General features: G+C 62.2%; 55 protein-coding genes and 2 tRNA genes (2 of these 57 cut by a window edge). 27 read left to right on the forward strand and 30 right to left on the reverse strand.

Annotated elements, in window-relative coordinates; translation table 11 throughout:
- A protein-coding gene (locus EA472_RS07280; protein ID WP_124190853.1) for a TetR/AcrR family transcriptional regulator crosses the window boundary here: on the forward strand, positions 1-258 show its 3' end. Its footprint begins 372 nt before the window's first position; the window shows 258 of its 630 coding nt (coding positions 373-630); its start codon lies beyond the left edge, outside the window; its stop codon occupies positions 256-258.
- Here the strand turns inward: EA472_RS07280 and EA472_RS07285 are convergent, their stop codons facing one another.
- The 3 genes from EA472_RS07285 to EA472_RS07295 form a co-directional block, all read right to left on the reverse strand.
- Complete coding sequence (locus EA472_RS07285) at positions 259-1,572, reverse strand: MFS transporter (RefSeq protein ID WP_124190854.1); 1,314 nt, start codon at positions 1,570-1,572, stop codon at positions 259-261. It abuts the gene before it with no gap.
- Positions 1,573-1,985: 413 nt separating this feature from the next.
- Positions 1,986-2,507: an Lrp/AsnC family transcriptional regulator gene (locus EA472_RS07290; protein WP_124190855.1), complete on the reverse strand. Its 522-nt coding sequence runs from the start codon at positions 2,505-2,507 to the stop codon at positions 1,986-1,988.
- On the reverse strand, positions 2,504-2,713 hold the full coding sequence (locus EA472_RS07295; protein WP_124190856.1) for a hypothetical protein: 210 nt from the start codon (positions 2,711-2,713) through the stop codon (positions 2,504-2,506). Before EA472_RS07295 ends, EA472_RS07290 begins: the two co-directional genes overlap by 4 nt.
- Positions 2,714-2,912: 199 nt before the next feature.
- On the opposite strand from EA472_RS07295, the gene EA472_RS07300 reads away from it, so the two are divergent.
- Complete coding sequence (locus EA472_RS07300; RefSeq protein WP_124190857.1) at positions 2,913-4,109, forward strand: outer membrane protein assembly factor BamB family protein; 1,197 nt, start codon at positions 2,913-2,915, stop codon at positions 4,107-4,109.
- 28 nt (positions 4,110-4,137) lie between these two features.
- On the opposite strand, the gene EA472_RS07305 is transcribed toward EA472_RS07300, so the two are convergent.
- The 9 genes from EA472_RS07305 to EA472_RS07345 all read right to left on the reverse strand — a co-directional run bounded on the left by EA472_RS07305 (position 4,138) and on the right by EA472_RS07345 (position 16,301).
- Positions 4,138-7,641 (reverse strand): DUF7286 family protein, encoded by a 3,504-nt coding sequence (locus EA472_RS07305; RefSeq protein ID WP_124190858.1) that lies wholly within the window; start codon positions 7,639-7,641, stop codon positions 4,138-4,140.
- A gap of 50 nt (positions 7,642-7,691) precedes the next feature.
- Positions 7,692-8,741, reverse strand: coding sequence for a DUF7284 family protein (locus EA472_RS07310; RefSeq protein WP_124190859.1), 1,050 nt, complete (start codon positions 8,739-8,741; stop codon positions 7,692-7,694).
- Positions 8,738-9,151, reverse strand: a complete 414-nt coding sequence (locus EA472_RS07315) for a DUF7285 family protein (protein WP_124190860.1) — start codon at positions 9,149-9,151, stop codon at positions 8,738-8,740. Before EA472_RS07315 ends, EA472_RS07310 begins: the two co-directional genes overlap by 4 nt.
- Before the next feature lie 34 nt (positions 9,152-9,185).
- On the reverse strand, positions 9,186-10,127 hold the full coding sequence (locus EA472_RS07320; RefSeq protein WP_124190861.1) for a DUF7283 family protein: 942 nt from the start codon (positions 10,125-10,127) through the stop codon (positions 9,186-9,188).
- Positions 10,128-10,261: 134 nt separating this feature from the next.
- Positions 10,262-11,968 carry a secretion system protein gene (locus EA472_RS07325; RefSeq protein ID WP_124190862.1) on the reverse strand — a complete coding sequence of 569 codons (1,707 nt, stop codon included), beginning with the start codon at positions 11,966-11,968 and terminating at the stop codon, positions 10,262-10,264.
- Positions 11,965-13,911, reverse strand: a complete 1,947-nt coding sequence (locus EA472_RS07330; RefSeq protein ID WP_124190863.1) for a type II/IV secretion system ATPase subunit — start codon at positions 13,909-13,911, stop codon at positions 11,965-11,967. The genes EA472_RS07325 and EA472_RS07330 overlap by 4 nt, the downstream gene beginning before the upstream one ends.
- A 139-nt stretch (positions 13,912-14,050) precedes the next feature.
- Positions 14,051-14,515, reverse strand: coding sequence for a DUF7311 family protein (locus EA472_RS07335; RefSeq protein WP_124190864.1), 465 nt, complete (start codon positions 14,513-14,515; stop codon positions 14,051-14,053).
- Entirely contained in the window at positions 14,512-15,174 is a 663-nt protein-coding gene (locus EA472_RS07340) for a DUF7310 family coiled-coil domain-containing protein (protein WP_124190865.1), read from the reverse strand. Before EA472_RS07340 ends, EA472_RS07335 begins: the two co-directional genes overlap by 4 nt.
- 47 nt (positions 15,175-15,221) lie before the next feature.
- Positions 15,222-16,301, reverse strand: a complete 1,080-nt coding sequence (locus tag EA472_RS07345; protein WP_124190866.1) for an ATP-binding protein — start codon at positions 16,299-16,301, stop codon at positions 15,222-15,224.
- A 75-nt stretch (positions 16,302-16,376) separates the two neighbouring features.
- On the opposite strand from EA472_RS07345, the gene EA472_RS07350 reads away from it, so the two are divergent.
- The 3 genes from EA472_RS07350 to EA472_RS07360 are packed head-to-tail and all read left to right on the forward strand — an operon-like array spanning position 16,377 to position 19,357.
- Entirely contained in the window at positions 16,377-16,871 is a 495-nt protein-coding gene (locus EA472_RS07350) for a DUF7382 domain-containing protein (protein ID WP_124190867.1), read from the forward strand.
- A gap of 18 nt (positions 16,872-16,889) precedes the next feature.
- Positions 16,890-18,218: a hypothetical protein gene (locus EA472_RS07355; RefSeq protein WP_124190868.1), complete on the forward strand. Its 1,329-nt coding sequence runs from the start codon at positions 16,890-16,892 to the stop codon at positions 18,216-18,218.
- Positions 18,215-19,357 carry a TrkA C-terminal domain-containing protein gene (locus EA472_RS07360; protein WP_124190869.1) on the forward strand — a complete coding sequence of 381 codons (1,143 nt, stop codon included), beginning with the start codon at positions 18,215-18,217 and terminating at the stop codon, positions 19,355-19,357. Before EA472_RS07355 ends, EA472_RS07360 begins: the two co-directional genes overlap by 4 nt.
- Before the next feature lie 63 nt (positions 19,358-19,420).
- Here the strand turns inward: EA472_RS07360 and EA472_RS07365 are convergent, their stop codons facing one another.
- A complete protein-coding gene (locus EA472_RS07365; RefSeq protein WP_124190870.1) occupies positions 19,421-19,696 on the reverse strand; it encodes a PadR family transcriptional regulator in 276 nt (91 codons plus the stop codon).
- 270 nt (positions 19,697-19,966) lie between these two features.
- Positions 19,967-20,161, reverse strand: a complete 195-nt coding sequence (locus EA472_RS07370; protein ID WP_006087767.1) for a cold-shock protein — start codon at positions 20,159-20,161, stop codon at positions 19,967-19,969.
- Between the two features lie 467 nt (positions 20,162-20,628).
- On the opposite strand from EA472_RS07370, the gene EA472_RS07375 reads away from it, so the two are divergent.
- From EA472_RS07375 to EA472_RS07390, 4 genes are all read left to right on the forward strand, one after another.
- Positions 20,629-21,345, forward strand: coding sequence for a queuosine precursor transporter (locus EA472_RS07375; protein WP_124190871.1), 717 nt, complete (start codon positions 20,629-20,631; stop codon positions 21,343-21,345).
- A 107-nt stretch (positions 21,346-21,452) separates the two neighbouring features.
- Positions 21,453-22,550, forward strand: coding sequence for an aminopeptidase (locus EA472_RS07380; RefSeq protein ID WP_124190872.1), 1,098 nt, complete (start codon positions 21,453-21,455; stop codon positions 22,548-22,550).
- 472 nt (positions 22,551-23,022) lie between these two features.
- On the forward strand, positions 23,023-23,637 hold the full coding sequence (locus tag EA472_RS07385; protein WP_124190873.1) for a DUF309 domain-containing protein: 615 nt from the start codon (positions 23,023-23,025) through the stop codon (positions 23,635-23,637).
- 344 nt (positions 23,638-23,981) lie between these two features.
- Positions 23,982-25,082 (forward strand): ABC transporter substrate-binding protein, encoded by a 1,101-nt coding sequence (locus EA472_RS07390; RefSeq protein ID WP_124190874.1) that lies wholly within the window; start codon positions 23,982-23,984, stop codon positions 25,080-25,082.
- A gap of 273 nt (positions 25,083-25,355) precedes the next feature.
- Here the strand turns inward: EA472_RS07390 and EA472_RS07395 are convergent, their stop codons facing one another.
- Both EA472_RS07395 and EA472_RS07400 read right to left on the reverse strand, forming a co-directional pair.
- Positions 25,356-25,967, reverse strand: a complete 612-nt coding sequence (locus EA472_RS07395) for a flavin reductase family protein (RefSeq protein WP_124190875.1) — start codon at positions 25,965-25,967, stop codon at positions 25,356-25,358.
- Between the two features lie 272 nt (positions 25,968-26,239).
- Positions 26,240-27,781 carry an amidase gene (locus tag EA472_RS07400; protein WP_124190876.1) on the reverse strand — a complete coding sequence of 514 codons (1,542 nt, stop codon included), beginning with the start codon at positions 27,779-27,781 and terminating at the stop codon, positions 26,240-26,242.
- Between the two features lie 274 nt (positions 27,782-28,055).
- Between EA472_RS07400 and EA472_RS23225 the strand changes: the two genes are divergently transcribed.
- The gene (locus EA472_RS23225) at positions 28,056-28,187 is read left to right on the forward strand and encodes a hypothetical protein (RefSeq protein ID WP_279387171.1); all 132 of its coding nucleotides are present in this window, start codon (positions 28,056-28,058) and stop codon (positions 28,185-28,187) included.
- 33 nt (positions 28,188-28,220) lie between these two features.
- On the opposite strand, the gene azf is transcribed toward EA472_RS23225, so the two are convergent.
- The gene (gene azf / locus EA472_RS07410; RefSeq protein WP_124190877.1) at positions 28,221-28,964 is read right to left on the reverse strand and encodes an NAD-dependent glucose-6-phosphate dehydrogenase Azf; all 744 of its coding nucleotides are present in this window, start codon (positions 28,962-28,964) and stop codon (positions 28,221-28,223) included.
- An 85-nt stretch (positions 28,965-29,049) separates the two neighbouring features.
- On the opposite strand from azf, the gene EA472_RS07415 reads away from it, so the two are divergent.
- Both EA472_RS07415 and EA472_RS07420 read left to right on the forward strand, forming a co-directional pair.
- Positions 29,050-29,442 (forward strand): dihydroneopterin aldolase family protein, encoded by a 393-nt coding sequence (locus tag EA472_RS07415; RefSeq protein ID WP_124190878.1) that lies wholly within the window; start codon positions 29,050-29,052, stop codon positions 29,440-29,442.
- Between the two features lie 147 nt (positions 29,443-29,589).
- On the forward strand, positions 29,590-30,027 hold the full coding sequence (locus tag EA472_RS07420) for a DUF5790 family protein (RefSeq protein ID WP_124190879.1): 438 nt from the start codon (positions 29,590-29,592) through the stop codon (positions 30,025-30,027).
- A gap of 17 nt (positions 30,028-30,044) precedes the next feature.
- On the opposite strand, the gene EA472_RS07425 is transcribed toward EA472_RS07420, so the two are convergent.
- Entirely contained in the window at positions 30,045-30,782 is a 738-nt protein-coding gene (locus EA472_RS07425; RefSeq protein ID WP_124190880.1) for a creatininase family protein, read from the reverse strand.
- Positions 30,783-30,889: 107 nt separating this feature from the next.
- Between EA472_RS07425 and EA472_RS07430 the strand changes: the two genes are divergently transcribed.
- Positions 30,890-31,855 carry a phosphatase PAP2 family protein gene (locus EA472_RS07430; RefSeq protein ID WP_124190881.1) on the forward strand — a complete coding sequence of 322 codons (966 nt, stop codon included), beginning with the start codon at positions 30,890-30,892 and terminating at the stop codon, positions 31,853-31,855.
- Positions 31,856-31,912: 57 nt separating this feature from the next.
- Positions 31,913-32,254 carry a DUF5789 family protein gene (locus EA472_RS07435; RefSeq protein WP_124190882.1) on the forward strand — a complete coding sequence of 114 codons (342 nt, stop codon included), beginning with the start codon at positions 31,913-31,915 and terminating at the stop codon, positions 32,252-32,254.
- A gap of 10 nt (positions 32,255-32,264) precedes the next feature.
- Here the strand turns inward: EA472_RS07435 and EA472_RS07440 are convergent, their stop codons facing one another.
- Positions 32,265-34,253: an ABC transporter ATP-binding protein gene (locus EA472_RS07440; protein ID WP_124190883.1), complete on the reverse strand. Its 1,989-nt coding sequence runs from the start codon at positions 34,251-34,253 to the stop codon at positions 32,265-32,267.
- Positions 34,254-34,316: 63 nt separating this feature from the next.
- Entirely contained in the window at positions 34,317-34,808 is a 492-nt protein-coding gene (locus EA472_RS07445) for a DUF192 domain-containing protein (RefSeq protein ID WP_124190884.1), read from the reverse strand.
- A 60-nt stretch (positions 34,809-34,868) separates the two neighbouring features.
- Here EA472_RS07445 and EA472_RS07450 point away from each other — a divergent pair.
- Positions 34,869-34,942: transfer RNA gene (locus tag EA472_RS07450), tRNA-Val, on the forward strand.
- Positions 34,943-35,476: 534 nt separating this feature from the next.
- Here the strand turns inward: EA472_RS07450 and EA472_RS07455 are convergent.
- Positions 35,477-35,923 carry a DUF7344 domain-containing protein gene (locus EA472_RS07455; RefSeq protein ID WP_124190885.1) on the reverse strand — a complete coding sequence of 149 codons (447 nt, stop codon included), beginning with the start codon at positions 35,921-35,923 and terminating at the stop codon, positions 35,477-35,479.
- A 200-nt stretch (positions 35,924-36,123) separates the two neighbouring features.
- On the opposite strand from EA472_RS07455, the gene EA472_RS07460 reads away from it, so the two are divergent.
- Together EA472_RS07460 and EA472_RS07465 are read left to right on the forward strand one after the other, a co-directional pair.
- A tRNA-Phe gene (locus tag EA472_RS07460) sits at positions 36,124-36,197 on the forward strand.
- Positions 36,198-36,602: 405 nt separating this feature from the next.
- A complete protein-coding gene (locus EA472_RS07465; RefSeq protein WP_207891136.1) occupies positions 36,603-37,553 on the forward strand; it encodes a phosphatase PAP2 family protein in 951 nt (316 codons plus the stop codon).
- Between the two features lie 167 nt (positions 37,554-37,720).
- Here the strand turns inward: EA472_RS07465 and EA472_RS07470 are convergent, their stop codons facing one another.
- Positions 37,721-38,749, reverse strand: coding sequence for a lysylphosphatidylglycerol synthase transmembrane domain-containing protein (locus EA472_RS07470; protein WP_124190886.1), 1,029 nt, complete (start codon positions 38,747-38,749; stop codon positions 37,721-37,723).
- A gap of 192 nt (positions 38,750-38,941) precedes the next feature.
- Between EA472_RS07470 and EA472_RS07475 the strand changes: the two genes are divergently transcribed.
- The 4 genes from EA472_RS07475 to EA472_RS07490 all read left to right on the forward strand — a co-directional run bounded on the left by EA472_RS07475 (position 38,942) and on the right by EA472_RS07490 (position 42,501).
- Positions 38,942-39,598 carry a helix-turn-helix domain-containing protein gene (locus tag EA472_RS07475; protein ID WP_124190887.1) on the forward strand — a complete coding sequence of 219 codons (657 nt, stop codon included), beginning with the start codon at positions 38,942-38,944 and terminating at the stop codon, positions 39,596-39,598.
- Positions 39,599-39,785: 187 nt separating this feature from the next.
- Positions 39,786-40,628: a hypothetical protein gene (locus EA472_RS07480; RefSeq protein ID WP_124190888.1), complete on the forward strand. Its 843-nt coding sequence runs from the start codon at positions 39,786-39,788 to the stop codon at positions 40,626-40,628.
- Between the two features lie 145 nt (positions 40,629-40,773).
- Positions 40,774-41,904: an MFS transporter gene (locus EA472_RS07485; RefSeq protein ID WP_124191052.1), complete on the forward strand. Its 1,131-nt coding sequence runs from the start codon at positions 40,774-40,776 to the stop codon at positions 41,902-41,904.
- Positions 41,905-42,036: 132 nt separating this feature from the next.
- Positions 42,037-42,501: a response regulator gene (locus EA472_RS07490; RefSeq protein ID WP_124190889.1), complete on the forward strand. Its 465-nt coding sequence runs from the start codon at positions 42,037-42,039 to the stop codon at positions 42,499-42,501.
- A 131-nt stretch (positions 42,502-42,632) separates the two neighbouring features.
- On the opposite strand, the gene EA472_RS07495 is transcribed toward EA472_RS07490, so the two are convergent.
- Both EA472_RS07495 and EA472_RS07500 read right to left on the reverse strand, forming a co-directional pair.
- Positions 42,633-43,589: a phytoene/squalene synthase family protein gene (locus EA472_RS07495; RefSeq protein ID WP_124190890.1), complete on the reverse strand. Its 957-nt coding sequence runs from the start codon at positions 43,587-43,589 to the stop codon at positions 42,633-42,635.
- Between the two features lie 201 nt (positions 43,590-43,790).
- Positions 43,791-45,425 (reverse strand): bacterio-opsin activator domain-containing protein, encoded by a 1,635-nt coding sequence (locus EA472_RS07500; RefSeq protein WP_124190891.1) that lies wholly within the window; start codon positions 45,423-45,425, stop codon positions 43,791-43,793.
- 256 nt (positions 45,426-45,681) lie between these two features.
- Between EA472_RS07500 and EA472_RS07505 the strand changes: the two genes are divergently transcribed.
- From EA472_RS07505 to hisG, 5 genes are all read left to right on the forward strand, one after another.
- Positions 45,682-46,251 carry an HTH domain-containing protein gene (locus tag EA472_RS07505; RefSeq protein ID WP_124190892.1) on the forward strand — a complete coding sequence of 190 codons (570 nt, stop codon included), beginning with the start codon at positions 45,682-45,684 and terminating at the stop codon, positions 46,249-46,251.
- 128 nt (positions 46,252-46,379) lie between these two features.
- The gene (locus EA472_RS22405; protein ID WP_165874844.1) at positions 46,380-46,541 is read left to right on the forward strand and encodes a hypothetical protein; all 162 of its coding nucleotides are present in this window, start codon (positions 46,380-46,382) and stop codon (positions 46,539-46,541) included.
- 88 nt (positions 46,542-46,629) lie between these two features.
- Positions 46,630-47,037, forward strand: coding sequence for a peptide-methionine (R)-S-oxide reductase MsrB (msrB, locus tag EA472_RS07510; protein WP_124190893.1), 408 nt, complete (start codon positions 46,630-46,632; stop codon positions 47,035-47,037).
- 194 nt (positions 47,038-47,231) lie between these two features.
- Positions 47,232-49,937 (forward strand): heavy metal translocating P-type ATPase, encoded by a 2,706-nt coding sequence (locus EA472_RS07515; RefSeq protein ID WP_124190894.1) that lies wholly within the window; start codon positions 47,232-47,234, stop codon positions 49,935-49,937.
- A gap of 86 nt (positions 49,938-50,023) precedes the next feature.
- Positions 50,024-50,875: an ATP phosphoribosyltransferase gene (gene hisG / locus EA472_RS07520; RefSeq protein ID WP_124190895.1), complete on the forward strand. Its 852-nt coding sequence runs from the start codon at positions 50,024-50,026 to the stop codon at positions 50,873-50,875.
- Positions 50,876-50,972: 97 nt separating this feature from the next.
- On the opposite strand, the gene EA472_RS07525 is transcribed toward hisG, so the two are convergent.
- The 4 genes from EA472_RS07525 to EA472_RS07540 form a co-directional block, all read right to left on the reverse strand.
- Positions 50,973-51,986 (reverse strand): potassium channel family protein, encoded by a 1,014-nt coding sequence (locus EA472_RS07525; RefSeq protein WP_124190896.1) that lies wholly within the window; start codon positions 51,984-51,986, stop codon positions 50,973-50,975.
- Between the two features lie 283 nt (positions 51,987-52,269).
- Complete coding sequence (locus tag EA472_RS07530) at positions 52,270-52,830, reverse strand: TATA-box-binding protein (RefSeq protein WP_006671604.1); 561 nt, start codon at positions 52,828-52,830, stop codon at positions 52,270-52,272.
- A gap of 180 nt (positions 52,831-53,010) precedes the next feature.
- The gene (locus EA472_RS07535; protein WP_124190897.1) at positions 53,011-53,424 is read right to left on the reverse strand and encodes a hypothetical protein; all 414 of its coding nucleotides are present in this window, start codon (positions 53,422-53,424) and stop codon (positions 53,011-53,013) included.
- Between the two features lie 123 nt (positions 53,425-53,547).
- Complete coding sequence (locus EA472_RS07540) at positions 53,548-54,546, reverse strand: hypothetical protein (protein ID WP_124190898.1); 999 nt, start codon at positions 54,544-54,546, stop codon at positions 53,548-53,550.
- Positions 54,547-55,261: 715 nt separating this feature from the next.
- On the opposite strand from EA472_RS07540, the gene EA472_RS07545 reads away from it, so the two are divergent.
- Positions 55,262-56,356: a methyltransferase domain-containing protein gene (locus EA472_RS07545; protein WP_124190899.1), complete on the forward strand. Its 1,095-nt coding sequence runs from the start codon at positions 55,262-55,264 to the stop codon at positions 56,354-56,356.
- 89 nt (positions 56,357-56,445) lie between these two features.
- On the opposite strand, the gene EA472_RS07550 is transcribed toward EA472_RS07545, so the two are convergent.
- Positions 56,446-56,883: an acyl-CoA thioesterase gene (locus EA472_RS07550; RefSeq protein WP_124190900.1), complete on the reverse strand. Its 438-nt coding sequence runs from the start codon at positions 56,881-56,883 to the stop codon at positions 56,446-56,448.
- 40 nt (positions 56,884-56,923) lie between these two features.
- Positions 56,924-57,064, reverse strand: the end of a protein-coding gene (locus EA472_RS07555) for an AAA family ATPase (RefSeq protein WP_124190901.1). It continues 864 nt past the right edge of the window; only the last 141 of its 1,005 coding nucleotides appear in the window; the start codon falls outside the window, past its right edge; it ends in the stop codon at positions 56,924-56,926.

Here is a 57,064-nt window from a genome sequence, read left to right on the forward strand (position 1 = left end):
TTTCGCCGACAGCTCACCCACAACTACGAGACGGTCGAAGCCACGCTGGTCGCGATCGTCGAGGACGGCGTCGAACGCGGGCTCTTTCGCGACGTCGATCCGGAGCTCGCGGCGACGCTGTTTCTCACCTGCCTGAACGGCGCGCGAATCTACCAGGTGACGCTCCGACGAGACGACGTCGCCCAGCTGACGAGCGACGCGCTCGAGACGATCGTCCGTGACTGGCTGTGTCACCCGGAGGGGCCGGAGGATCGGTAATCAGTCGGCGTGTTCCGACGTTCGGTCCGAGCCGCGGGAGGAGGCCTCGCTCGTTCCGACGTTCGGCAGGAACTGCCCCGTTTCGACGTGAACCCCTGCGACGAGAACCAGCCCCGCCGCGACGGGGAGTATCGCACACACGACGTAGATCGGCCAGAAACCGACCACCCCGACGAGCGGGAGCGAGACGATCGGACCGAGCCCGCCGCCGACGTCGCCGAGGACGTTGTTCGTCCCGACCGCACGGCCCATTCGTTCGTCCGGCGTCAGATCGGCGAGCAGCGCCATCAGCGGTCCGCTCGTGCCCCCCTGTCCCGCACCGATGAACAGGCACGCGACGGCCAGCGTCGCCACGGAATCCGAACGCGCCAGCAGGACGAAACCGATGGCCGTCGTACAGAGGAACGCGACGAGGATCGGGATCCGCGATTCTCGTCGGTCGCTCACGTAACCGCCGACGAACATGAACGCCCCGGCGGCGATCACCGTCAGCGCCATGAAAATCCCGGACGACGCCTGTGCGTCGAATCCGAAGACGCCGAGGTCGTTGTGGCCCAGAAACAGAACTAGCGTGGCGAACAGCGCCCCGATGTACGCGAAGAGAACGGCGAAGTTCACCAGTCCGATCGTCAACGCCGGCACGCTCAGGTCGACCTCCCAGGGTTTGATCGATCTGTGTCCGTCGCCCTCCACGTGAGTCTCGGGAATCGTCGCGTAGGCGACCGCACTCGCGACGAAGGCGAACGCCGTCGCCACCGCGAATGCGACGACGGTTCCCGAAACCTCGCTGATGATTCCGCCGATCACGACGCCGCAGGGGAACCCGAAGAGAACGCCACCCCTGATGAGACCCATGTTCGTCCCGCGAGAGCCTCCGTCGCTGACGTCGGCGGCGATCGTGTACGCGGTCGCGAACACGAGTGCGCTGCCGACTCCCCACACGATCCGCGAACCGAGGAACCACCCCTCGGGAAACGGGGCGAGGACGGCGATCACGTAGCCCGCCGTGGCGGCTCCCTGGACGACCATCCCGACGACGAACGGCGTCCGCGTTCCGACGCGATCGACGAGGACGCCGGCGGGTGCGTTCGCGACGAGCCGCGAAAACCGATTTGCGCTCAAGATCGCACCGACCAGAAACGGGGAAATGCCCAGGAGCACGCCGAGGTTCGGAAGGATCGGAAAGATCACGCCGCCGCCGAATCCGACGAAAAACGTGCTCACGATCACGGCACCGATCACGACGTACTGACTGCGTGCCCCGGAGACCGCGTCTCGATCTCGGCGCTCGCTCGAGCCGTCGCTCGAGCTCACGGATCCTTCCTCCGGTGGCGAGCTCGGAGACGGTTCCGATCGCTCGAGAGGCCGGCGACGCTCACCGCCGACGCTCTACGATTCGTGATCGATCCACCCATCTAACTAACCAGTTAGTCAACAACGCAGAAAAGGGTTCGGATGTCCAGGGCCTGTCACTGTGATACTCACGCAATACAACGACGGGACGGAATACGTATCGAAGGTGATCGTTCGCGGTGTGCGACGCCGGCGTCAGCATCTCGAACTGATCGAACCCCTCCCCGCTGTGGTGCTGGACGGAACGACTCGACGACCGATCGCCCGTACGCGGCCGTCACCGACAGAGACGGCCGCCAACTCCCGATCGGGGTCGTACTACCCGCTGTCCGACAGTCCGTCCTCCCGGCGTCCCTCCGTTCGTCCTCTCCGTCTCATCGATCGTCCATACCTCGCCTGAGATCCTCGTAGATCTGCGGATCGGTCCGGAACTTCAACACGTTGTGAACCGCGGAGCTTCGGATGTTCGCGATGACGCTTCCGTGCGTTTTGTAGCAGTCGTGAATCCACCGGGAGATCTGTTCCGTATTCCGGAACATCATCACCGACTTCCACTGATACTCCCCATCCGAGAGGAAGAAAAAGAGCGTGTGTTTGTCGTCGCGAACGTGTTCCATCGCCTCACGCCAGTCGTCCGCGAAATTTTCCGGATTGAACTTGAACTCGAACAGCGCGAACGTGTAGTACTCCTCGTTGGGGACGATCGCCTCCCGAAAGACCCCCTCGTCTCGCATTCTCCTGATCGACTCGCTGACGGTGACGTGCGAGACGTCGATGTCGTAGCGCTCTTCGAGGACGTCGGTCAGCTCTCGAGACGACAGCTGGGGATCGTTCGAAAGCTCACAGAGGATCGCGATATCCCGATCCTTGAACGTCCAGTTCGGTGCGTCCGTCATCGATCCAGGCCGCCCGCGCGCTGTGCGCTCACGCGTTCGATTCGAAACTTGCCGTTCGGGTGCGTCTCCTGGGCGGTCCGCTGGCCCTCCTGTCGGCGTCCCGAGTCACGACTCGCGGTCGGCCCACCGCCCCGTCTCGAGGGACGGGTTCGCACGCGCTCCCGATCGAACTGTACATCGAGCGGATTGGTTGCGTCCCACATCATCACACGGGGCCGTTCGCTTTCCATTGTAAAGGGAGTTCGGTCTATTCCGGTGGGATGGGACGTAATTCGTGTACGGGATTCGACGAACAATCCTGGTCCGCACCCACGACTCCGTTCGCAACTGGTATCGCTGTGATCTCGCCCACCAGTTCCGATAGACACTTTTATTATTTTAACTAACTAATAAAACGTATATTAAATGGGAGACAACGGCAGGAACCGACGAGGAACTCGACGCGAGTGGCTGACCCTCTGTGGCAGTGTGACGGCCGGAACGGCGGTACTCGCAGGCTGTGCGGACGAGGACGAACACGCCGCAGACGAAGCCGACGGGGCGACCGACGGAACGTCGCGTTCGTCCGGCGATTGGCCGATGTTCGGTGCAGACCGCCAGAACACCGGCTATCAACCCCACGCGAACGGTCCAACCGACGACGTCAGCGTCCGCTGGCGACTCGAGGGTGGCGATCAGTTTAATTCAAGCCCTGCAGTTATTGATGGGACTGTTTATGCAGCGTGCTGGGACGAAAACTTGTATGCGGTTAATAGCTTGACTGGCGAAATTGAATGGGAAGAAGAAGTTGGTCTTGTTTCATCACCACCTTGTGTTTCCAAGAATATTATTTACGTATCTACATCTGATGGGGAGTTATGTGGTTTTAATACGAAGAATGGGGAGCACATGTGGGAAGAAGAATTAAATTATACAATAAAGCATCCTGTCCCAGTAGATGAAACGATCTACATACTTGCTTCTGGACGACTTATAAGCAGTGCACGTCACTCTGACGAGTCGACAATTCTCTTAGAAGACCTAGGGGGTGTACCAGAAGCTCCTGCAATCAGGGGAAGCAACCTTTTTACGGGCGATCGTGAATCAGCTCTTATTTACAACATTAAAAGCGATGAGATTGAATATCGGTTTGAAAATGAAAGTGGAGAACGTATGTATGACCACTCTCCTACCGTAGTTGACGATTCAATTTATATCTCTGGTTCTGATTCTGCAGTCTACGCTTTTGACATACTAAATAAACAAATCAAGTGGAAATATGTCGTGGATGGTCGTACACCAACTGCACCGTCTGTAGCAAACGGATCTGTTTATTTTGGCAGTTGGAACAATTACCTGTACTCGGTTGACACTGAATCTGGTAAAATGAACTGGAAATTTGATGCTAAGACTATCTTATCAGAAAAACCTACTGTAACAGATACAACAGTTTACATAACTGCAGAAGATACTCTTTATGCTGTTGACGTAGATTCCGGCCAAGAACAATGGTCGTTTGTTACTACTGGAGAATCAACTATTACAGACAGCCCAGTTGTGGCTGAAGATGTTGTTTACATATCTTCTCGAAACAATACCCTCTATGCACTTGAGGGGGCCTAAATATCAACGAAATTGTGTTAATTAGCACTCAATTAGTTGCATATTCTGGTCCTGCCTCGGGCCATCCCTGGGATTCCTCCGCCCAGTCTCCCGTTCGGTCACCGACGCCGAGTCGCTGCGGCGGGACGACGACGATCACGAGCGTCTGAGACTCGAACGAGATCGGCCGCGTGGAACCGAGACGATTCCCCTCGAGCGAGACCGCTCCAGCTTCGCGAACGTACCGTTCTCCCGCAGTTGCTGTCGGCGTTCCCGCGTTCGACTCGAGTTCGAATCTCGCGTACTCGCCTTTGACCTCGACGTCCCAGACGTTCGTCGTGGCAACCCACCCGCTCGGAAGCGGAACGAGTGGCATCCCTGCCGGAATGCGGTTCGGAGACAGGTCGAACTCTCCACCTTCGTCGAGCATCCCGCTTTCGTTATTTCGCAGCCACTCGTGTTCGAGATCGCTTTCGTCGATCGTTTCGTTCACTCGCTGGGCGACGATCTCTTCGGTCCGTTCCTCGAGTTCGTCTCGAAGACTCTCGTTCAAATAATCAACGTAATCTGGATCGAAATCATCAACAGTCGATTCATTTACTGCTTCACTCAGCGCGTAACGGACACTAACGGCAGCAGATTGTTTGAATATGTCCTCATTCATATATGGCTGTTTTCCATGATTCTCTACTTTGATCTCTTCATACACATACTGCTCGACATAATCAATACCATCGCCACTTCCCAGCATTGCTGCCTGCTGTCCAGATGTTCCATCTCCAATATTGTTTATTCCTTCATTTATGAGTGATTCAATTTCCCCTTCATCAAGATTCAAATCATTATTTGGTTCATTGACTCTACTAGCTGTTTCACCGTCCAAATTATTGATTCTTTGATTAACAGCATCCTCGAGATCCTCGTACACCGCATCGGAGTCGACCAGTTGCTCGCCTTCTTCCTCGAGTAGGACGTCCGCTAACCGCGCGGCCTCGAGGAGTTCGCCCGCCATTCGCAACGTGAGCACGTGATCGTCGCTGGCGTCGAACAGCCAGCTGAGTACGTCTCCGAGAATGCCGACGTCGAGTTCGCCGTAGGGGATCGCAAACCAGTTGTTGTTCCGTGCGACCATCGGCGTATGCGTCGCGTTGCCGGTCGCCGGCACCTCCTCCGCTTCGACCGACTCGAGCGAGAGGTAAGTCGGCGATCCGGACGGTGTAACCTCGACTTCGTCGCTATAGGGCGTTTCGATCTCGGCCTGCTGGTAGTCGGCTCGCCCGCCGGCGACTTCACGGGTGAAGTCGGTCAGCCCCTCGAGAGCGCCGTCGACGTCGTCCGTAACGCCGAGTTCGACGTCGATGCGGTCGTCGAGTTCGTCCTGTACCAGCCTGGTGGTCTCGCTGGTCGTCTCGAGCTGTCCGTTCACGTTGTCGATGTAGTTCTGACGCGCCTCCACGCGAGCTTTGTCCGCCGCGGTCGGATACCGATCGGACACGCCGTAGTAGACGAGCTGTTCGTCAACTTCCTCGTTCAACTCCCCGAACGGATCTCCCGTCAGCAACTCCCCGTCGTCGAAGGTAACGTCGTCGGCCTCCTCCTGTAACTGCGTGCGGACGAAGTAGAGATCGAGCGCGATCGCTGCTGCGATCAACTCGTTCGGCGGATCCGTCTCGAGCGTCGCCCGGTCTTCGTCGGCGACGGCGAGTTGACGCCGAAGCTGCCGTTCGCTAGTGACGTCCTCGGGAGCCGTTATCTGACGCTCGAGCTGTGTTTCGACGTCGCCATCGGGATCGACCGCGAGCAAGCGTTCGACGCTCTCGTCCGGGAACTGCGCGTAGGTGTCGAGGGGAAGGGGGTCCTCGAGGAGGCCGTCCCAGGCGTCGTCACCGTCGAAAAATTCGTCGGGTAAGCTGGTTGGCCACTCGTCGTCGACCGCCTCGTCGTAGCCGCCGTCGATTCCCCGGTATTCGATTGCGTCTCGATCCGTATGACGTGCGTTCACTTCGATTTCGGTTTCGTACGTCGACGCCGACCGACGCGTTCGGGTAACCGGCGAACTCACGTCCTCCGGACCGTCGTAGCTCCAGCGAAGACTGCGCTCGTGATCGTGGCGGACCGTCGCAGTTGCAGAGAGGTACGTCGTCTCCCGCTCGGCCGTATCCGGATCGTCCTCATCGACCGACACGTCGACGGTCGTCTCGGTGTGCAGGTCGTTTCTCGTTCTCGTCCAGTTACTCGAATCACGGAGTCCGGACGGTTGCCTGCTACTGGGTCTGTTCGTTCGATCCGTGCCGCGCTCGAGCGTCGCTCGCGTCTCGACGCTGTGGACGTCGTCGATGACGTCGTGAACGTCCAACTCCGTGAGCGTTTGCGCGTACGCGAGGTCGGCGAACTCGTCGACGGAGATCGTCCGCTCGCTTCCCATTCCCGCTTCCGTTCCCACGGCATCTGCGGCCGACTCCATGACGTCCGCCGTATCGACCGGCTCGTCCAGATTCGCGTTCTGGTCGCCGTAGACGTACTCGAGACCGGAGCAGAACGCTTCGGCGTCCGCAACCGCGGGTTCGTCGCCCGTCTGTCCGTCGTACAGCTCTTCGGCATCCTGTGCGGCGAGACACCCCCACGCGTTTCGCATCACGGCTCGACTGTTCGGATCGGTCGTTCCGAAGACGGAGTCCTGAACCGAGAAGACGGCGTCGTTCGCCATCACTTCTGCGTGGCGATTCGCGATCACCTCCGAAAGTGGCGCACCACCCCACTGTGCGATGCCGCGGGCCCAGGCGAGCGGATAGATTCGTGCCGCGTACTGCTGTCCGAGTCCGTTCACACTCGTCGGATCGTCCAGCCCGCCCTCGACGATCCCGGTGTTCAGCTGCCGTTCGTACTCGCGAGTCAGCTGGTGAAGGACGAAGACGTTGGTTCCGACCGTCACCGTCACGTCGTCGGTCCGGGAAGCGATTTCCCGACCGTTCCGTCTGACCGTCAACTCGACGTTTTCGATCGTCACCTCGAGCTGTCCGGGCTCGAGGTCGTTCGTCGGATCGATCCCTGGTCGCAGACGAACGCGGTCGATCGCGTCGGTCGCCGACGTCGTATTCTCTTCGAGCGGCGGAACGGAAACGTTCGTCGTCGTGTCCTCTCGGAAGGGACCGTCTAGATGACCGAGGTCCGTTTCGACTGCCGCGTAGATACGCAGTTTCAGATACCGTTCGAACGCCCTGTCCGGGTCGACGTCTGCGTCGTCGGCTTCCGGAAGCTCGCGAGTCCAGGCGGGGTCCTCGGTCTCGTCGACGTTCGCCACCGCAACGCCCCACGGATGGTCCGCGTCGGCTACCAGTAGCGGCTCTCGTGCTGCCTCCGCCGCCGCGTCGGCGACGGCGTTTCGGACGACCGTTTGCGTCGTCGCGGCGGTCCGATCCATCGCGAGCGAGGCGTCGACGGTTGGTTCGGGGGCCACTCTCGACTGGAGAAGTGTAACGGACGTGATGCTCGTCACGAGCAACAGAACGCCGACGAGGGCGAACGGTATTCGCGCTCGCTCGTCGAGCGACACCGACACCGTCGATGGTCGAGACGCCAACGTTCGTTTGTTCGCCGGGCGCGTCATTCGTCCCACACCCGGACGGTAATCGTTACTTCGTCCGTCGCGACGGTCGACGTGAGCCACTCGTCGGCGGTGGCCGAGATGGCCGCTTCGCCGGTCGTATCCTCACTCTCGAGTTCGGCGTCGGTCGTCTCGTCGAACGTCTCCTCGAGATCCGCGGCAATCACGTCGCTCACGTTCTCGGACAGAATTTCGTTGGCTCCATCGACGTCGACGGCCGTCCTGTTCAGGTACTCGCGTTCGACCTCCGCGTCGACGCCGAGAACGTCGCTCCACCGGCGGTACTCGTACAGGATCAGCGATCTGTCGAGCCCGTCTCCCTGCAGCGCCATCGTCGTCGATTCCGTCGGGAACTGTCCGTCGAGGATCGCCTCGGCGATCGGATCTGCCGCCCGATCGAAACTCCCGTTTTCGACGTCGTACGTGCCCTCGAGCTCGTCGTCCGGGGTTTCCGGAAACCCGCTCGCGACCGTGAACGTGACGGTGCTCACGTCCGCGTCCGCCGGTGGTCGATCGCCGGCGGCGGTTTCTCCCCGAATCGACGCGGATTCGTACGGCTCCCAGCGTGCGATGACGTGAATGTGGTCGTGGGCACCGATCAGCTCGCTCCGGACGTTCGCGTCGACAGCCTCTCGAAACTCGACGCCGACTTCGGAGAACGGATCACCGTCGATTCCGGCGTCGCTGATCGCGGCCGCTCCCAGAAGTTGTGCAAGCGGACCGTGATGGACGCGATCGTATCGATCGGCATCGTACGTCGCGTCGTCGAAGACGCCAGTGTCGTCTCGACGCTCGACGGATTGGATCGAGTACTCGACCGTCGTCGTCGACGTCGCGAGCGTCTGTGCGGTTTCGTCGGCGATCGTCGGATCGTGTCGATCCAGATCTGCGGCGAGAAAGACGGTGATCACCGCGATCGACGCGGTGATCAGGAGCAAACAGAGCGAGACGTCGACGACGGTACTGATACCACGGCGATCTGGTCCCCGAATCGACGGTTCCCGCGTGGCGGTCGCCTTCGCAGAATCGGCCGTTCCCGATCCGATCATTCCCGCCAGACCTCCACGTGAAGCGTTCCGCCCCGGACCTCGCCGGCGGGATCCCGATCGAGCTGGACGCCGATCGACCGGCTCGCCGTCGCGGTTCGATCGGGTCGATCCACGTCCGACCCGTCGTACCGAACGTCGTTCGAGGGATCGACGAGGACGCTGTCGACCGTGATCTCTCGCCCGTCGTCCGTCACCGTCGTGACCGCGACGACGGTAGTGTACCCCTCCGGAGATCGGACGCCGTCGTGGAGGTCGCGTCGATCACGGTTTTCGTGGTAGACGCCGTCGCTTCCGGCACCGTTCCAGACCCGCTCGAGCGTCGCGTCCGCGGGATCGCGATCGGTGACGCCCGGATAGAGGTCCGAGAGGACGCCCACGTAGAGGACGACGGCCGAACAGACGAGTGCCACTGCGACGAGCGCCGCGAGCGGCTCCGTCTGACACCTACTGCGCGACCACGAGCGTGACACGGTACTCCCCCGTTTTCGGATCAGTTTCGATCTGACGACTGTTCTCGGCCAGTTCGACACTGTCACGGCTATCCCGGCCATCACAGAGGACGACCCGTTCGCGATACTCGGTGACGTTTTCGACGGCACAGGTCGGCCCGTCGTCGACGCCGACGTCGACGGAGATCGGCAGCTGGAGCGCCTCGCGTCCGTCGAACTCGAGTTCGGCAGAGTCGGTTCCGTGGCGGAACCGGGTTTCCGCTTCGTGTGTCGTCTCCGCCGGGAGACCGTACGAGACGCCGCGTGCTGAAACCACCGCGTCGACGTCATGTTCGTCTCCGTCGTACTCGATGCGCACCGAGGTCGCGTGGTGTTCGGTCGGCTCCTCGTGGTCTTCCCAGTCACCGAGGACGTCCGTCACTTCGGCCGTGATTCGCGGCCCTGGCTCCGACCTCTCGGGAGCGATCCGGAGCGTGCGAACGACCAGTCGATCGCCGGCGGGGTGCCATTCGCCATCGGCGGTAGCGTGTGCGTCCGTGATGCGGTCGACGAACTCGGCGGTCGCGTCAACGTTCTCTCGGTCTAGTTCCGCCCGGAACGCTTCGTCGAACGGCTTCCCGAGCGCGACGTTCTCGAGACGCTCGTCGTCCGTGACCAACACGACCGATCCGTGGGTTAGACTCGAGTGGGTGTGGCCGTGCTCGTTTCGCAACTCGAGCGTTTTTCCATCCCGGAAGCGGAGTTCCTCGGCGTCGTGCTGGTGGCTGGCGCTTGCTTCGGAGGGACTCCCCGCGACCCTGTCGATCGTGTTTATCGCGCCAGTCGCGTCGGGCGGCGGTCCAGTCGGAAGTCCGAGAACGACGCCCGCAACGACGATGCTGACCGCCGAGACGCCGATCCAGACGTACCACGCGTCGATCGGGGCTTCCAGATCCATGCCCGCGGTTGCCTCGTCATGGTATTTAAACGGTGGAACGGGTTTTCGCCGGAGTCCGTAGTTTTCCCGCGACGAACCGAGACACGGCGTCGAGGGACGGGTTTCGAAACCCTCGGTTGGCTACGATAATTCCATCAGTGAACGGTCCCGACGAGCGAAACGGCGACGACGTACAGCGTCGTGCTCGAGAGGAGCGCGCGTCCGACGTGATAGCCGACGAGCGCCCTGTCGAGTCCGTACCGCAGCGCGATCGAAAGCGGAGTCAGGATGAAACACAGCGTCGCGACGTAGACGCCGACGACGATTCCCAGCTGATCCGGCGGAAGCGTCGAGGCGTCGGTGACGGCGAGCAGATCGTCGGTCATCATCCCGGCGAGCCCGACGGTCGAGCCGGCGACGAGCGGGCCGAAGTACGCCGCTGTACTGTCGAGCGTGTCCGTGACGGAGGCCAGTTCGCGCCTGGTTTCGGCTTCGACGTCTTCGAGTTCCTCGAGGTGGGCGGCCATCGAAACGATCGCTCGTCCGGCGGGTTGGCCCTCGCTGGCGGCGATCGCCAACAGGGAGGCGGTTCCGCGTGCTCGAGCACTCGGAACGTGTCTGAGTGCGCCGAACCGTCCGAGGAAGGCATCTTCGACGCTGACCGCCAGTCGACGCTGCAGTCCTGCGGCGTTCGTAAACACCGCACCAGTTTCCCCCGGGACGCGGTCTCCGGCCAGATCGATCGCCGATTCGACGGATTCGCCCTCCGCGACCTGGCGGCCGACGAGATACAGCGCGTCGGTCAGGTGCGCTTCGACGTCTCTTACGTGGTGTCTAACGGCAAGAACCGGACGGTAGAGCGAAATTAACCCACTCCCGATTCCGACGCCCACTGCGGCGAGGGGTGCGAGAAACGACGGCCCGAACGATGAGACGAGCGCGTACGCGCAGATGCCCGCACCGATTCCCCACAGGCTACGGAGCCGGAGTCGATCCGGAATTTCCGGATGGTTCCCGTCGACGGTCGGCGGGGGAAAGGCGACGGGGCGACGGACGAGGAGCCGAAGGCTCGCTGCGAGGAGTGCAACCGGGAGGAGGAGATTGTACACGAGGACGAACGGCCAGACGCCGACGGAGATGCCGGCCATGGGTACAGCGGGAATCAGCGCGACGAGTGCGAGCGGAAGCATCACTCCGAAGGCGAAGAGTCCGGTCGCGGGTCCCCGGATCGACGACGTAAACTCCGCCATTCGAGCGTGCGTCCCGTCGAGAATCGCCGACAGGGCTCGATCGAGCGTGCGTCCACGCTCGGCTTCCGGTGCGTCCTGGGCCGTCGCGAGCAGGTGCGCTGACCGACGTAAGGCTGGAAATCGTTCGGCCCACTCGTCGGCAAACGTCAGCAGACCAGTCCGTGGGGTCCCCCTCGAGCGATCGACGTGCGTTCCGAGACTGTCAGACAGCGGTCCACGACCGGTTTTCGCTGCGAACCTGACCGCCCCTTCGAGCGAGGGTTGAACTTGCATTCGGAGCACGGCTCGCCCGACGAGATTCGGCGCGTCGCCGAGCGCCTCGGTCCGTTTCAGCGCCGCAGCCAGCCGTGGCGCGGCGTGGACGCCGTGGACGACGGCGATCGAGACCGCGGCGACGAAAACGGCGGCGAGGAATCCCGGAACCGGCGTCAACACCGATGGGAGTAACAGAACGGCCGTGACCGCGCCGGCTCCGTTCCCCGCACGAATCACCGTCTCCGGTCGAACGTTCGCCTCGAGAAACGCGACCGACTCGACGAGTTCGTCGCTCGGGTTCACCGGCCAGGGGTACAGCGCCGCAACCGTTCGACACAGCTCTGCCGCGCTCGTCATGTCCACGTGACGCGACCACGGTCTGCGTAGGCCGCCGCCACCTCGGGCGGGCTCGTCCGTCGATCGTTCGCCAGTTGCTCGAGCAGCTCTTCTCGTTCCGCGATCGCGGCGCGAACGTCCGCGTACGTTTCGCTCGGCCCTGCCAGCCTGTCGACGAGACGGCTTTCACCGCGCCCGATTCGACCGGTCGACGTCGCCCGGTCGCCGCCGAGGTCGAACAGCGACTCGAACCGAACGTCGGCTCCGCGTCCGACCACCTCTTCGATCCGCGCGATTCGTCGGCTTCGCCCTCTGGGAGTGCGATAGGACTGGACGGTGACGACGAAGTCGGTTGCAGCGAACGCGGACGGCTCGACCGAGAGATCAGAGACGACCCGCTCGTACACGTCGTCCGCTCCGTCCCCGTGGATCGTTCCGAGGACGGCGTTGGCGTTGGCACCGACGCGCATCGCCTCGTAGAGCACTTGCGCCTCCTCGCCGCGAACCTCGCCGACGACGAGCGCCCCGTCACCGAGCCGGAGAGCCGTCCTGAGCGAATCCGCCGGCGAAATCTCCGGACCGTCCCCGGTCCCCGCCCGAAGCGCCTGGACGTCTCGATCGACCGACTGCAGCGCCCCGACCGGTAGTTCCGGCGTGTCTTCGATGACGACGGTTCTCGTATCGGGACGAAGTTCGTACAACAGCGTTCCGAGGAGTGTGGTCTTTCCCGATCCCCGGGTCCCCGCGATCAGTCCGGCACCGTTTCGCTCGACTGCGATCGAAAGAACAGCTGCAGTTTCGGCCGACGTCGTTCCGTTCTCGACCAGCGCCGGGAGCGTGAATCTGTCGTCGGCCCGCTCTCTGAACGCGAACGCCGTTCCGTTCGCGACGGGATCGGTAACCCCGGCGATCCGAACGCTCGTTCCGACGTTCAGCTCGGCCGTCGCGTCGACCGTCGGCGTCGCCCGAGAAAACGCGCGACCGCTGGTTCGTCGGACGCGGGAGGCGAGCGACTCGACGCCGGTCTGGGTCAGCTCGACGTTCGTCGTCGCCGACTGCCCGTCTACGACGACGCGGAGCGGATTTCGCGCCACAGGCGAGGTGGCGTAGACGTCCGTAATCCGCGGGTCCGAAAACAGATCCTCGAGAACGCCGTAGCCGTCGGTGTGTTTCGACAGTATCGCCGTCAACAGCGGTTCGACCGCGCCGTCACTGACGCGTTCGATCGCTCTCGAGGCGGCTCGTTCACCGTCGACGACGCCGGTCGCGATCGCTTCGTATCCGTCGACGAGCAGGTGACGCTCCTCCGTCGACAGCGAGAGGTCGACGGTGTCGAGTACGTACAGCGGTACGCTGTCCGGTCGATCGTAGATTCGGGCGACAGTTCCCGTCTCGAGTTCCGTGACGTCGCTCAGCGTCCCGTTCGCCGGGGACCGTCGGTCGAGGTAGTAGTCCCCGATCCCCGGACCGACGTTCGGTCTGAGCTCGTCGTAGCTGTCGATCTCGCTGGCGATTTGCGATAATCCGGACTCGTAACCGACGTCCGCGACCGGTCCGACGCGGTTTTTCAGTTCGGTTCCGACCGCGAGCGGATCGCGTTTTGCCTCCCGCGTGAGCCGTTCGTTGCGATCGCCGAGCAGGTCGACGAACCGTCCGGCGCTGGCCAGCAATCGCACGGCTGCATCGTCGTATCGGTGCTCGAGGCCACGAGACCGAACGCAGATTCCGTCTGCGCCGCGGTCGGCCAGTCGTTCGACGACCGTTCGTCGACACGAGGGAGAGTCAAAAAGTGTCTCACCGTCGTCACAATCGTCGGTTCTGAGAGTCAGGACGTCGTCTTCGAACGTCACGCGACACGAACAGGTACCGGAATTCGTCGATCGGAATCTGTCGATCGGTACCGTTCTCCCGAGGCCGAATCCGGCGACGAGCGACCGAACGGAACCACTGCCATCCGTAGACATGGCGGTCGTACCTGCCCGTTCGTATTTAAACTCGAACGCCGGACCGTCCAGCCCTGCGGTCGGTTCCCCGGAAACGCGTTGCCGGCGCGACCGCCGATCGCTCTCGAAGGTATCGCTTGCTCCACCGGAACGGCCACCGTTACGTTCGGTGAACGACGACGATCCTGGTTCCGTCGGGATCCGTCGCGAGGTGCAACGCCAGCGTCCGTTCGACCCCGGTTCCGCCGAGTTCGACGGATCGATTCGCCGTCGACGTTTCGTACACGATCGGGGCGTCGATCGGTTCCGTGAACTGAACGCCATCCGAGAGCGTAACGGTCGCCGTGCTGGTTTCCGCGCTCGTTCGTTCGATTTCGAACCGGTCGATCGACGACGCCGTGATCGACGCGTCGGGAAGCGTTACCGGTACCGTTCGCCGTGGCGGTGGCTGTCCGTCGGGGGGCAACTCTTCGCGTTCGATCAGGGACGTTGCGCCGCGTTCGATCGCGTCGACGTCACGCTCGACTTGGCGTTCGGTGGTCACGCTCGCAGCGTGTTCGATCGCGGGAGCCGACAACGCGACGAGCGCGACCGCCAGCACGATCGCGAGCACGTACCGTATCATCGAAGCCTCGAGACGAGCGATCGGAAGAACCCGGCCGAATCAGCACCGGAAACCGATTCCCGGTCGCGTTGTCCGACGTCGGTCGACGACAGTCGACGCTCGATTGCGCGTTGTTCGACGGAGGCGGTGCGTCCAGCAACCGAGACCGACTCTGTCCGTCCGGTCTCACTCGAGGAATCCGCATCTTCCGAACGGGCTGAATCTCCGACGATCTCTCCGATAATATCCTCGTCGGGACAGTCGATCGACCGGTCGGCTCTCGAGGCCGACCGCCGTTCGCTACTGCCGGCCGATTCCCGCGCGGTTCGATCGGATTCGCCGTCGTCTTCGTCATCCACCTCTGGATGGGGCGCGCCCAGTTTGTCCTCGAGCGCGTCGAGACGTCGCTCGAGGCGATCCACGACGAGCAACGCCGTCGTCGCCTCCCGCTCGACTCCGCTGTTTACGGCTTCGAGCCGATCCACGAATCCGCGAAGCGCTTCAGTCTCTCCCTCGAGTGTGGCGACTCGATACTCGTACGCGTCGAGACGCGACTCGAGACGCTCGAGGTCGGCAACGAGGGAACCACGATCCGGCAGTTCGTCGAACGCGAACTCGCCGTCGACGACGGTCCGTTCGACGGCGGCGAGTCGCTGTTCGAGGCGATCGTAATCGGTCACACGCTCGCTGGCTTCGTCTTCGGGTTTAAACTCTCGGCCAAACCTCGCTACGGTGTTCGGCCCGTTTCGTCGGTTCGATCGACCGCCGCGTCGCTCGCCTTCGGACTGTCTCCGGCGTGTGGGGTCGCGCGTTCGCGAATCCGGGCGGCGTGGACGGTTTCGGTCGCATCGTCGGTGACGACGACGTCACCCGGTTCGGTCGGCATACGTTCCGTGATCGACGCCTCGAAATACGTCGGGCGAGCGCGCTCGAGCGCCTCGAAATCCGCCCGGGACGTCAACCGGTGGGTGATCACGACGTCCGATTGCGAAATACCGACGGCTGGAACGGCACTCGGCCGCTGGGTGGCGGCGACCAGACTCACGCCCGGCGCGCGACCGCGGGTCAGAACCGTTCGCAGGGCGGGCCCGGCGATTCCCTCGAAGAACGCGTGTGCTTCGTCGAGCAACAGCCAGGGGATTCGTTTCGTTCGCTCGCTCACGCGTGCGCGATAAACTCCCTCGACGATCGCTCGACAGACGGCGTTCATCGGTGCAGTGTCCAGCTTCGACACGTCGACGACCGTCACCGGACTTCCGTCGAGAGCTGTCGCGTCGAGTCCGGATTCGTCGAAGACGTTCCACGACTGCGCCAGTTCGAGGTGGTTGGTCGCCGTCCGTCTGTCGACACCCGGAGCGTCGCTCGATTCGATGCGGATTTGCATTTCGTCCATCGTTGCCGCCCCGGCTGCCGCCTGCCACACCAGAGAACCGGCACCGCTTTCGGGAGACAGGTTCAGAAGTTCACACCACGACCGCGGTTCCAGCGCCGAGGGCGCGACGGTCGGCGAGTCGATCACGCGAGCACGAACGGACGAGTCACCGGTCGCCTGAGCCAGCGTCGAGAACACGCCCATCGGATCGATTACGACTGGTGCGATCCCAGGGACCCGCGATAATTCCTCTGCAACGACGCCGAGGGTGAACGATTTTCCGTATCCGCGCTTGCCAACGAGTAATACCGCGTGGGGCTCGTCGAGATCCAGATGAAGCTCTGTCCCTCGGCTGTCGTCCAGTGCACGGTAGTACCCGAGTCGTCCCGTCGGTCCGTCGTCGAGTCCGCCCGTCCGTCCGAGTACGAACGTCACGGCACGAACTGCCCTCGCCTTCGCATTTAATTCCGGCTGCGACGATTTAAGTACGAAAACGAGACCAGTGGCGGTATGCGTACATCACAGCAGCGGACGCAAGCGTCGCCGTCCCGTACGAGATCGACTCGATCGTTCGAATCGGACGAGCGCGCGATCGAAGGACTGCCGATCCGGCTCGTCATCGCGCTCGTGGTCGGAATCGCGGCGCTTTCGATCATGATGAACATGCTCGGCGGAATCGGCGAGTTCAGCGAAACCGAAGTCACGATCGAGTGGGAGGACGATCACGTGCTCGAAGAGAGCGAGCTGGCGAGCACGCTCTCGTTTTCGGTGGTCGACGACGCGGGTAATCGGGTCGAGGATGCGACCGTCATCGTCGCCGCTGGCTCGGCACAGCTGGACGATCCGGTCTACGTCGAGGGCGGTGACGAGATCACGATTCCGGACGACGCCGGACTCCGTCAGGACCAAAACACCGGGACGCTCGAGGTCGAGATCGTTCCGCCGAGCGATAGCAACTACGTCGACGAGCGGTCCAACCCCGAGATCGTCATCGTCAATCGGTAATCGAGTTCGCTTTTCGTCATGATCGAGCTTCCCTCCGAAATTATCGTCGGCGTCTCGCTCGGACTGGTCGCCGGTGCCGGCCCCGTGATCACCGTCGGTTTCCTCGGAGCCGTCGGGTCGTATCTGGGACGGCCGCTCTCTCGAGTAGACTGCGTCGCAGTCGTCCTTTCGCTTTCCCTCGCAAACGGGTACGCCGTTTGGCTGTTCGCGCCGGGAATACGGGCCGCCTCCGTCACTGTTCCCCAACTGGTCGTTGCGGTCGTCGTCGTCGCGGTACTGGCGACGTACGCGAACAGCCAGGCGAAACGCGTCGTCTCGGAGCTGCCCATCGGAACGTCGCTTCCGGTGGTCAGAAAGGCAACCGTCGCCGACGAGACACTCGAGGCCAGCGACGTCGACGGCCAACTCACGATTCGATCGTCCGGAATCCGGCCGATTTCCGGCTACCCGAAGCTTCCTCCGTCCCTCCAGACGGCCCTCGAGACCGACGTCTGGCGGTTGCCCGCCGATCTGGCGCTGTCGTCGCTCGAGTGTCGACTCGAGACGCGCCTTCGAACGAAGTACGACCTCGCTGCGGTTTCGGTATCGATCGACGGCGGCGCTCGAGCGTCGATCGCCGCGGCACCGCCGCGGTCGGGAGTGGCCGAACGGATTCCGGAGGGCTGGCGAGCCGTCACGATTCGGGCGACTATCCCCGCAGGTCTGGGTAGCGACGAAGAGATCGTGATTTACGCCGACGACGAGCCAGTGTGCGGACTCGTTCTCGACGTCGCTGGGTCGGATACCTCCGAATCGGATCCGACCGCACCGATCGGACCGATCGCCCGCCCTCCTTCCACGCGGAATGCCGGTTCCGGTGGCGATTCGTCGGGTCAAACTCACCGAACGCGAGCGGTAGCAGTCGGTGAGTGGACGACGTCGACTGTCGCCGTCCCGGCACCCGACGCCGAGGTGGTGATGAGTGCAGTCCGCCGCCGCGTCGTCGTTCCCGCGGTCGAAACCAACGAGACGTTCGAAGCACTCTCGCTGCTCGAGCGGGCGGACCGTTCGGTTAGAAAGCTCCCCGCGGGCGACCTGGCGACGGCGCTCGATTCGAACGTCGTCGACGTCGAGTACGGCGACGTTCACGTACTCGTGGCCGATGCGTCGACGGTCGGTGGGGATGAGCGCGAACGGGACGGTCGGTGGATCGTCGAACCGGACGTCACCGCTCTCGAGGCCGGCGGTGACGTGTTCGTGGTCGCCGATCCCGTCGTGCTGAAACGGCTCGGTCCTGATACGGCGTCGTCGCCAGATCCGTCGAGTGCGATCGAATCGTCCACCCCTCAACCCGGTGTGAACCGATGATTCTGCCCGTCACGCAGCTGATCGCACCCGCCCGGATCGAGGTCGCTCTGGTAACCGCTTTCGGTCTCGGATTGCTTGCGGGCGTCACTGCCTGCGTCGTTGCGTTCGGCTACCGGCGATTCAGTACCCGACCGGCTCCCCGGGGCGTCGGCGTTCTCGCGGGAGTGGCAGTCGTAGGCCTCTGGTTCACCGCCATTGCGATTCAACGAACGACGGGTATCGACGAACCATCGCTGGTCTATCACGCGACGTTCGTCTTCGCTGCGTTCGTCTGCGGAACGATCGCCGGGGACGGGGGAAGACGAATCGGTGACGCGCTCGCCTGCCACGTCTTTCGTTCCGACGAACCGGTCACGCGAGGCGGGGTCGCGTCGTCGCCACGTTCGACCCGTCCGTTTATCGAAATTCGTCTTCCGGATACGATCGACGACTGTACCGGATATTCCACTGTCGACGAATCGATCAAACGAACGCTCGCCGGCCAGTGCGTTCTTCTCCCACATCGACTCTCCACTGACGAGATCGAGTCTCGGCTGCAACGACGTCTCACACGGGATTGCGGCGTGGAATACGCGGACGTAACGTTCGACTCGAGCGGAGGAGTGCAACGCCTGTGTGTCGGTTGCCGTCGAACTGGAATCGGTCCGACGCTTCCACCGGAGACCATCGCCGTTGGTGTTCGAACGGCGTCACCGTTGCACGCGAGCGTGGGCGATTCGGTCGAAGTGTGGGACGCCGAAGACGAGGCGAATCGACTCGTCGCGACCGGCGTGCTCCGAGCAGTTTCCGGTACGGTTGCGACGATTACGACCGATTCCGACGCAGCGGTCGCGTTCGACGTCGAATCGCGGTACCGGGTCGTAACGCGAGCCAGCGTTCGAAGCGACGTCTACGGGCTCGTTTCGACGCTCGGCGACGTCGATGAGACGGTTACGACCCACGACGTCACCGCAAACGGACCACTCGAGGCGGAGTTCGTCGACTGGCTGCCGGGAACGGTGCTCGTTCTGGTTCGCGGAGACGACGTGGTACCGCTTCCAGCGAGTAACGTCTCACTCGAGGCGGGGGACGTGGTGTACGTACTGGGTACGCCGTCGGAGAGTAGTCGGCTCGAATCGGACGCGCGGATCTCGTCGTAGATACTCGCGCGGGAACCCAATCGTACGGGACGACGCGAACTGGTGACAGTTCGAACGTCCTCGCTACGCGTCGACGTACTGTTTCTCCCACTCCCGTCGATCTTCGATCACTTGCAAGCCGGTCTCGCTGATCTCGTAGTAGTTCGTCCGCCGGTCGAGCTGACCCTTGTCGACGAACTCTTTGTTTACGAGCGTATCCAGATTCGGATACAGGCGACCGTGGTTGATGTCCGTGGTGTAGTACGTCTCGATCTCTTCTTTCACGTCCTGTCCCGACGGTTGATCCGCTCCTGCGATCACGTACAGGAGATCGCGCTGGAATCCGGTCAGATCGTCCATATTTCACCCACATGATCAAACCAACGGAGCGACTATTTGTTATCTATCGCGTATCGCTGCGACGGACCCCGTTTTAGAGAGACTACTACATCGAAATTGCCGTGAGATATTGCTGACCTTGGTTGCATCTCAACCGCCACATACCCAACGACTCGATCCACGACGACGTCTCCGGGAGAACGATCCGGTCGCGACAGCGACCGCTCGCGAGTGATCTACGAAGAATGAATGTTCGCGCTGTGAAACTGCTACCGAACGTCCGTAACCGTATTACAGGCGGGTAACGTTGGTGGCGCGCGGGCCCTTGGGGGCCTGTTCGATGTCGAATTCGATGTCTGTGCCTTCTTCGAGGTCCGGGCCGCCAACGTCTTCCATGTGGAAGAATACGTCGTCGTCCGCGTCGTCCGTCGAAATGAAACCGTAACCGCCTGTGTCGTTGAAGAAATCAACGTTGCCTTTCGCCATTGCAACTGTACGGACCGTCGGCACACGTATAATAGTTGTGTTATAGATATCTTGTCTAAATGAAGATAATTGGCCTCACAACGTCGAGTTCTCCTCGGATACAGGCAATCGATGGTGTGATCACGTATTCTGTTTTGCTCGAGGAAATTTTCGTATCCTATCCGAGACTTTCCGAGAACCGTTCGGACGACCCCGTCGTCGACCGATTACGAACCTCCCGTTCGACTCGAGTTCGCCGAAACCGGCCACGAACGCTCCCGTAGGATGTGGATCAGAATCGCTCGATCGTCCAAAACGGGACGATCGATTCTGTACTCCACTCGATCCCACAGAAGATTCGCATCGCTTTCGGTTCGAGACGCTACCGTTCGACTCACGAGTGTCGGTACTCGCACGGGGCACTCGAGAGCATATCCTGGCCCGACTCGAATAGCACCGCTTAGGTGGTTCGAGCGAAATCCGACGGTATGGCCCACCGTCACGACACGCCGACGATCGCTCAGGTTGCGCTGATCGGGCTGTTCGTCGCGTCGCTCGTCACCGCGCAGTTGACCGCCTCGAAGGTACTCGCGTTCGATCTACCCGTGGCGCTTCCGATCACGGGTCGCGAACTCGTGTTACCGGGGGCTGCGCTCGCGTACGCGCTGACGTTCGTCGCGAGTGACTGTTACACGGAGCTGTACGGAAAACGCGCGGCTCAGATCGTCGTCAACGTCGCGTTCGCGATGAACTTCGTCGTGCTCGCGCTCGTCTGGTCGACGATCGCCGCACCCGCCGCCGAGGCGAGCGTCGATCCGGACGCGTTCGCGACGGCTCTCGGCGCGTCCACCAACGTCGTTCTCGGTAGCTTGCTTGCCTATCTCGTCAGCCAGAACTGGGACGTCTGGCTCTTTCACCGGATCCGCGACTACACGGGCCCGGAGAAGCTCTGGCTCCGAAACCTCCTCTCGACCGGGACGAGTCAGGCGATCGACACCGTGATCTTCGTCTCGATCGCCTTCGCGCTCGCACCCGCGGTGCTTGGCGTCGGCGTCGTTTTGCCGCTCGAGGCCGTTCTCGCGCTGATCGTCGGACAGTACCTGCTGAAGCTCGCGATCGCCGTGCTCGATACACCGGTGGTGTATGCGGTCGTTACGTTCGTCCGCGCGCGAACCGACGCCGACGAGCAGGCGGCTACCGCGTAGTCCAGTGTCTCCGGGCGACGGTCTTCGACGGTCTTGCGGCCGTCGAGTCGTCATCGACGGGACGTTCGAACGAACGGGATTTTGTGCTCGAGTCGCGATTGTCGGTCATGGACGAACGCGTCCGCGAACACGCCGACGTACTGGTCGACTGGAGCGCTCGCGTCGAGGCCGGCGACGACGTCGTGTTGTCGGTCGGTCCCGACGCTCACGACCTCGCGGTCGCGGTCGCCGAACGACTCGGCGAACGCGGCGCGAACCTGCTCGCGACGTATAGCTCTGGCGAGCTCACCCGCGCGTACCTTCGCGCACACGACGGGACGTTCGACGAGCCGCCGGACCACGAACTCGCACTGTTCGAAGAGACGGACGTCTACCTCTCGCTCGGGGGCGGTCGGAACATCAGCGCGATGGCGGACGTCCCGGGTGAGACGCGACAGGCCTACAGCAGCGGCCGTACCGCCGTTCGGGAGGCCCGATTGGGAACGCGGTGGGTATCGACGGTTCATCCGACGCGGTCGCTCGCCCAGCGGGCGGGAATGGCCTACGAGGAGTACCGATCGTTCGCCTACGACGCGATCTTGCGCGACTGGGAGGCGCTGGCCGAGGAGATGGGGCGCATGAAGGACGTCCTCGACGACGGCTCGACGGTCCGTCTCGTCTCCGGTGGAACCGACCTCACTCTACGGATCGACGGTCGGACCGCGGTCAACAGCGCCGCCTCGGTCGCCTACGATTCGCACAACCTGCCAAGCGGCGAGGTTTTCACCGCGCCGTACGCGACCGACGGCGAGGTCACGTTCGACGTCCCGATGACGATCCGCGGCGAGTCCGTGCGGAACGTTCGACTCGCGTTCGAGGACGGCGTCGTCGTCGACCACGACGCCGAGCGGGGCGCGGACGTAATTACGGAGGTGCTCGAGACCGACGTCGGCGCGCGCCGACTGGGCGAACTCGGCGTCGGAATGAACCGCGGCATCGACCGCTACACGGACAACATCCTCTTCGACGAGAAGATGGGCGACACCGTCCACCTGGCGCTCGGTCGAGCCTACGACGCCTGTCTCCCCGACGACGAGTCGGCCACCGAGTCGGCCGTTCACGTCGACCTCCTCCTCGACGTCAGCGAGAACTCGCGGCTCGAGGTCGACGGCGAGGTCGTCCAGCGAAACGGCCGGTTCCGGTGGGAAGACGGGTTCGACGGTTGACCGACCGCGGCCTCGAGTGCTGACGATCGATTGGCCCGCCGCTCTCGAGGGGTGGCGAGACCGATCCACCGCGTGAAGATCCAGAGAGGTATGGACCGCGTACGCCTTGGTAATCGGGACCTGACACGGCGGTCCGAACCGCCGCCTCTCGGAAACCGCTGTATAATTATGTGCGTCTCCCTCCTCGCTTCGAGTACCGCCCCACCGGTGGCGGCCAGTAACCGGTCGGGGACGTTCGCTCGGCGTCCTCTCCCCGTTTCCACAGTGTCTGCCCGCCGCGCCGGAGGCGGCACGTATCCGGCTTCACTCCCCTTATTTATCGCACGTCGACGTCGGAGCGCCACGTCTCGCTTTGTAACGACGCCGCTCGCATCCCAGTGGCGTCTCCGATGACACGGTCCGAAGCGCGGCGGACCTCTCCAGGAGACACCCCCGTCGTTTTGTTCACCACGCCCGTATCCCCCACGGACGGATGCACGATCAGCTACGCGCCGGCGTCGCGATCTACAACGACGGCCACTACCACGCCGCCCACGATGCCTGGGAGGACCGCTGGCTCGACCTCGAGTCCGGCACCGACGACGAGCGCTTGCTTCACGGCCTGATCCAGTTCACCGCGGCGGTCCACCACGCCCGCCGTCGCAACTGGGAGGGGACAGTCGGCCTGGCCGAGAGCGCGCTCGAGTATCTCGCGGAGTTGCCCGACGACTACGGGGGCGTGCGCTTGCCGCCGCTGCGGGTGTTTCTCGAGTCGCTGGCCGCCGATCCGGCGGTGATCGAACGCCGGCCACCGGTCGCGCTCGAACACGACGGCGACGCGCCGGCGCTCGCCGACCTCGGCTTCGAGTCGACGGCGATCGCCGCGGTCGTCCTCGCCGAGGAACTCGGCTACGACGAAGCGGCGTTCGAGCGCGCTCGCGCCTACGCGCGACGGGACCTCGAGGCCGGCGAGGACGACAGCCGGTTCGTCGCGCTGCTGTTCGACTTCGTTCGCGAGGAGAACAGTCGCGGGATCGTCTCCCAGCGACTGACCCAACACGTCGAGCGCCGTCGAGCCCGCGAATCGGACGTCGACGGACTGTTTTGAGGACTCGAGACCGTCGTTCGTCGGTTGCCGTTCTTCTGGCGCTCGAGCTAACGGGTGGTATCTTCGTATAATCGCGAACTGTTCCGGTGAAAAAGAACGCCAGTATTAGCCATCATCGATCTATCGTTCATGTGTGGGGGTTTTATCAAACCTACTCCGATGACCATAGTCGGTTAGTTGAGAATACTATGTATATAATATATTCCATTAAGATTGTATCGTTTGACATCTGTTTCTATTCCTTCTTCTTCCAGTGCATTTTGCAATTCTTGTTTGAATTCTTTCACTATACTGTCCTGCAGATTGACAAAACGTTTATTATACCGTGTGGGTCATTGGTTAACATGGTAAAGGATGGCAATGTGGTTGGAGGGGACAAGGGATTTCGTATTGATCGGCGAAGTGTACTGAGTATCACTGGTACCAGTGCATTTGTGGGTTTAGCAGGGTGTGCTGGAGGTGACAATGGTGAATCGGATGACACCACTGACGATACCACCGACGATGCAACAGATGACACACAACAAACTGATGACGTCCTCCCTGATACACTTGTAATCGGTAATCCTTCACCCGCTTATAGTAGCGCGAATATTCCAGCATTCAGCGCTTTCAGCGATCGGATGGAAGAACGAGGGGTTTCAGTCGATGTAGAAGTTTTCAATGACTTTACCGCTGTAATTGCGTCCCTGATGACTGAGGACATCCATTTTGGTTTTATGGAACCAGTTACGCTTATAAACTCTCACTTGGAGGGTTTTCCAGTAGTGTCATTTATGGAACTCGCCCAACGAATTACACAGGTTGTCGTTAGCCAACCTGAGATCGAAGACTGGGAAGAGCTTCGTGGTGAAACTCTCCTCGCCCATGCTCCACAATCTTTCTCTGCTCTTGCATTGCAACTAGCCGTCGAAGAAAACTTGGGTTCGGTAGATGCCGTTGATTACAGCTATGTTGCTGGTACACCAAACAGGTTTTCAGCGATGGAAGCTGGCGAGGCATTAGCAACGACAGTGTTCCCTAGCGCAGGAATGGAAGCCGAAGAGCAAGGAATTGGTCGAGTTCTTTACGATCCAAATGAACATCTTGAACCAATGACAATGTCTCAATGGGGCGTACTTGAAGAACAACTTGATAATCATCCAGAAATGTATCAAATTATCGTAGATGATATGCTAGAAGCGTACCGAGATATGTATGAAAGCGACCCGCGATCAATTGCAGAAAACGCTCTCGACTCACCCGCAGGTTTCCCCGACTACAGCGTAGACGTCTGGGCTGACACGATCGATTGGGCGACAGAACTCGATATGTGGCCGACAGACCTGTCTAACATGTTAACTGATGAAAAAATGCAGGCAACGATGGATATTGCGATACAAACGGATTTACTTGAAGAATCTGTACCAACAGAGGACATAGTGGACCATCGTTTCCTCGAATAGGAATCGATAAATCATATAAACATTCTTCGATACCGTATCCGAAGTTACAGTGAAATCACGAGCAGTATCTCCATCGATAATGTGCTACACATGAGCAAAGGTTCTCTCGGAGGTGGTTGTTGATACGTTCTGTTCCCCGTTCGCTTACTCAGGAGTGCGTAAAGATGCTCTTCGCAGGCATCTATACCGATACATAACATCACGCGGTAGAAAACCACTATAAAAACCTCGTGAAAAACCGTGTCGGGCTAACAACCAGTAAGAGATCTCAGGTTACGAATTGAAGCCGGTGTCGAGAGTATCACTATCGAATTCTAACTTATCAATTGATGTATAGTAAGATCCGCCGATTCGTCCGATTGCATTCACTTTAGTGGTGTCAATTTTCCCGTCAGTAATTACCGAATCTTTGAGGTGAACCCGAATAACTTCCCCAAAAATTGTCGTGTGTTCTCCGACAGCGACAGTTTCATGTAATCTACATTCGAGGGCTATCTTTATCCCTGAGACACGCGGCGGGGTTACGTCGGTGGATGATTCGCTAGAGATATCTGCGAAATCCCACTCGCTCTCACGATATGGCAACGTTGTACTTGTTTGATCCATCTGACTAACGAACTCTTCAGTAACGATATTCACCACAAATTCTTCCGTCTCTAGAATATTTTTCGTCGTATCTTTTGGTCCGTTGTCTTTTGAGCCGGGTGAAAACATTACGACTGGTGGCTCGCTGTCGCTTGAAATATTAAAAAAGCTGAACGGAGCGAGATTTTTCGTACCATCTGACCCGATCGAGCTTACCCATGCGATTGGACGAGGAATCACTAAACTATTTAAAATGCGGTACATGTCTTGTGGCTCAACTTCTTCAGGAACTATTTCCATAGTTATTCATTTACCTCTGGATATATAACATTCACCTGATGTATGTGCATATCTTCCGATAAAATTTTTACCCGCGATGGATCAGTTCTCAAACTATAATAATAGATGTGTTTTATAACCTCTCTAAAACCAGAAATAATCGCCGTGAGATCTCCAGACGTAGCCTCCACCGATTACCATTACACGGAACGGGACTTTTCCGTACACCGAGTGCTCAGATAGCGTTTGTGAACTGATATATATATATATATATATATATATTTGTACAATCATCATATAGTGTCTTCGACAAATTGGGAAATTTTCAACAGCTGATCATCGCCGTAATGACGGCCGATTAACATCATTCCTACTGGTAAATCATCTGTTGTATCACACGGCAACGTTATCGCCGGATGACCGGTGAGATTAAATAGTGAAGTGTTTGCGAGTGGCAACCGTGCTCGCTGAAGACGATTGATTCGATCCAATCCAGGATTCAGCTCGTGTGGCGGTATTGGTGTCGTTGGTAGAACCAATGCGTCACAATCATCCAGATGATTGTTGTAACGCTTTTTCAGTTCCAGTGCTATATTCATGGATTTTGCATAAAATGAAACGTTGTATTCTTCATAAATGTACTCAGATACTATCCAGGATCTCTTAACGGATGAAGGGAGGTGATTAAATTCAGTTGCAGACATCTTTCTGAACGCATCTACATAATCTGTCCAGTACCACCCATTGTGACTTGTACCCACGCCTCCTTCTTTCATTAATTGAATTGCCCCCTGGATTGCGCCCGCAAGAATTGGTCCCGATTTTCGGTGTAGAGGTTCAGAAATTGGCTTCGTTTCTGCCCCGTTCTCTTCTAATAATCTGATCGAATTTTCAACTGTTTTGTCTATTTCTGGATCGGATGTGTCCCATCCGAATCCTTCTTCAAGAATTCCAAGTGTTATTCCATCAACTTCCTGCTTAGCGGATTCGTAGTAGTTTTTACCATGATCGGATGCTGACTGACGCGGATCGAGCAACAACCCATCATCATAGTCAGGTCCTGCAATCACGTCCATTGTTTTCGCAACGTCGCTAACCGATCGTGCAATCGGTCCAACGTGGTCTCTTGCAAGATTAGTGGCAATAATTCCTGTGTAAGGAACAAGACCTCTCGTCGGCTTTAATCCGACGACTCCACACCATGCCGCTGGAATTCGAATTGAACCCGCTTGGTCTCCCCCAATCGCAACGTCACATTCTTCAGCAGCAACTGCAGCAGCGCTCCCGCTAGATGATCCGCCAGCTAAGTACTTTTCATTGCGGGGGTTTAAAACGGGGCCAAAATCGGATAGATCGCCCGCCCCTGAGAGACCAAATGTTTCCATATTGTTTTTACCGACGATAGTTGCACCTTCGTCAAGCAATCTTTTCACAATGGTTGCATCGATATCTGGAATGTACCCCTCCATCATATTCGATCCTGCTGTCAGTTCGTAACCAGCAAGAGCGATAGTATCCTTTAACCCGACAGTCTTACCGCTCAGTAGCCCCTGATCTGCACCTTCTACTCGACACTTCGTAATCCATGCATTGTATCGATCCTCTTTAGGACCGGGTCGATATCCTGGGGAACGATCGGTATAATTGGATGTGGTGGGTTTATATTCTTCGTGCTCGATTGATTTTAGTTCTTCGAGAGATAATAACGAATCTTCAATCAATAGTTTGTAATCAGCCACTTCCTCTTCAGTGAGGTGTATATTTTTCTTTCGGGCTATCTCCTTTACTCTCTCGTCAGTTGGCCTCGGAATTCTATCTCGTCCAGTGTTTCCCATCTCTCTCAGAGAGGAGAGAATCAGTACGTATAAAAGTCACCGACAAATATAATAGGAGCTACAGATCAAATCTGGTGTAATATTGGATAACGAGCACTGTTTAGTTCAGCATCTCGCCATCTGACGTTCGTCCATCAAGCGATTGATGTGGTCTCTGATGGTTGTAATAAAGCACGAACTATTCATCGTGTTTGGCGTGTTTGTCCTGAGTTGTCGTATTTATCGACTCAAATCGAACACCGGAACGTTGATCGAACACTGGAGCGTTCTCTCTATGTTAGTTGGTTGGGTACTGTTCGCCGGGTGGTGGACTAGTAGAGAACTCGGTGTCGTTCCACAGCACGTCGAGCTCGCGCTGCTCGCGTGCGCCGGTCTCGCGTTTCTCATCTCGACGGTCGATCTGTGACGATCGCCTGCGATCTCGACTGCGGAGCGGTTCCTACTCGTGTCTGGCCGAGTTGTCCCGGGGCTCGTAGCCCAGCACCTCTCGAGCGCGCTCGATCGAGTAGTACTTGCGGTCGTTGTCGGAGATGCCGTAGACGATCTCGTAGCCGTAGTCGGCGCGAATGCAGCGATCGAAGAGGTGTGCGCAGTCGCGGTAGGAGAGCCACATCGCCTGTCCGCGCTCGTAGTCGATCGGCGGATGTCCTTCGGTGAGGTTGCCGATGCGGACGCAGACGACCGAGAGGTCGTGCTCGTCGTGGTAGTACCGTCCGAGCGTCTCGCCGGCGGCCTTGGAGACGCCGTAGAGATTGCCCGGGCGGGGGAGTTCGGTCCCGTCGAGTCGGTACTCGTCGTCCGCGCGGTACATCTCGGGCGTGCGCTCGTCGGTCTCGTACGCGCCGACGGCGTGATTCGAGGAGGCGAACGCGACTTTCTCCACGCCCGCGTCGACGGCGGCCTCGAAGACCGTTCGGGTCCCGTCGATGTTGTTCGTCAGGACGCTGTCCCACGGCGCTTCCGGACGCGGATCGCCGGCCAGGTGGATCACGGCGTCGATCCCGCCCATCGCCTCGCGGACGGCGTCGCCGTCGGTGATGTCCGCGACGACGAACTCGCCCGGTTGCTCCCCCGTCGGCGGGTCCCGATCCAACAACCGCCACTCGTGCTCGTCCGCGAGATCGCCGAGAATCGCCTCCCCGACGCGCCCCGCAGCCCCCGTGAGCAGGACGGACTGTGCCATTCGTTCGACTCGAGGCGTAGCGCCGATAAGTAACGTACGATTCCGTATCGGAACCCCCTTCCCGGCCGCACGCGAGGGGTTCGGTATGGCCGACGACTCCGAATCGAACGCCTCGACCGCCGTCGATTCCGCAGCCACCGACGCCGAAGCCGCCTGCTTCGAGGCCGGCATCAAGTTCGGCTCGCTCTACCACCAGTTCGCCGGAACACCGATCTCGCCCGACAGCGCACCGTCTCTCGCGCGGGCGATGGAAGAGGCCATCGAAAACCAGCCCCACTGTACCGACGTGACCGTCGACGTTCGAACGGACGAGCTGGCAGATGCGCTCGCGAACGCGAGCGCCGAGTACACCGAACTGACAGGGCGCTTTCTCGAGGTCGAAATCGTCGTCGAGTACGAGGGGTGGACGGTCGTGACGAAGATGGCGATGGAGGACGGCTATCCGCTGATGCGACTCGAGGAGGTCCGTAACGAGTAGCGACGATCGGAGCCGAACTGACGACCGGAGGCCGGCACGTCCTTTTCGATACCGGCGCGCCGTTTCGTCGATGGCGAGGCGCTTGAGCCGGTTTTCACTTTCACTTTCGGGCGACCTTTTAACCCCGATCCCCGCAAAGGGCTCGACATGAGCCAGGCGACCTTCGGTGACGACGAGCTATTCGGTGAAGCGGCCAACGAGATGCGCGAAGACGTCGAATCGTCGCTTTCGGACGGCTGGGACGCGCTTCCGGCGGCGGACGACGTCTGGGAGACGGACGCAGACAACGTTCTGGGCGTTCTCAACGGCCTCAACTCGGCGCTCGACGTCGGCGACGCGGAGGATCACCTCCGTGACGCCAAAAAGTGGTTCACGATGGGCGAGCGCGCCGACGCCTTCGACGACGCTGACGACCTCGAGGCGGAGATCTCGGATCTCGAGGACGCCATCGCGGACATCGCGAGCGCGAGCGAACAGGTGAGCGAGCTCACGTCGACGATCCCGTCACTCCGGGGGACGCTCGAGGAGGCGGGAACCGACGACGAGGCGGCGGACGCGGACGACGAGACCGACGACGAGGAGTAGCTCCGGAACTCGAGTCGCTACCGCCGTTCGGGTCGCGAGACGTCTCGAGTTGCGACCGCCTCGACGAGTCGAGCCAGCGACTCCGCGGCCAGTTCGAGTAGCGCTTCGCCTCGCTGTTCGGTTCCCTCGGTTGGATCGCCGACGACGCCGTTTTCCGTGAACTCGGCCGAATCGTAGGCCAGGTTTGCGTAGCTGACCCACTCTCCCCATCCATCGGCCGCGCCCTCGCTGGCCTCGTCGATCCGGTCCTCGCGGACGAGGTCGGGATGGCACTGCCGGAGGAGCGCCGTCTCGAGCGGGCCCCCGTGGCCCATCTCGGCGGAGTGCTCGCCGACCGCTTCGAACCAGGTGAACGGAACGACGAACGCGCGCTCGCTCCGGGTGAGGCGCGCGCCGACCTCCCGCAGAGCGTCGACGTTGCCGCCGTGACCGTTGACGACGACGACGCGGTCGAAGCCGTGGTGTGCGAGGCTCTCGATGGACTCCCGGACGTAGCTGCGAAACGTCTCGGGCGAAACCCACATCGTTCCGGGGAACTGCCGGTGTTCTTCGGCGACGCCGACGGGGATCGCCGGCGCTCGGACGACCTCGAGATCCGTGCGCTCGATGCCGGCGTCGGCGACCGCCCGAGCGTTCAGCACGTCCGTTCCGAGCGGAGCGTGCGGACCGTGTTGTTCCGTGCTCCCAACGGGAACCACCGCGAGATTCGTCTCGAGTTCCCGGACGTCCGTCCACGTCGCCTCGGCGAGGTTCATGCGCGAGTACTCCGACCGCGCGGCCATGAAACCGTCGGTCGGTCGAGCCGCCGGACCCTGCACGTGCCGATTCGGTGGTTAACCGGGTTCGGACCGACGGCTGGCGCATGGACCGGGGCGAAGCGGTTCTCGAGACGCTCCAGGCCTCGCTTCCCGACTGGCTGGTCGTCCTCGCCGCGGTGGTGACGCGACTGGGAGACGTCTGGGTGCTGATCGCGGTCGGTCTCGGCGCGTCCTGGCTCCTCGCCTGGCGCGGTGGGTCGAACGTTCACGGCCGCATCGAGCCGGAGGTCGACTCCGAGGAATCGAGCCCTCGGTCGACGGCGCGACCCGAGTTCGTGGAGGGGCCGTGGGTTCTGGGCCTCGTCGTCGGCGGACTGGCGTTCGTAACCGCGTTGAAGTACGCGTTTGCCCTGCCACGACCGGTGGCCGTCGTCGCCGTTCCGGACGCGATTCCGTCCGCACTCGTTCCGCTCTACGTCTCGTCGGTTACCATCGACGGATACGCCTTCCCGAGCGGTCACGCCGTCGGAGCCACCGTCACCTACGGCTTGCTCGCCGTCGCGCTCCGAGTCGGAACGCCTCGAGTTCGACTCGCGACCGCCGCGATCGTCGCCGGTGCGGTAGGCCTCTCTCGGCTCGTCCTCGTCGTCCACTACCCGGCGGACGTGATCGTCGGGTTCGCGGTCGGTCTCGTCTACCTCGTCGGCGCGCTGTCGACTCTCGAGCGCGTTTCGATCGACCGGACGACGGCGTCGTTCGCGCTCGCGCTCGGACTGGCGGTCGTCGCGCTGATCGCGAGCGGCTTCTCGCCCCGCTCGATCCAGTACGTCGCGCTCGCCGCTTTCGGACTCGGCGGGTGGCTCGTCGGTCGTCGCTCCGTCGGGTCGACGGGGGCGACCGTCGGTCGCGGATGGATCGGACTCTCGGCGGTCGGGCTCGTCGTCGGCGCGCTCGGCGGCCGTCTCGGCATCGTCGTCTCTGGCGCAGTCGTCGGCGTTCTCGCGGCCGCGCCCGCGACGGTGCTGCGCTGGCGGTTACGGAAGATGCGCGGCGACCGATCCTCGCGATGAACGCCAGCGGCGTACGCAGGGTGAATCCGTTTCCGGGCGCGCGAACAACCCCCGTTTATGAGCGACGACCGCGAACTCGGTGTCGAACTGGGCGACGTCCGCGAGGCGCTCGAGAGCCGTGAGTACCCGGTCGGGCAGGACGAGTTACTGGACGAACACGGCGACGAGCAACTCGAGATCAGCGAGGAGACGGTGACGCTCGCGGAACTGCTCGAGCCGTTGAACGAGGACGAGTACGGCTCCTTCGAGGAGGTCGAAACCGCGATCATGAACATGGTCGGCGACGCGGCGATCGGACGCAAAAACTACAGCGACCGGACGCCTCCCGCTGCGGGCGAAGACAGACAGGACGAAGGCGCGCCGGACCAGGAGGGACAGCGCGAGCAGGAGTCGTTCTGAAACTCGAGGCTCAGTCGTCGACGTCGACGTCCACTTCCGTTCGGGCCTGTCGCCGCTGTGCACGCTCGATGAACTCCTGCGGTAGCTCGTCGATCTCGCCAGCCTGGACGCCCCAGAGGTGGGAGTACAGCCCGCCGTTCGCGAGCAACTCCTCGTGCGTGCCGCGTTCGACGACGCGTCCTCCCTCGAGGACGAGGATCTGATCGGCGTCCTTGATCGTCGAGAGGCGGTGGGCGATGGCGAACGTGGTTCGATCCTCCGTGAGGTCGTCGATCGAGCGCTGGATGAGCATCTCGGTCTCCGTGTCGACGTCGCTCGTGGCCTCGTCGAGGACGAGAATGTCGGGATCTTTGAGCACGGCACGGGCGATGGCGACGCGCTGGCGCTGGCCGCCCGAGAGCTTTACGCCGCGTTCGCCGACCATCGTGTCGTAGCCGTCGGGGAGATTCTGGATGAACTCGTGGGCTTCGGCTGCTTTCGCCGCCTCGATAATCTCCTCGCGGCTCGCGTCGAACGTTCCGTACGTGATGTTCTCCTCGACGGTTCCGTAGAAGAGAAACGACTGCTGGCCGACGTAACCCATCGATTGCCGGAGACTCGACAGCGAGACGTCCCGGACGTCGCGGCCGTCGACCCGGATCACCCCCTCGTCGACGTCGTACAGCCGGAGCAAGAGTTTGAGAACCGTCGACTTTCCGGCTCCCGTCGGCCCCACGAGCGCGACGGTCTCCCCGCCGTCGACCGTGAACGAAACGTCGTCGATGATCAGTTCGCGGTCCGCCGGTTCGCTCTCGTCCGATCGAATCTCACCGCCGGAATGGTCGCCGTAGCTGAAACTTACGTTCTCGTACTCGACGCGTCCCTCCCTGATCTCGAGGTCGTCGGCATCTCCGTCTCGCTCGATCCGGCCCTGTTCGTCCATCAGACCGAAGATGCGCTCGCTCGAGGCCTCCGCGCGCTGGTACATGTTGATCACCTGCCCGAACTGCGCCATCGGCCAGACCAGCTGCTGGGTGTAGAGGATGAACGCGACGAACGTGCCGGTCTGGAGCGTCCCCGTGAACGGACCCGGGCCGCTCCCCGTGAAGACCCAGTAGCCGCCGACGACGAACGTGAGCACGAAGCCGACGCCGGAGATCAACTGGAGACCTGGAAAGAACCTGATCCGCAATCGGATCGCCCCCCAGTTCGTCTCGTAGTACTTCCGAGAGACGTCCTCGACGCGACCCGATTCGAACTCCTCGGTGTTCGAGGACTTGATCACGCCGATCCCGCCGAGGTTGTTCTCGAGCCGCGAGTTGACCTTCCCGACGGACGATCGGACGGCCGCGTACTTGGGCTGGATCTTCTTGACGAAGAGGTACGTAAACACCGCGATCAACGGAACGGGTGCCAGCGACACGAGCGCGAGCTGGGGGTTGAGCCAGAACAGCAAGAGGGTGATGCCGACGACCATCACGACCAGCCGGGTCGCGGAGTTCATTCCCTCGTTCAGAAAGCGCTCGAGCTGGTTGACGTCGTTCGAGAGCACCGACATCATCTCGCCGGTCTGTTTGTTCGAGAAGAACTCCATGTCGAGGCGCTGCATCTTGTCGTACGTCGCCGTTCGGACGTCGTGTTGGACGTCCTGTGAGAAGGCGTTGAACCCCCAGTTTCGGAGCCAGTGAAAGATCGCGCCGAACGCGAACGACCCCGCGATGGCAACTGCGACGACCAGGAACTGGCCGTCTTCGGTCGCCGGCAGCCACGCCTCGGGGAGCACGACCAGCGGCACCTGCTCGGCGAATGCGGCATCGCCGAAGATCGCGTCGATCGCCACCGCGAGCAACAGCGCCGGCAACAGATCGAGGGCACGGGCGAGGACGCTCGAGACCAGCCCGACGCTCACCGAAAACCAGTAGGGACGGCCGTACTCGAAGAGCAACCTCCGCATCGGACTCTCGACCTGCTCGCGTTGCTCCTCGAAGGGATCGTCTTTCTCCCAGTCGACTCCGTCCATCACGTCCGCTTCCGGGACGGCTACCAATAAGGGTTTGCTACGAACCGAAACACGTCGCCGAACCTACGGTCTGTCGATTTCCACCTCGTCACCGACCGCGATACCGGTCTCGTTCGCGTACCCTCGCGGCACCTCGAGAACCCACTTCGCCCGCCCGGTGTAGCGAAGCTCCTCGCCGTCTTCTCCCGGCTCCGGTGCGCGAGCGTGTTCGACAGCCGTGATCTCGCGGTCGGCCCCGACGAAGACGATGTCGATGTCGAAGTCCATCTCCCGCATCACGTACGTCCGATCGCGTTCGCTCGCGTGAACGAACAGCATCCCGTGGCCTTCCTCGAGCGATTCGTGCTCGCTCAGCCCCGTGTACCGTTGTTCCCACGTATCGGCCACCTCGACCTCGACGGTGGCTTTCGGGTCTCCGTCGTCGTCCAGGACGTACACCACCGCTCGATCCTGCACCCAGGGCGCGGAGACGACGCCGATCTGCACGAGAGCGAATCCGAGCAACGAAAGCGCGAGAATAACGAGAAACACCTGCAGAGCGCGCTCTCGAGCCATACCCGCTGTGCCACGCGAGAAAGTAAAGGTTATTCGGACGGGGCGGTTCCGTTCGAATGCGGGCTCGTGGTCTAGCTGGTTATGACGCGGCCTTTACAAGGCCGAGGTCGGTGGTTCGAACCCGCCCGAGCCCATTTCTGTGGCGAGCAATACCGCGAGCCAGAGAAATGTATGCGAGCGGCGGGTTCGAACCCCATCAGTCGCGCGCAGCGAAGCGAGCACGTCTGATTTCGGTTCGAACCCGCCCGAGCCCACTTCCTTCGGCGAGCAACCCGCGAGCTACGGGATGGGATCGAGGGCAGGTTCGAATAGACGAAGGGCGCACAGCGAAGCGAGCACGTCTCGGCGTCGTTCGAACCTCCCCGGGGCAGCTCTCGGCTCGAGTCTCCGCCGTCGACGGACGAGAACGTCGCCCATTCGAGGTCACGCCACCGACAGCACCTCGCTTTCGAGGTCGCGCCACCGGCGGTCGCTCCGATCGGACGCTCGAGACGCCGAGCGATAGCTGTCGTAACGGTCGACGAACGGCGCTGACGTCGGGTCTAGGCCACCGCGAATCCGGAGCGGCGGTTCGTTGATGCGAACGTGCGCGTGCGGTCTCCCTCTCGAGTCGTGGCGCGTAATCTCTTCCTACACTATCGGCGACGAAACTCCATTACCGGGAGTAGTCAGTGCTTGAGTCGGGCGACGTTCTCCCGAATCTGACTGAAAAAGCCGTCGTCGGTGGTGGATTCGAGCGCGGCGTGAAGTCGCGAGTTCTCCGGTTCGTCCTGAATCACGACGCGGAGGTACGGCTCGAGCTGTTCGTAGTTGTCTCCGAGGACGACGGTGTGGTTGTCCTCGTCGTGGTCGACGACGCCTGCGTCGGCCAGTTTCGGCACGTGACACTGGACGGACGAGACGTAGACGCTCTTGTACTCGTTTTTCGCGACGTCGTCGGGAGAGACGTCCTGTTCCCAGCCGGCGATTCGCTCTGCAAGCTTCGAGAGCTCGATCGGCCCATCCTGACCTCGAAGCGCATAGAGCAGGTACCGGCGGCGACGATTCGCCAGTAACTCGAGGATGAGATCCGCGGAGAGCTCACGCCGTTCCTGACTCGAGGTAAGGGTGCTCATAACACGATATTACCCTCCGAAGCGGAAAAGGGTGTCTTGAATATCCGAAAATCCAACAGGCAGCCCGTAAGAGAGCGGATCACGACTCGATTTCTCTCGTTACTGCGAGGCTACTCAGTTTCGCTTGCATTCACGAGTGGATCGGTCGGCCGCCCTCGATTCGAAATCCTTTTTTATACCATGGACGGAGATAGAGGTGCGCCGCCTTAGCTCAGACTGGGAGAGCACTCGACTGAAGATCGAGCTGTCCCCGGTTCAAATCCGGGAGGCGGCATGTTTCAAACCCGTGAGCGGAGCGATCGGGTGCAGAAACTGACGCCGGACGGATTCTGAACCCTAGAAGTCGCAGCGTCGAGCGAAGCGAGACGATCGTCTTCTTTCGGTTCAAATCCGGGAGGCGGCACTTCTGCTGCGAACACTGACGACGAGCGTAGCGAGTCGTCCGTGAGCAGCAGAGTTCGATCCGGGAGGCGGCATCTCTCCCCGAACAACGTCGTGAGCGGAAACGACGGTAGTCAACTCGCGTGGACGAACGTACGGCGACCGAGGCATCTAACGCGAGGAGTGCTGCGCTTTTGGGTGCGAGGCGGGCGTCGATCGATCAGCGACTCTCGGAAGTGCCGATGCTGTCGGGAACTCCACCAACGTTTTTCCCTTTTCGTTCCTCTGTGCAAATACTGTGAATCCATTCGGAGTTCTCTGGGACGCGTCGATCAACGAATTCGTTCGCGAGCTCGTCGGGCCGCTCGCCCCGGCGTTTGCACTTCTCACTCACCTCGGTGACGGCGCGCTGTTGCTCGTTCTGGGCGTGCTCGTCTACTGGTTCGGCGCGCTCGAGAGTCAGCGAGATCGAGTGTTCGTGATCGCCGTCGGAGTCGCAGCGCTGGCGCTTTCCGCCGGGGTGAAAGGCGTCGTACAGCTCCCTCGTCCGGAGCTTGCGTTCGCGCCGGCGGGATATCCCGGCTACTCGTTCCCGAGTGCCCACGCGATGGGGAGTGCGGCGTTTTACGGCGCGCTGGCGGTGACAATGGAGTGGGGAACGCGCCGTCGACGGTATCTACTGGCCGGCAGCGTGATCGCGATCGTCGCCCTCTCGCGGGTCGTGATGGGCGTTCACTACCTCGGAGACGTCCTGGTCGGGATCGTCCTCGGTCTGGCTCTGGTCGGAATCGGCGTGTGGACGCGTGAAGAAGGACTGTTCGAGCCCGGCCCGATGTTCGCGCTCGCCGCCGCCGCCGCGCTTCTGGCGGCACTGCTTGGCTCCCGCGTGTTCCTGGCGCTGACGATCGGTGCCTCGATCGGCGGGCTGATCGGCTGGTACTACGTCGACGGACGATCGGTTACGCAAAGCGGTGCCGCGGTCCTCGTCCTGGGTGCGATTGCCGTCACCGGTATCGCGGTGCTCCGCTACGCGACTATCTGGCTCGGTCTCGAGCGACCCGACGGAACGTCCAGTCTCGTGGTTCCCCTCGTCGAGGTCGTCGGATACGCCGTTCTCACGGCCACGGTGTTGGCTCTCCCGCGGCTCGCGCTCGCCGTCGAGGATCGACCGATCGTCAGACGGCTGCAGTCACGGCTTCCCTTCAGCGATCGGACGATCGACGTCGACGGGGTATCACGGAGCGATTGAGACGGCCTGGCGCGATACGATCGGTTCTCCTTGTGTACTGGGGTACCTGTGAACGGTCCGCGGTTCCACTGAAACTGGCGGACTGCTGTCCGTTCGCCCGTCGAACCCCGGGCCGATCCGGCCCGTACCGAACGGCGCGAGCGGACGTCCGTTCTCCAGGGGAACGGTCAGCCCGCTTCGGGAGGGAGCGGATCTTTGAGCGTCAGCGCGATGGAGGCGACGCCGCCGACGAGTATCGTGAACCAGTATGTCGCAAAGCGGTACAGGAGGGCAACGGCGAGCGCGACGGCGCTACTCATCGGCGTCAGTAGTACCAGAACGCCGGCGAGGGCGGCCTCGACGCCACCCAGCCCGCCGGGGGTGGGGACCACGAATCCGATCTTGCTGAGCGCGACGGCCGCCATCGCGACGCCGAAGGGGATCGGTGCCTCGACTGCCGCGGCCGAGACGTAGAGTACGGCCGCGAAGGCGAGCCACCCTGCGTGAGCGTACGCGAGCGCGCTCGCCAACGCGCGTCGGTCACGGGAGACGAGATCGAGAGTGGTGTAGAACCCCTCGAACCGACGGGCGACGTTTTCGCGGCGAAGCTGACCGGCCCGTCCCGGTGCGACGCGCTCGAGAACGTGCCGAAGCCCGCTCGAGAGGGAGAGGATCGCTTCGTAAGCCAGGTCTCGACGCAGCCACACGACCCCGACGAATGCGACGACGCCCACGACGAGCGCGGCGACCATCGGAGCGTACTGTTCGAGAGCGATCGGAGGGGAGTAAACGAAGAGCACGTAGCCAAGCGCGATCGAACCGAACGTGTAGTACGGGACGTAATTGAGGAAATCAGCGCTCGCGACCGCGGCGAGTGCCTCCTCGTACGCCGAATCGTAGTATCTGCTGACGATCGCGGCGATACCGACGCCGGATGTTACCTGCCCGTAGGGCGCAACGTACTTGGCGAACATCGCCGTCAGGAACAGGCTGCCGACGAGCCAGTAGGGTCGCGGCCGATCGACAGTGGACAGCATTCGGTGCCACACCAGGCTTCGACAGAGAAGACAGCCGGCCGCCGCAGCAAACGCCAGCGCGTAGGTCCGGATGCTGGCTCGGCCGATCGCCGCGAGCACCCCCTCCCACCCGACCACGACGGTGAACAGGACGAGCAATAAAAGCGCGATAGCCAGTGCAGCGACCGCTTTTCTCTTCATCGTCTGTCCGTTTCTGTTCCGGTCCCACTTACCTGTGTGGGACGAAAGAGCGCGAATCGAACGTGTCCGGGGCTGGTTCTCGTCGTCGCGGTGTCGTCCGCACTCGCAGCGTCGGTAGAGCCGGATCGGGCTCGCCAACGGACGTGGCGGGGCGTATCGGGATTTACAACGCTTGAGCGTCTCGAGTGAGCCATGAAGTCGATGCGAATCGCACTCGAGTACGGCGAACGCGACGCGCCGCCGATACTCGAGGGCTTTTTCGAGTCGCCGGAACTCGACAGGGAGGTTATTCTGGGCGGACAGGTGGTCGACGGCGTCGAAACGATCACGTCGTTCGTCTACGGGACGCCGGACGCGTACGAGCCGCTGGTCGACGACTGCGACGACGTACTCGAGTACGACGTTACGCCCTCGAGCGACGGGTTTTTCGTCTACCTTCGACGGAAACTCGGTGCCCAGGGCGCGTCGTTGCTCGAGTCGCTCTCCCAGCGGACGGTCGTCGTCGTGCCGCCGATCGAGGTGCGGTCGGATCGGACGATTCGGATGACGCTCGTGGGCCATCCCGACGACCTTCGCCTCGTCCTGGAGGAGACCCCCGACGGCGTCTCGCTCGACGTCCGCTCCATTCGTGACGGTACGGTGTCTGCGCCGACTCGCCTCTCGAGTCGCCAGAGTCAGGCGCTCACCGTCGCCTGGGACGTCGGCTACTACGAGGTACCGCGGCGCAACGGGATCGAGACCGTCGCGGCGGAACTCGACTGTGCGGTTTCGACCGCGTCGGAACTGCTCCGTCGTGCGGAGTCGCGGCTGGTCGGACAGACGCTCGACGTCGAGTCGCAACTCGTGTAGCCCGTCGGTCGCTGCTCGAGCGCCGAACGATCGTGCTGACTCCGATTTCGTTCGCGGTGGGCCTCGAGCGGCCGGCCGAAGTCGTATCCGTTCGATCGCGGTCGGCTGGCCGTCTCGTCACCGCGGGCATAAAGCGGCGAAGCGTATCGGGCCAATCGATTCGTCTTCGCCACGCCAAATACCGGTTATGAGCCGACTCGACGAACCGACCGTCCGGGCCCCGTTGCAGAACGCTGCCGACGTCGTCTACTGTCGCTATCCGGTTTCGGACGGTCGGGTCGCCGACCTCCGCACCGACCTCTCGAGGACGATCCGGAACCACTCCCGGCCGGAGCGGCTCGTGGGAATCGGCGTCGGCGACGATCGTCGTGAGCCGTACACCGTCTCCGTCTTCCTCGAGTCGTTCGCCGGAGGCTCGTTTCTGGTGTGGCACGTCGAGGGCGTGTGTCCGGACGACGACCCCGTCTCGCTCGTCGAAGGTGTGGCGCTGTTTCGCGCGCTCGCGGAGCATCTGGAACTCGACGGCGCGTCGGTGATCGAACCGGTCGTCTTCGCACGCCATCCGGAACGTCCCGGCTCCGTGGCCCGCAGCCTCGACGGCGTTCCGTTCGTCCTGGGTTCGACGGACGACGACGGTGAGCCGCCGGACGTCGTGGTGTTCCGACCCCGGATGCGATCCGGCCTTCCGACGACGGTGATTCGGTGGTTCCAGCGCCTGGTCGCGTTTTTCGAGGGCGGTCGGATCGAACGCGCCTTCGACGAGTGGACCGAACCGGTCGTCGACGCGGAGGGCGTTCACACCGAAACCGCGTTTCTCGAGGAGATCGACGGCGACTGGTACTGCGTCAACTACCTCGAGTGCGAGAGCCGCGAGCGCGTCTGGCGGGCGTACCACGACTCCGACGACGCCGTCGCCCGCGTCTCCGAGCGGGCGTTGCGCTGGTCGCTCGACGATCCGTCGTTTCTCGATCGAGTCCCGGAGACGCGGTTCGAGCTGTTGGTCCACGCGGTGAACGACCGCCGCCGGTGATGCGACTCGAGTAACACGGCACGGCTCTGACGTTTTCGACTGCCGGCAACGACAGGACCAAGTGGCCGTTCGGCTACGCTCAGACGTGGCCAACGCGGAAACGTCGGACGATTCGGAACGGTTCATCGGGGGGTACAGCGGACGGATTCTGCTGGTCGTCGCGCTCGGCTGGGCGGCGACCCAGACCGGTCGTTTCGTTCTTCCGCCGTTGCTTCCCGAGATGCAGGCCGACCTCTCGCTCTCGCTCACGCAGGCTGGAATCGTACTGACCGTCTTCAACACGGCGTACGCGGTAACCCAGTATCCGAGCGGGCGGCTCTCTGATAGTTTGAGCCGGGCGACGCTGCTCGTGCCGGCGCTGGTCGTACTGGTGGTCGGAAGCGTCCTCATCGGCGGTGCGACGTCCTACGCGTTGATCGTCGTCGGCGCCGGCGTGTTCGGCGTCGGCATGGGAATGTACGCGATTCCCTCGAGGGCGCTGCTGTCGGACCTGTTCGTTCGCCACCGCGGTCGCGCACTCGGCGTGCTAGGGGCGGGTGCCGACGTCGGCGGCGGGCTCGCCTCGGCCGCGGCGGTCCTGGTGCTCGCCGTCGCGACCTGGCGAACGCCGTTTTTCCCGCTTGCAGCGGCGCTGGCCGGGCTGGCGATCCTGTTCGTCGTCTGGAACGCCGAATCGTACGTCGTTCGTCCCGCCCGCCTCGGCGTAATAGAGACGCTGTATCGACTGTTGGCAACGCCGTCCCAGCGGTGGGCGCTGCTCGCGTTCGCGCTCTTTTACTTTATGATCAACGGCGTTCTCAGCTTCCTGCCGGCGTACCTCCGCGAGGTCAAAGGCTTCTCTCCGACCCTCGCGACCGCGAGCTACGCGCTTTTGTTCGTCCTCGGGGTCGGTATCAAACCCGTCGCCGGCGGCGTGAGCGATCGGTTTCCGCGCCAGCGAGTCGCCACCGTCGGAATGCTCGTCGGTGCGGCTGCGCTCGCCGTGTTGATGCTCTCGAACTCGGTCGCTGGCATCCTCGTCGGGATCGTTCTCTTTTCAGTGGGCTACAAGACGCAGTTTCCCGTCATCGACGCGTTGCTCATGGACGCCGCGCCGGACGGCAACATGGGCGGTGATCTCGGCGCGGCGAGAACGGTGTTTCTCGGCGTTGGAAGCCTCGGGCCGGCGTTCGTCGGCGTCACTGCCGACCGGTTCGATTACACGGTCGCGTTCGTGGGATTGACCGTCAGCCTGTTCGCCGCGGCGGCGATACTCTTCTGGCAGGGACGGCGGTAACGTTCGGCGGCCCGACGAACGCCGACCGTCGTCCCGGCCGACCGAAAGCCCGGTTCGGACGCACTGTCGACTCACTATCACGATCGGCCGCGGACCCGGATCGTTATTACCGCTCGGGGTAATTGCGGTGTAATGACCACAGAGGGGGAGCGATCGGACGCGACGGTCGATCCGATCGACATCTTGCTGATCGAACCGAACCCCGGTGATACGCGGCTTTTCACCGAAAAGTTCGCGGACGCGAAGCTCACGAACGCCGTCCACACCGTCGTCGACGGCGAAACGGCGCTGGATTTCCTCCATCAGCGCGACGAGTACGCGGATCGGTCGTGCCCGGATCTCATCGTCCTCGAGCCGAAGCTCCCGGGAATCGACGGCGTCGAACTCCTCTCGAAACTCGAGGGCGAACCGGCGTTGAACGAGATCACCGTCATCGTCCTCACGAGTTCGGAGGCCGGGGAGGAAATCGTCAAGTCACACGGTCTCGAGGCGGATCACTACCTCCGGAAGCCGGTCGAACCCGACGAGTTTCTCGAGTTCGTCCAGCAGGTCGAGGAGTTCTGGCTCGCGATCGTCGAGCAGCCGGCCGGCGATTGACACGGACTGCCGTCTCTGTGTCGTGGCGTAACCGCGACCGGGACGCGATTGTCCCGGAACCGACGGACAACAGCCCGAGTGAGTTTGCGTCCGCGAGAACCGCCGTCGAGAGCCCGAAGCGACGACGACCGTCAGCGCGTCGGAATCCAACTTCCGTGCTCCGATCCCCGGCTCTCGGCGTCGGGTTCGGCGGCGGGAACGGCCGATACCCGTTCGAACACCGCTTCGGGGTCGCGTTTCCAGTGCCAGTGCCAGCGCGTCCTCGCGAGACACCGCAGCTTTCTGGTGGTCGACAGCGACGGCTCGCCGGAGAGCACGTCGTACTCTCGCGCGCGGATGAGCGCGTGGTGTTCCGCATAGAGGACGGCAGCGAGCAACACGGGTAGCTGACAGTCCGCGGGGAGGTACCGAATGCCCGCGACGCCGTGACGGTAGAGCCGTTCCGCACGCGCCAGTTCGTCGGCCATCGCCGCGGCGAACGCGTCCGAGTACTCGAGGTTTTCGATCTCGGCGTTCGAGACGCCGTGTGACCGAAGCGTCTCCTGAGGGAGGTAGATCCTGTCGCGTTCGACGACGTCCTCACGGACGTCCCGCAGGAAGTTCGTCAGCTGAAACGCCTCGCCGAGCGAGATCGCGTGCGGGATGGCCGTCTCCTCCATCTCCGGCTCCATGATCGCCGTCATCATCACGCCGACGGCCGCCGCCGAGCCGCGCATGTACGACTCGAGGTCCGCGTACGTCTCGTACCGGTCCGTGGTGATGTCGGCGGCCATCGCGTCGAGAAACTTCGTCACCTCCTCGTCGCCGATCTCGTAGCGATCGCGCAGCTCCTGAAACGCGTCCAGGACGACGTCGTCCGGTTCGACCTCGCCGAGGGCCTGTGCGCGAAGCGACTCGAGTTCCGCGCGTTGTTGTCGTGGTGGGACGCCGTCGGCGTCGTCGACTACCTCGTCCGCGATTCGGAAAAACGCATAGAGGACGTGCGTGGCGTGGCGGACTCGTTTCGGGAGGAACCGCGTCGCGAGGTAGAACGTTTTTCCGGTGCGCTTCTGTATCGTCTTACCGGCGTCGATGTGTTCCCGTTGCATTCTGTGTTCCGCTGAGTCGCGTTCCGTTTTTCCGAGTCGCGTTGCGTCGCTCAGATGTAACCCGTACAACAGTTGCCTATAAAATAGCTAGGCCTCACTAGTAGGGTCTGAAACCGCCGGCGGGGACGGCCGCGACACGCCGTTGGCGTCGAACGAACGTCGTCGTTCGCTCCCGTCGGACCGCTCGCAGATCGACGGCAGTCACTCCGTCTGGCGTCCGACGACGCGATCTCCGTCGAACAGTTCGTCGAGGAGTTTCGCCTGTGCGGAACGGAGGTGCTGGTGGAACGTCGATCGGGTGATCCCCATCGACTCGGCCAGTTCCTCGCCGGAGACGGCGCGCGGCCACTCGAAGTAATCGGAGACGTAGGCCTTCCGTAACGCGAGCAGTTGTCTGTCGGTCAGCGTCGACTCGAGGCGCGCGGCGAGGTCTCGTGGCGTTCGAGAGGGCCGTTCGATCTCCTGATAGCTGATCAGTTCGACCCGGTTCAGCCGGTCGTCGAGGAGGTTGAACGCCGACCGTGCAGACTGGCTGTTCGGCATCTCGAGTGTGAGATCGACGACGTTCTCGTCCGTGTCGAGACGACGGATCACCGCTCCGTGGTCGGCGAGTCTCGTAACGAGTCCGTCGGTCAGCGTGAGTTCGAGGAGCGTCCCGTCTTCCCGCTCGGACAGAACGGTGACGGCCGTGACGCCGTCGACGCGGGCCGCAGCGTCTGCGACGCCGTCAGTCCGACCGACGTACAGGTACAGAAGCGGGGTGCCGTCGCCGTCGTAGGTCTGGCCACGATAGCTGACCGTCGCCTCGAGTTCACGTGCTAGCGTGGTGACGATCAACGACGGATCTTCGATCGCGACCTCGAGTTCGACGACGGCTTCGCTCGTCAGCATGCGCCGGGTCTCGATCGCATTCACGGCCGTTCCGATCGTTCCCGCGAGCGACTCGAGGACGAGCACCTCCCGATCTTCGAACGCGTCGGGCTCGGTCGCGAACACGACGACGACCCCGTGGGTTACTTCCCCGTGGATCAGGGGAAGCGCCGCCATCGATCGAACCGCTTCGTCGGCACCGACGCACGTCGACCAGTCGCGGTCCCCGCCCGAAGCGGTTCGCTCGAGGCCCTGAACGATCTGTGGCTCGCTCGTCTCGAGTGCGCGGACGGCGGGATGTGAGCCGTCCGGCGCGAGAAGGAGGTCGTCTTCGACGGTCGCGTCGATCCGCCCGCCCCACTCGCTCGGCGCGATCCGACCGCCGGTGACGTCGACCCGGCCGATCCAGGCGAACTCGTAGGGTTCGACGTCGACGAGGTGTCCGCAGACGCGACGCTCGATCTCGTCGCGGGTTCCCGCGCCGACGGCGTCGGTGACGTCCCGAACCAGTCCGTCGACGCGCTCGAGAACGCGCTCGAGCGTTCGACGCTCGGCCCGCAGCTGTTCGGCCGACTCCTCGGCGGCCAGTTCCGCCAGCTTCCGATCCGTGATGTCGAGGTGGATCACGGACGCTCGAACCTCGCCGTCGACGGTGAACCGGTTCGCTCGCATGAGAAACCACCGTTTCTCTTGGGGCGAGTGACAGGGATACTCCATGGCGAACGTCTCCCGTTCGCCCGCGATGACGCGTTCGAGTCCGTCGACGGCGCGTCGGGCGTGCTCGTCGTCGTCGGTCGTCGCCGCGGCGATGTAGTCGACGCCGACGTGGTCGTCGGGGTCGTCGTCGGGACCGAACTCGCGCCAGGATCGATTCGTCAGCAGAATCTCGCCCTCGTCGCTGATGACCGCGACGGTGATCGGAAGCGTCTCGACGGCCGCGCTGACGAGTTCGCTCCGTCTGGACATCGTCGGTCGATAGGAACAGAGCCACCTTAACAGACGTGGGTGACGATCAGATAGGTCACGTATCGAACGGCTTTCCCGCAGCTTTCGATGAACGTCCACCAGCCGAGGGACGCCGAACTCGTCTTCGTTCAAGAGCGGCTGTACGGTCCGTCCTGTCGGCGGCCGAAACTTCCGCCTGGAGCGGACTGTGTACGCCGATGGCAGCTCGAGCAATACTTTTGTGCGCGGTCGTGGACTCCCACGACGGAGATCAGATGTGAAAAACAGCCAGTCACCACCACAGGCGATCGAGTTGTGGATCCGGTCGTTCACGCCGACGACGACGGGTCGAACACACGAGCGGGCGCTCGAGCAACTAGAGCGTCTCGAATCTTCCCTCCCGATCGAACGGGTCGACGTCCGCATCTGGGGATCCGAGATCGAGTGTACGGCCCGGTCCCGACGCGTTCCGCAGCTCGCGGAGATTCTGGACCGTCTCGAAGCGTTCGAGGAGTGGGCCGCGGAATCCGGTCGCCGACTGGAGCCGTTCTTCCGGCGTCGACGCGCCGAATCGACGATAACGGGCGAGTGCAAGGACGTCCACCGGCTCCCGACGATCGCGCTCGCGGAGTACGACGGCGGTGAAGTCGTTCACGTCGCACCCTGTCTCGACGGCGAGCGAACCGTCGACGTCTTCGACCGGCTGGATGCGCTCGGGGACGGACGACGGACCGACTCGGCGTTGCGCTTCGAAGACGACTCGGCGGACGAGGGTGACCGTCCGTCGGGTGACTCCCTCGAGACCGAGTCGCACCGAACCGAACCGTCGTCTCCTCACTCGGGCTGATTTTCCTCCGATCCACCGCCGCGTCCGGCCGGTTCGTTCCGTCGATCGACGCGACTATCGGTACTCGAGACACGTCCGCCGCGGAGACCGTACGAACTTATATGCGAGTGTGTGGCATACTATCTCTCATGCCCAGTCACGCGGCGACCACCGACCGATCGCGGTGTCGAAACTGCGGGTTCGAAGCACCGGGCGGCGACGACGAGTGGATCCGGATCGACGTTCCCAAGCTGGGTCGGATGACGCAGTGTCCGACGTGTGAGAGCACGGACGTCATCACGAAACGGTAGCCGCCGTCCGCGGGCACAAACGACGTATCGACCGTGACTCGTCGATCCGGTGGACAGACTCTTGGTCGTCTCGCGCGTACGAACGGATATGTCAGAGGAGACCGGCCAGGACGACCTGCCCGCGACCGACGAGGAGTGGCGATCGCGACTCAGCGACGAGGAGTATCGAATCCTTCGTGAAGCCGGCACCGAGTCGCCGTTCAGCGGCGAGTACGTCGACCACAAGGCCGACGGGAGCTACGCCTGCGCCGGCTGCGGGGCCGAACTGTTCGACGCGGAGACGAAGTTCGACTCCGGCTGCGGCTGGCCGAGCTTCTACGATACGGACGACGATCGCATCGAAACCCAGCTCGATACCAGCCACGGGATGCGCCGCACCGAGGTCCTCTGTGGGAACTGCGGCGGCCACCTCGGACACGTCTTCGACGACGGCCCGGAGCCGACCGGCAAGCGCTACTGCATCAACTCCGTCGCCCTCGAGTTCGACGAGGAGTAACCCGTCGACCGGGATCGATCCGGGCGAGGACGGTCCAGTCGACGACGTCCGCTCGCAGTGTCCGACACCCTATCCCGAAAGTATCTGTTCAGTTTCGGTTCAGATACCAAGGATAGGTTCCGATTCGACTTTGGTATCGAAACGGAAATCCGCTTGAAGTTGTATCCCCTTCGTACGAACGAGGTGACCACGTTATGAAATCCACGCTGTCGATCGCGGGACTGTCCTGTGCGACGTGCTCCGCGACGGTCGAAGACGCCGTTGGCGACCTCGAGGGGGTCGAATCAATCGACGTCAACGTCGCCACCGACGAGGGAACGGTCGAGTACGATCCGGCGGTCGTTTCGCTGGCCGAGATCTACGCGACCGTCGAGGACGCCGGCTACGAGCCGGAGCGATCGAAAACAGCGATCGAGATCGCGGGGATGTCGTGTTCGACCTGCGCCGAAACGATCGAGAACGCACTCGAGAGCGTTCCGGGCGTCCTCTCGGCGTCGGTTAACTACGCGACCGGGGAGGGGACCGTCTCGTACAACCCCGACGACGCGTCGCTGACCGACCTCTACGACGCGATCGAGAACGCCGGTTACGAGCCCGACCGTCGGGTCGACGAAGACGGTGAGGCGTTGACCGAGTCGCGCGAACGCGCCGTCGAGCGCGAACTCCGGACGAAACGGAAGTGGACGCTGATCGGTGCCGCGCTCACCGCCCCGTTCGTTCTGGTGATGATCGACATGTTCGTCGTCGACCTCCTGCCGGAGACGCTCCTCGGAATCCACACCGGCTGGTACGAGTTCGTCCTCGCGACCGCGCTGATGGCGACGCTCGGCAAGCACTTCCTCGTCGGCGCGTACAAGTCGCTGGTCAACAACCGCCAGGCGAACATGGATACGCTCGTCTCCGTCGGCACCGGCGCGGGCTACCTCTACAGTACGGCCGTGTTGGTCGGCGTCGTCACGGGCGGACTCTACTTCGAGGCCGTCGCGTTCATCCTCTGGTTCATCTACCTCGGGGTCTGGCTCGAGGCCCGCTCGAAAGCTCGTGCCAGCGCCGCGCTTCGGGAGTTGCTCGAGATGCAGGCCGAGGAGGCCACGCTCGTGCGCGACGACGAGGAGGTCGTCGTCCCGCTCGAGGACGTCGAACCCGGCGACCTGATGAAGGTTCGACCGGGTGAGCAGATTCCGACCGACGGCGTCGTCGTCGACGGCGAGAGCGCGGTCGACGAGTCGATGGTGACGGGCGAGTCGGTTCCGGTCGAAAAGCGCGAGGGCGACCAGGTCGTCGGCTCGACGATCAACGAGAACGGCGTCCTGTTCGTCGAGGCAACTAACGTCGGCGAGGAGACGGCGATCCAGCAGATCGTCGACCGGGTCAAGGAGGCCCAGGCCCGCCAACCGGACGTCCAGCGGCTGGTCGACAGGCTCAGCGCCTACTTCGTTCCCGCGGTGATCGTCAACGCAGTGTTCTGGGCTGTCGCGTGGTTTTTCTTCCCCGACGCGCTGTATCCGATCTCGTCGGCGCTCGGCGCGTGGATTCCGCTGGTCGAGCCCGTCGGCGGCGGTCCGATCGGTCCCGAACTCGGCGGCGTGCCGGTGTTCGAGTTCTCGATCGTCGTACTCGCCTCGGCCATCCTGATCGCCTGTCCCTGCGCGCTCGGGCTCGCGACGCCGATGGCGACGATGGTCGGCTCGACGATCAGCGCGAAAAACGGCGTCCTCTACAAGGGTGGGGATATCCTCGAGAAGGCCCGCGGCATCGACGTCGTCGTCTTCGACAAGACCGGGACGTTGACCCACGGCGACATGCGACTGACCGACGTCGTCACGGTCGGCGAGACGCTCGAGACCGACGGCGGTGAGCCGAGCGAAGCGAGGGGGTCCACGTCGGATCGGGAATCCGACGGTGGCGCTCCTGCGTCCGAGGACACCGTTCCCGAACCCGACGGCGGCGTTCTCGAGGTGGACGACGAGCCGGCGCTCGACGAGGAGTTCCTGCTCTCGGTCGCGGCCAGCGCCGAGTCGGGCTCCGAACATCCGCTCGCGCGGGCCATCGTCGACGGTGCCGCGGAACGCGGCGTCGGCGTGGAGGAGCCGACCGCGTTCGAGAACGTCCCCGGTCACGGCATCCGGGCGACGCTCTCGGCAGGCGAGGTTCTCGTCGGCAACCGCAAGCTCATGCGGGATCACGGCGTGGACCCCGCCCCCATCGAGGCGACGATGGCGCAACTCGAGCGTGAGGGGAAAACCGCGATGGCGGTCGCGCTGGAGGGAGAGCTCCTCGGCGTGGTCGCGAACGCGGACACGGTTCGCGAGAGCGCCAAAGAGACGGTTTCCCAGCTGCAAGCGCGCGGCTACGAGGTGATGGTGCTCACCGGCGACAACGAGCGGACCGGCCGCGCGGTCGGTGAGCGACTGGGTATCGATCCGGCGAACGTCCACGCCGAGGTCCTGCCCGAGGACAAAGCCGACGAGATCGAGTCGATCCAGGCCGACGGCAGCCGTGCGATCATGGTCGGCGACGGGGTCAACGACGCCCCCGCGCTGACGTCCGCCCACGTCGGCGTCGCGATCGGCTCCGGCACGGACGTCGCCATCGAAAGCGCCGACGTCACGCTGATGCGCGACGATCCGGCCGACGTGCTGAAGGCGATGCGCGTCGCGGACGCGACCATCTCGAAGGTTCGCCAGAACCTCTTCTGGGCGTTCGTCTACAACGCGACGCTGATCCCCATCGCTTCGATCGGTCTCCTCAACCCGGCGGTGGCCGGGCTGGCGATGGCCGCCTCGAGCCTGTCGGTCGTCTCGAACAGCCTGGCGTTCATGAGCTGGGACCCCCACGACGACTACGTCTTCACGCCGTTCCGACCGCTCGTCTGGATGCGCGAACGGCTGGTCGGGTAGTCGTCGTTCGCATCACCCGATTCGTCTCGTGGTTCGGGTTTATCGAATGGAAAGACAGTTCCCCCGTCGTCACGAACGTTCGGTCGATGCGAATCGCCGTTCCTAACAAGGGCCGCCTGCACGAGCCGACGATCGACCTCCTCGAGCGGGCGGGGCTGCATCTCGAGAACGGTGCCGATCGGAAGCTGTACGCCGACACCGTCGATCCCGACGTCTCCGTGCTGTTCGCTCGCGCGGCGGACATCCCGGAGTACGTCGCCGACGGTGCGGCGGATCTGGGGATCACCGGCCTCGATCAGGTCCACGAGGCGAGCGTCGACGACGTCTCCGAGCTTCTCGATCTCGAGTTCGGTCGCTGTCGGCTCGTCCTGGCCGCACCGGAAGACGGCGACATCGAGTCGATCGAGGACCTCGCGGGAAAGACGGTCGCCACCGAGTTCCCGAACGTCACGCGGAACTTCTTCGCCGACGCTGGAATCGATCCCGACGTCGTCGAAGTGACCGGAGCGACGGAACTGACCCCCCACGTCGAGATGGCGGACGCGATCGTCGACATCACGAGCACCGGCACGACGCTGAAGATGAATCGGCTCGCCGTCGTCGAGGAGGTCCTCTCGAGTTCGGTCAGGCTGTTCGGCCGCGAGGACGTCCTCGACGACCCGAAGGTACGGGAGGTCAGGACCGCCCTCGCGTCGGTCAAACAGGCGGAGGGCAAGCGCTACCTGATGATGAACGTCCCGGAGGAGCGACTCGAGGCGGTCCGCGACGTCATCCCGGGAATGGGCGGGCCGACGGTGATGGACGTCGCAAACGGCGGCGACAAGGTCGCCGTCCACGCGGTCGTCGACGAGCGCAACGTCTTCGAGACGATCACCGAGGTCAAAAAGGCCGGCGCGAGCGACATCCTGGTCACCGAGATCGAGCGTCTGATCGAGTGAGCCCACGACGGGCTCCGATCGGCGAACCCGCGACGGAAGCCCGCGCCCCTTCGATCCGATCGTCGCGGCCGGTAGTCGCTTTTCGATCCGGACGACGCTACTCCTCGATCGGCGGCCAGTGCCAGGCGTCGGCCCGGACGGCACCCAGTAACTTTCGCCGTCGCTCCGACAGCTCCTCGAGCGCAGCCGCGAACTCGTCGTCGGGGACCGTCGGAACGCCGTCCTCGCGCAACCGATCGAGATCCGGTTCGGGCGGCGTTTCGTCGGCGGGTTCGACAAACGCCGCATCGAGGGTGTCGAGGTAGCTTCCCGCGCTCGAGCGGGCGTCTTCGATCAACACCGGATCCGGTCCCTCGTCGTCCGGCACGCCGTGTCGATAGAGCGTCAGCGCTTCGTCCAGGATCGGAACGGCCATCGCGGAAGCGTCCGCACCGTCCTCGCTGTGGTAGTAGTGGAGGATCGGATACGACCGGTGTTGCTCGGCGAGCAGCGAGAGCTGGGACGACAGCGACTCGAGGGGGAGCTCGAGTCCGCGAAACCCCTCGACGTCGTCGCTGCGACCGGACCAGCCGGTGCGAACGAACGACTCGCTGCGCTCGCCGAGGCCGGTCACGCTGCTCGCGAACGACCGCTTTTGCGAGACCGCGCTCAGAACGGATAGGACGTAGGAGACGCCGAGGGTGACGAACGCCATTCCGGTCGCGGTCGTGAACGAGCTGGCGATCTCCCAGCGGCCGCTGGTCGGCGTGTAGTCGCCGTTCCCGTTCGTGAACATGGTGTAGGCGACGTAGTAGAACCGGCCCGACCAGTCCGCCGGGTCGCCGGTGTGGGTGCTGACGAGCGCGGGCGAACCGCCCGCGAACAGCAGCGTCCAGCCGAGCCAGAGGAGCGCGATCCACATCGCCAGCGTGAGCGTGAGGATCGAGGGACCCGCGACGCTGAGCACCCGCGAATCGTCCCCGCTCGCGCGTCGAAGACCGCGCCACACGGTCGTCGACAGCCGACCGGAGAGCGGTCCCGACCCGCCGTCGACCCACAGCGTCGTCCAGAGGATGTCTACGATGACGATACCGAGCAGGACCGCTCCCGCGGCGAGGAACAACGGCTCCATTTCCCCCGACGTACGTTCTCCAGCGCTGTCAACCGTTCCCCGGCGAAGTACGCCCCGTCTCGGCTCCCCCGCTCCGTTGGGGAACGGGCAACGGGCGTCGTTTCCGGTCGCCGTTGGACTCGCTCGGAATCGCGCTCGTCGGCGAGCGAGAGAGCGGCGGCCGATGCGGGAGAGCGACCGCGAACGAGGCGGGCGGGTGCGGCGAACGAAGAACGCGAACGGTAAAGAGATTCACAGCGCGGGTGCTCGACGACGGTTTCGGACGAACTGCGAGATCGGGGTGTTACTCGAGCAGGCCCAGATCCTCGAGCCGGGAGACGATCTTGTCGACGGCGTGTTCGGCGTCTTCGGGCTTTTTGCCGCCGGTGATGACGAGCTTCCCGGAGCCAAAGAGCAGCGCGACGACCTCGGGCTCGTCGAGTCGGTAGACGAGGCCCGGGAACTGCTCCGGTTCGTACTCGATGTTCTCGAGACCCAGCCCGATCGCGATCGCGTTCAGGTTGAGGTTTCGCCCTAGGTCCGCGCTGGTGACGATGTTCTGGACGACGATCTCCGGGTCCTCGTTGACCTGGATCTGGAGTTCGCGCAGCTTATCGAAGACGATGCGCAGGCTCTCGTGAACGTCGTCGGTCGACTTCGCGCCGGTGCAGACGATCTTCCCCGAGCGGAAGATCAGCGCAGCCGACTTTGGGTTTTGCGTGCGGTAGACGAGACCGGGGAACTGCTCGGGGTCGTAATCGGCCCCCTCGAGGTCCATTGCAACGCTCTGGAGATCGAGTTCCTGTCCGATGCCGGTCGACGCCACCACGTTTTCGATGTTGATGGTGTCCTTCGGATCCGTCATAAGTCGCTTAAAAAGACGTATTTAAGGTTTATAAATGTTAGTACCGCCACCTGATATATCCGGTATATATGGCCCACGACGATTCCGACACACCGCCGAATTCCTCCGACCGAGTGCCTGGCGGACGGGACTCGCCGCAGTGGCAAGGATATTTGCGGTAGATCCATGAACTGGGCAGAATCATTCCGATCCCCAGAGATATGTTGAATTATCAAAAGCGTCTCGACGGACGTAGAAATAAATAGCGAATAGTGCTGGGAAAATCAGCAATCCCCAGGCAATTACGTTGTCACCCACTTGGTCATACAGACGATAGAAGTCATACAGATAATAGAGGAAGACGATTACTCCCGTAACGCCTCCAACGATCCACGCAAGTGGATGTTGGAGAAAAATCAAAAATGCAAGAACAAACAGTGTGAGGGCGAGAAGGCCATATTTGAGGCCTGCAATAGTTTGTGGTTGGATTCCGGATGTAGCTACTGGGCCAGCAAGTTGAGATCCAATTGTGAATCCTACAGAGATGATTGCGAGTATAATCACAATGGTTCCAACTACAAGTAATTCAAGAGGCGGAAGTCTAGCTCTAACCATTGTTACCTCCAATTAGTTCCTTTCTACTATATATTTCTTATTACTTTAAATATATTGTGTCTTCAAAGAACAGTCTGGACGATCATTAACCAGATCACTGACCCTGTTGGATCAGATCGGGAATTAGGCAATAGGGACAGGCCACTCGTACCCCGAAAGGCGATTGATGACCCACCCTGGCGTCCCGTGTACTCGATTAGCAAACGTGAAGGAGATATTAACGCACATCGCTAAATGGTTGATACTGTCCGGGCGGGCACCGAAAGTGAGAGAGCCACTGTCTCCGGGCCGAATATCGTTGATGGCAGAACCCCACGAACACTGATCAGTGTAAGGAATTCCTGGAGTCATGCAATAATCGTTCACCTTTGATGTAACTCTCGCTCCTCGCCTGTGTGGAGTTCCTGATGTCTCACAGGACGTGGTGCCAACCTTCTTTACATCCCAGCCTTCTCCTGCGAACGTATCGAACCCATCTTTCGACATCGTTCCATTGATGTCGTAAGCAGTGTCATGATCGGAAGGAAGAACCACTTGCCCACTAGGGGGCCTCGATTCCGTGGCTTCAATAACAACGAAATCCCGGTCGTGATCAACGAGTATAACCTCACCAATTTTCTCACCTCCGTGTTCGGCGTCAATTCCAATCAGATCCGAACCACATTTCTCGGTGGCGTAACTCGCTACGTGAGAGTTTGTAATCCAACCCGACTTACGATCTTGCAGCGAGTATACGGAAGGTGTAAGTGTTCCTAGTGCATCTCCAATTACTACCCCAAGCCCGCCAGGAATGGGGCCACTGGTCCACAGATCGCCACAAGGGTCCGGATCAATTATGCTGCTTTGCGCTGAAATGCTGTCTTCAATAGTATCAGGTTTAGGTTCCTCTTCAAAGACGACTCGGATATCGTCACTCTGCAACTGAAGGTCCCTTGAATTGATCTCCGCTTTCTTATTCTCGTCGAGACCGACAACAAGGTGTGGGTTCTCTCCATCAACATCCCCTGGATCCATCTCGATAGAGTGAACATTTTCTGCTTTTTCTAGAAGATGTTTGTTATCCTCGAGAGCTTTACGAGCATCAAGTATGAGATCGTACCAATCCAGAGGAACGTCCCACATATACTCGCCATCCAGATCAAGTGGAATAGCAATCTGATCTGAACTCGTAGACTGAACACGATCTGGAGAAATTGCACTCGCAGTTGTACTTGCTACCCCGGCAGCCGCAAGGATTTCGAGGAGCCGTCGTCGATTAAGTTTACGATGCTTGTTCCGGTGAATGTCTCGGAGTCGTCCCATTTGTATCGTGTCTTGTTAAAGACATTACCATATCCCATCCACATGAATATAAAATTTTCTTATAGTAGTTTACTAAATTATATTGTCTGTGGTTTTAGAAAATCTATAGTACTGGAGTGACTGGACATTGGCCAGAGGACACAAATCGATCAAACGGCGTATCGCAATTCAGGCTGGTTCGGACGAGAGGTACTGATCTGGTTCGATGTCGGTCGTCTCGACGATCTGACCGGCCAAGTGGAAGCTGTCTGAACTGACGACGACCTCCTCTGCGTCGTCGCTCACACTCAAGTCACCGCCGTCTCGTACATCCCATGCTCGTCTTACATCGCCTCGTCAACGGCGCTGTTCAGAGTGTGCGTCGCGCGTCGGTCGTCCCGGTGGCCCGATACAGTCCGCCCTGCGGTGTACCGGTCCGACTGCGATCGACGGTCGGACCGGGACGGGCGGCAATTCGGTTGCATCGCTCGAAACGACCGCGCCTTCGGTCCGAAAAAGCGGTAGGCTCATACCCGACCCGACACGACGAACCGACGTGTACCTGCTCGAGCTCGCCGGAGAAGACGACGCGTTCGCGGCCCGCGAGGCCGAAAGCGCCGCGACCGGAGTCCGCCGGATCGCGCCCGGACTCGCCACCGCCGGCAGCGTCGTTCCCGAGCGCGTGCGCGGACTGGCTTACACCCATCGCGCGAGCGAACTCCTCGGGCGAACCGACGCCGACGTCGAGAGCGCGCGAACGCTGCTCGAGGCCGCCGAGCTCGATCGCGACCGCGACGGCACCGTGGCGGTGCGAGCCACAGACGTCCACGGCTCGAGCGGGATCTCGACCGGCCGCGCCGAGCGCGAACTCGGTCGGGTGCTGGTCGACCGCGGGTTCTCGGTCGACCTCGAGGAGCCCGACCACCGCCTTCGCGCGGTCTTTTCGGCTGGACGCCTCTCCGACGACGCGCGCGACGCATCGGACGGCCTCCCGACCGCACTCGAGGCGACGGACGCCGACGAGTCGGGCGAGCGCGTCTCGGTCTGTGCCCTCGGCTGGGTCGCTGCCGAGAGCGTCCGCGACTTCGGCGCGCGCGCGCCGACGGACAAGCCGTTCTTCCAGCCCGGGAGCATGGATCCGTTGCTCGCGCGCGCCGTGGCGAACGTCGCCGGCGCGCGTCCCGGGCGGACGATACTCGATCCGATGTGTGGCACCGGCGGCGTCCTCGTCGAGGGCGGCCTCGTCGGCGCGGACGTGATCGGCACCGACGCCCAGACGAAGATGGTCGACGGAGCGCGCGAGAACCTGACGCACTTCCTCGAGCCGGACGAGCCCGCGCCGACGGGCGTCGACCGCGGTTGCTGGCACGTCGGCCGCGGCGACGCGACCCGGCTCCCGCTCCGGGACGGGGCGGTCGACGGCGTGGTCTTCGACGCGCCGTACGGTCGCCAGTCGAAGATCGCCACCCACCGCCTCGAGGACCTCGTCGCGGGGGCGCTCTCGGAGGCCCGGCGGGTCGCGGATCGCGCGGTGGTCGTCGCCGACCGCTCGTGGGTACGCGAGGCGCGCGAGGCGGGCTGGGAACTCGAGGCGACGTTCGAGCGACGGGTCCACCGGTCGCTAACGCGGTACGTGCTGGTGCTCGGGTAGCGGACAGCCCGTGGCCGTCGCGGACAGTGGCTCGCCGTGGCTCTCGTCGGGATCACCGGGGGTAGCGGACGGCCGGTCGCAGTGGTACGTCAGTAGTCGGCCTCGAGCGCCCGCGCTCGCAACCGTTCGCCCTCCTCGCTCTCGACCGTGAGTTTCGGGACCGGTTGCGGTCGACCCTCGCCGTCGATCGCGACGAACGTGAACGACGACTCGGTCGTCTTCTCCGTCTCGCCGGTTCGGGGTTCCTCCCGCCAGGCGCGCAGCGCGACGTCGACGCTCGTCCGGCCGGCGTCGTAGACGTACGACTCGATGAGCGCCGTATCGCCGATCCCGATCGGCCGCTCGAAGTTCAGTTCGTTCACCCGCGCCGTCACGCAGGTCTGGCCGGCAAAGCGCATCGCGGACATCGCGCTCACTTCGTCGAGCCACTTCATCAGGTGGCCGCCGTGGAGCGTGTCGTTGTTGTTGGCGTGGTTCGGCTGGACGCGAAATCGGTTCTCGATGTGCGTCTCGCGGACGGACGTCATGTGGGGACGAGTACGCCGCCGTCCGCAGAAAAGCACTCGATCAGGCGTCCCGTCCGAGCTCCGCCAGCAGGTGCGAGACGTGGATTCGGTCGCTCGTCCCCTCGTGCATCTCGAACTCGACGTCCGCGGCGAGGCGGTGGACGCGCGCGAGTTTCTCGCCCTGGTAGCGCTTGCGGGCGAC

Source organism: Natrarchaeobius oligotrophus (assembly GCF_003841465.1).
GTDB classification, from domain to species: domain Archaea; phylum Halobacteriota; class Halobacteria; order Halobacteriales; family Natrialbaceae; genus Natrarchaeobius; species Natrarchaeobius oligotrophus.

Bases quoted from the DNA above. Each gene is read 5' to 3' on its own strand.
- EA472_RS07525 (WP_124190896.1), bottom strand. From the start codon at position 51,986: ATGGAGCCGTTGTTCCTCGCCGCGGGAGCGGTCCTGCTCGGTATCGTC.
- EA472_RS07500 (WP_124190891.1), bottom strand. From the start codon at position 45,425: ATGTCCAGACGGAGCGAACTCGTCAGCGCGGCCGTCGAGACGCTTCCG.
- EA472_RS07540 (WP_124190898.1), bottom strand. From the start codon at position 54,546: ATGTGGGACGTTCCTCTGGATTGGTACGATCTCATACTTGATGCTCGT.
- EA472_RS07430 (WP_124190881.1), top strand. From the start codon at position 30,890: ATGGACCGGGGCGAAGCGGTTCTCGAGACGCTCCAGGCCTCGCTTCCC.
- EA472_RS07535 (WP_124190897.1), bottom strand. From the start codon at position 53,424: ATGGTTAGAGCTAGACTTCCGCCTCTTGAATTACTTGTAGTTGGAACC.
- EA472_RS07530 (WP_006671604.1), bottom strand. From the start codon at position 52,830: ATGACGGATCCGAAGGACACCATCAACATCGAAAACGTGGTGGCGTCG.
- EA472_RS07360 (WP_124190869.1), top strand. From the start codon at position 18,215: ATGATTCTGCCCGTCACGCAGCTGATCGCACCCGCCCGGATCGAGGTC.
- EA472_RS07490 (WP_124190889.1), top strand. From the start codon at position 42,037: ATGACCACAGAGGGGGAGCGATCGGACGCGACGGTCGATCCGATCGAC.
- EA472_RS07440 (WP_124190883.1), bottom strand. From the start codon at position 34,253: ATGGACGGAGTCGACTGGGAGAAAGACGATCCCTTCGAGGAGCAACGC.
- EA472_RS07295 (WP_124190856.1), bottom strand. From the start codon at position 2,713: ATGATGTGGGACGCAACCAATCCGCTCGATGTACAGTTCGATCGGGAG.
- EA472_RS07365 (WP_124190870.1), bottom strand. From the start codon at position 19,696: ATGGACGATCTGACCGGATTCCAGCGCGATCTCCTGTACGTGATCGCA.
- EA472_RS07370 (WP_006087767.1), bottom strand. From the start codon at position 20,161: ATGGCGAAAGGCAACGTTGATTTCTTCAACGACACAGGCGGTTACGGT.
- msrB (WP_124190893.1), top strand. From the start codon at position 46,630: ATGTCAGAGGAGACCGGCCAGGACGACCTGCCCGCGACCGACGAGGAG.
- EA472_RS07550 (WP_124190900.1), bottom strand. From the start codon at position 56,883: ATGACGTCCGTCCGCGAGACGCACATCGAGAACCGATTTCGCGTCCAG.
- EA472_RS07420 (WP_124190879.1), top strand. From the start codon at position 29,590: ATGAGCCAGGCGACCTTCGGTGACGACGAGCTATTCGGTGAAGCGGCC.
- EA472_RS07310 (WP_124190859.1), bottom strand. From the start codon at position 8,741: ATGATCGGATCGGGAACGGCCGATTCTGCGAAGGCGACCGCCACGCGG.
- hisG (WP_124190895.1), top strand. From the start codon at position 50,024: ATGCGAATCGCCGTTCCTAACAAGGGCCGCCTGCACGAGCCGACGATC.
- EA472_RS07390 (WP_124190874.1), top strand. From the start codon at position 23,982: ATGGTAAAGGATGGCAATGTGGTTGGAGGGGACAAGGGATTTCGTATT.
- EA472_RS07435 (WP_124190882.1), top strand. From the start codon at position 31,913: ATGAGCGACGACCGCGAACTCGGTGTCGAACTGGGCGACGTCCGCGAG.
- azf (WP_124190877.1), bottom strand. From the start codon at position 28,964: ATGGCACAGTCCGTCCTGCTCACGGGGGCTGCGGGGCGCGTCGGGGAG.
- EA472_RS07395 (WP_124190875.1), bottom strand. From the start codon at position 25,967: ATGGAAATAGTTCCTGAAGAAGTTGAGCCACAAGACATGTACCGCATT.
- EA472_RS07290 (WP_124190855.1), bottom strand. From the start codon at position 2,507: ATGACGGACGCACCGAACTGGACGTTCAAGGATCGGGATATCGCGATC.
- EA472_RS07455 (WP_124190885.1), bottom strand. From the start codon at position 35,923: ATGAGCACCCTTACCTCGAGTCAGGAACGGCGTGAGCTCTCCGCGGAT.
- EA472_RS23225 (WP_279387171.1), top strand. From the start codon at position 28,056: ATGTTAGTTGGTTGGGTACTGTTCGCCGGGTGGTGGACTAGTAGAGAA.
- EA472_RS07320 (WP_124190861.1), bottom strand. From the start codon at position 10,127: ATGGATCTGGAAGCCCCGATCGACGCGTGGTACGTCTGGATCGGCGTC.
- EA472_RS07470 (WP_124190886.1), bottom strand. From the start codon at position 38,749: ATGAAGAGAAAAGCGGTCGCTGCACTGGCTATCGCGCTTTTATTGCTC.
- EA472_RS07425 (WP_124190880.1), bottom strand. From the start codon at position 30,782: ATGAACCTCGCCGAGGCGACGTGGACGGACGTCCGGGAACTCGAGACG.
- EA472_RS07350 (WP_124190867.1), top strand. From the start codon at position 16,377: ATGCGTACATCACAGCAGCGGACGCAAGCGTCGCCGTCCCGTACGAGA.
- EA472_RS07385 (WP_124190873.1), top strand. From the start codon at position 23,023: ATGCACGATCAGCTACGCGCCGGCGTCGCGATCTACAACGACGGCCAC.
- EA472_RS07475 (WP_124190887.1), top strand. From the start codon at position 38,942: ATGAAGTCGATGCGAATCGCACTCGAGTACGGCGAACGCGACGCGCCG.
- EA472_RS07415 (WP_124190878.1), top strand. From the start codon at position 29,050: ATGGCCGACGACTCCGAATCGAACGCCTCGACCGCCGTCGATTCCGCA.
- EA472_RS07355 (WP_124190868.1), top strand. From the start codon at position 16,890: ATGATCGAGCTTCCCTCCGAAATTATCGTCGGCGTCTCGCTCGGACTG.
- EA472_RS07495 (WP_124190890.1), bottom strand. From the start codon at position 43,589: ATGCAACGGGAACACATCGACGCCGGTAAGACGATACAGAAGCGCACC.
- EA472_RS07330 (WP_124190863.1), bottom strand. From the start codon at position 13,911: ATGTCTACGGATGGCAGTGGTTCCGTTCGGTCGCTCGTCGCCGGATTC.
- EA472_RS07400 (WP_124190876.1), bottom strand. From the start codon at position 27,781: ATGGGAAACACTGGACGAGATAGAATTCCGAGGCCAACTGACGAGAGA.
- EA472_RS07480 (WP_124190888.1), top strand. From the start codon at position 39,786: ATGAGCCGACTCGACGAACCGACCGTCCGGGCCCCGTTGCAGAACGCT.
- EA472_RS07335 (WP_124190864.1), bottom strand. From the start codon at position 14,515: ATGATACGGTACGTGCTCGCGATCGTGCTGGCGGTCGCGCTCGTCGCG.
- EA472_RS07300 (WP_124190857.1), top strand. From the start codon at position 2,913: ATGGGAGACAACGGCAGGAACCGACGAGGAACTCGACGCGAGTGGCTG.
- EA472_RS07375 (WP_124190871.1), top strand. From the start codon at position 20,629: ATGGCCCACCGTCACGACACGCCGACGATCGCTCAGGTTGCGCTGATC.
- EA472_RS22405 (WP_165874844.1), top strand. From the start codon at position 46,380: ATGCCCAGTCACGCGGCGACCACCGACCGATCGCGGTGTCGAAACTGC.
- EA472_RS07445 (WP_124190884.1), bottom strand. From the start codon at position 34,808: ATGGCTCGAGAGCGCGCTCTGCAGGTGTTTCTCGTTATTCTCGCGCTT.
- EA472_RS07380 (WP_124190872.1), top strand. From the start codon at position 21,453: ATGGACGAACGCGTCCGCGAACACGCCGACGTACTGGTCGACTGGAGC.
- EA472_RS07325 (WP_124190862.1), bottom strand. From the start codon at position 11,968: ATGACGAGCGCGGCAGAGCTGTGTCGAACGGTTGCGGCGCTGTACCCC.
- EA472_RS07515 (WP_124190894.1), top strand. From the start codon at position 47,232: ATGAAATCCACGCTGTCGATCGCGGGACTGTCCTGTGCGACGTGCTCC.